Genomic DNA, 55,857 nt, shown 5'->3' on the forward strand with positions numbered 1-55,857 from the left:
CCGGCTTCTCGGGGACTGGTTAAGCCTATTTTTGGTAAACCTCACCAGCCTTCAATCGTTCACTCAAGCGCTCGCCCAAGTGATAGAGGGGGGCATCAGCGGGAACTCCTCCGCATCGCCGGGCAGGGTGTGCTGGCTTCACGCCAACCCCTGCCAAATGTGCCGCGCATGATACTCACATTCCCCGCAGTTTCCCAGCGTCTAGTCTGATTTAGAGCCGTCGTAGCCTGTCAAGTGTTCGTCCAGCGGGACCGGTGGGCGGCGGTTGTTGAGGGTGGACCACCAGAATACCCAGCCCAGGATGTGTACGTTTTGCTCGAAGCGCTGGTCGTAGGTCAGGAATTCGTCGGGGTGTTCGCTGTTGTTGTGGCTGCGCATGCGCAGGCCGCCGCCGGGGCGGTTGTAGAGGTATTTGATGCGTAGCATGCCGTGGTGTTCGAGGGCGTAGATTTCGCCGTCGATGATTTGGGTGCGGCCGCGGTCGATGGCGAGGATGGCGCCATCCTGGATGATGTCGATCATGCTGTTGCCGACCATGTAGGCCCCCAGGGCGCGGTCGGCGGTGACGTTGAGTTGTTCCAGGGTGCGCAGGGAGAGGCGCAGGCTTTCCTGGGAGTTGAATGAGGCGTGGAGGGGGATCTCCACGTCGATCTTTTCCGGGCCGCTGTTGGGGCCGCAGAGGTAATGGCCGCAGTCTTCACGGGCGGCAGCGCTGTTTCCGTGGTTGGGGCCTTCCAGCTGGAGGTTGGTCGGCGGGTGTTTAGGGCCTTCGCCGGTACGTAGCCAGCGGCTGGTGACACACAGCAGTTCTGCTATTTCGTCGAGCCGGGCCAAGGGCACGCCGCGCTTGAACCAGTTGTTCACATGCTGGGGCGTGACGTCGCGATTCTTGGCGAAGTCGGATGCGGAAAGATGAACTTCCCGAAGTAACATTCTTAAGCGATCACCTGATGTATTCATAAACGCAGAGTTTACTGTCCGGAAAACAAGATCAAATAAACCATGCGTTGAGTTGGTGTATGTAGGTGTTTCCTTATTGCAAGTAAAATCTTGGCTAGATTCTGTCTAGTTAAACGTTAGTTGTTGTTTTGTTTATTTAATTGAACTTGTTGTTTATTTTTTCCCACAAAAAAGCCCCGAGTGATCGGGGCTTTTTTAGATTGCCGTGGCAATGAGTAGCGGTATCAGCCTTTGTAGGCAGCTACCGACTTCATGATCTCGGCACGGGCGGCGTCTGCGTTGCCCCAACCGTCGATCTTCACCCATTTGCCTTTTTCGAGGTCTTTGTAGTTCTCGAAGAAGTGCTTGATCTGCTCCAGCAACAGCGGCGGCAGGTCGGTGTATTCCTTCACATCGACGTACAGTTGGGACAGCTTGTCGTGTGGCACTGCGATGACTTTGGCATCGCCGCCGCCGTCGTCGGTCATGTTCAGGATGCCAACCGGGCGGGCGCGGATGACCGAGCCTGGGGTGACCGGGTACGGGGTCACGACCAGCACGTCGAGGGGGTCGCCGTCGTCAGCCAGGGTGTTGGGGATAAAACCGTAGTTGGCCGGGTAGAACATCGGGGTGGCCATGAAACGGTCAACGAACAGGCAGTCGCTGTCTTTGTCGATTTCGTACTTGATCGGCGCATGGTTGGCCGGAATCTCGATGGCGACGTAGATGTCGTTCGGCAGGTCTTTGCCAGCCGGAATCTTGCTGTAGCTCATTGGGCGTTGCCCCCGTAGTTGGCCAAGTAAATTGGCCGGATTGGCCTAAAAGTGGCGGCGATTATAGGCATATTCCTGCGCCGATGCCACGCGCCAGACGTCGTACGGTACTTAGCCTTCAGTCTGATAGCGCGGGTCGCTGGCTTGCAGATGTTTCAGGCGTGCCAGTGGATCCTGGCGGTAAAACTGGCTCAGTTGCCCGTAGACCTGTGGATAACTGTCCACCAGCAAATCCGGGGCGCTGAAAAAATATTCGCTGGTGACCGCAAAAAACTCTGCCGGGTTTTCCGCAGCATATGGGTCGATGGCAGTTTCTGCGTCGGGGTTGTGGTCGAGCTGGCGGTTGAGGTCATCAAACGCGCTCTGCATCACGCTGGCCCACTCCTGGACGCGCATGTCGCTGTGCAGCGGCGGCAGGCCGTTGGCATCGCCATTGAGCATGTCGAGCTTATGCGCCAGTTCGTGGATCACCAGGTTGTAGCCTTCCCAATTGCCGCTGGCCAGTACGCCCGGCCAGGCGAGGATCACCGGGCCTTGCTGCCAGGCTTCGCCGCTGTGCTCGCCATCCCATTCATGTTCCACGCCGCTGGCGTCGCGATGGCGCTGGGGGCTGCGAAAGTCATCGGGGTAGAGAATGATTTCATGGAAGCCCTGGTACCACTCCAACTCGCCCAGGTTCATCAGCGGCAGTTGGGCCTGGGCGGCGAGCAGCAGGCGTTGTTCCTGGTGCAGATCGACGCCGGGCAGGGCAGTCAGGTGTTTTTCGGCGAGGAACAGCACGCTGGCCTCACGTAACCATTGGTCCTGTTCGGCGCTGATGCCGTCGAGGAAGGTCAGGTGATGGCGCACCCGTTGCCACGTTTCATCGGCAACCGGGTGCTTGGCCAGGAGGCGCCGGCGACGCCAGGCGCTGAGGGACCACATGGCCGATCAGTGCGGCTTGGCTTCGGAGGAGGTGCGGCCAAAGCGGCTGCGGGCCACGCCAATGATCATCGGCACCAGCGACAGCAGAATGATGAACACCACCAGCAGCGACAGGTTTTTCTTGATGAACGGTACGTTACCGAAGAAGTAGCCGAGGGTGACCAGGCCACCGACCCAGAGGATGGTGCCCAGCACGCTGAAGCCGAAAAAGCGCGGATACGGCATTTTGGCGACACCGGCGACGAACGGCGCGAAGGTGCGCAGGATCGGCAGGAAGCGCGCCAGGGTCACGGTTTTGCCGCCGTGCTTGTCGTAGAAGTCGTGGGTCTTTTGCAGGTAGTCGCGGCGGAAGATTTTCGAATTGGGGTTGCTGAACAAGCGTTCCCCGGCGGTGCGGCCGATCACATAGTTGGTGCTGTCACCGAGGATCGCCGCCAGCATCAGCAGGCCGCCCAGCAGGACCGGGTCCATGCCGCCACCGGCAGCGACGGCGCCGGCAATAAACAGCAGGGAATCGCCGGGCAGGAACGGCATGACCACCAGGCCGGTTTCGCAAAAAATCACCAGGAACAGGATGGCGTAGATCCACGGACCGTAATTGGTTACCAGCAAGTCGAGGTACACGTCGAGATGCAGGATAAGGTCGAGCGGGTTGAAATCCATGGATGGCACCTGTGTGAATGGCCCGACTCAGCGGGCCCGTGCGGAGGCTTCGGGCAATAAGGCTACGTGTGTATGCCGTTTTTCCTACAACCCTAAAACGTCGGCATTATACGGACTGAGTGATGAAAAGCGTGCTGGTTTTGTAGCGGGGGATGTCGCGGCTATTCTGGCTAGCACTGATCCAAATGTGGGAGCGGGCTTGCTCGCGATAACGGTGGGTCAGTTAAAAATACATCAACTGAACCACCGCTATCGCGAGCAAGCCCGCACACATTTTTTGGGTGTTTGGGTGAATGGCTTCAGTCTTCGCTGATCGGCAATGTGTAGTTCTTGAACTCGGTATCTTCGCGAAAGCCCATGGATTCATAGGTCTTCTGCGCCACCGCGTTATTACTGCTGGTGGACACGCGCAAACGCACGGCATTGGTTTCCTTGGCCATTTTTTTCGCGGCGCGCATCAGGTTGTCGGCCACCAGTTGGCGGCGGGCGTCCTCGGCGACGTAGATGTCATTGAGGATCCACACCCGTTTCAACGACAGCGAAGAAAAGCTCGGATACAGCTGGCAGAAGCCCAGCAGCTTGCTGTCGTCGTCATCCGGCAGCGCCAGGTAGATTACCGACTCCTTGCGCCGCAGACGCTTCTCCAGAAACGCCCGGGAGGAGTCCGGAAAGGGCAGCGCGCCATAGAACTCGCGGTATTTGACGAATAATGGGGTCAACAGGTCCAGGTGTTCCAGAGTCGCTTGAGTAATCCGCATGCTAGGCCTCAACTTCTATAGGAATACAACGGCAAACGGTCCATTACTCGGGCGCCCGCTGCTTGATGCTGCCTAAAGCGGTGAAAAATCGCAATCGTGCCGGCATCAGTCCTTGGTTGGGCTGAGCAGGAAATTGCCTTTCATCAGGTCCGGATCATCCGATTCCAGGGTCTGAACCTGCGCCTCATCCTTGAGATTGACCCCCGACAACTGCCGCCGACAGGCCTCGCGCATCAGGTACAGCAGGCGGTGCGCGGCCATGCCGTAGCTCAGACCCTCCAGGCGCACATTGGAAATACAGTTGCGGTAGGCGTCGGTCAGGCCGACCTTGGGGTTATAGGTGAAGTACAGCCCCAGGCTGTCCGGCGAGCTGAGCCCTGGCCGCTCGCCGATCAGGATCACCACCATTTTTGCCCCAAGTAACTGGCCGATCTCATCGGCCACCGCCACCCGGCCTTGTTCCACCAGGATCACCGGCGACAAGGACCAGCCTTCGGCGTGGGTCTGTTCTTCCATGCGTGTGAGAAACGGCACGGTGTGTTTATGCACCGCCAGCGCCGATAAACCATCGGCCACTACCACCGCCAGGTCCACACCGCCCGGGTTGGCCTGGGCGTAGTCGCGCAGGGTCTGGGCCGACTCATCGCTCAGGCGCCGCCCCAGGTCCGGGCGTTGCAGGTAGCTGTGGCGGTCGGGCGCGGCGCTGTGCAGCAACAGGCTATCGCGGCCGCGCTCGGCCATCTGGCTGCTCAGGCCGGTATGGTCAAACGGTAGGTGTACCGCGTCGCGGGCCTGGGCATGGGCGAACTGGAAGTCCAGTTGCGCGCCGGTGGGAATACTGGTGCCGGTGCGGCCCAGGGCGATTCGCGCCGGGGTCAGGCGCCGCAGCTCCAGCCAGGGGTTATCGCTTTCAGGTGTGTCGATTTGCACTGGAGGCTCCTTCATCCCAATTGCGCCAAGGCGTGGCGGAAGGCTGGTGGCAGGTTGTTACCAAACCGCACCTTGCCATCGGCTTGCGTGAAGATGCCCATTTTCGCCAGCCACTGCTCAAACTCCGGCGCGGGCTTTAAACCCAGGGTTTGCCTGGCGTACAGCGCGTCGTGGAAGGATGTGGTCTGGTAGTTGAGCATGATGTCGTCGGAACCCGGGATGCCCATGATGAAGTTGATCCCGGCTACGCCCAGCAAGGTCAGCAGGGTGTCCATATCGTCCTGGTCGGCTTCGGCATGGTTGGTGTAGCAGATGTCGCAACCCATGGGCACGCCGAGCAGCTTGCCGCAGAAATGGTCTTCGAGGCCGGCGCGGATGATTTGCTTGCCGTTGTACAGGTACTCGGGGCCGATAAAACCGACCACTGTGTTGACCAAAAATGGCTTGAAGTGCCGCGCCACTGCATAGGCACGGGTTTCGCAGGTTTGTTGATCAATCCCGAAATGCGCGTTGGCCGACAGGGCGCTGCCCTGGCCCGTCTCGAAATACATCAGGTTTTGCCCCAGGGTCCCGCGATTCAGGCTCAGGCCTGCGTCGTAGCCTTCCTGCAGCACATTCAGGTTGATCCCGAAGCTGGCGTTGGCCGCCTCGGTGCCGGCGATCGACTGGAACACCAGGTCCAGCGGCACGCCGCGGTTGATCGCTTCGATGGAGGTGGTGACGTGGGTCAGCACACAGGCCTGGGTCGGGATCTCGTAGCGCTGGATGATCGCGTCGAGCATTTCCAGCATGGCGCAAATCGAGGCGATGCTGTCGGTGGCCGGGTTGATGCCGATCATGGCGTCGCCGTTGCCGTACAGCAGCCCATCGAGGATGCTCGCGGCGATGCCCGCCGGCTCATCCGTCGGATGGTTAGGTTGCAGGCGCGTGGACAAGCGCCCGCGCAGGCCCATGGTGCCGCGAAACTGGGTGACGACGCGGATCTTCTGCGCTACCAGCACCAGGTCCTGCACACGCATGATCTTCGACACGGCGGCGGCCATTTCCGGGGTCAACCCCGGCGCCAGTGCACGCAGGCTGTGTTCGTCGGCCGCGTCACTGAGTAGCCAGTCCCGCAGGCCGCCGACGGTCAGGTGGCTGACCACGGCAAAGGCCTGCTGGTCGTGGGTGTCGATGATCAGCCGGGTGACTTCGTCGCTTTCGTAGGGGATCAGCGCCTCTTCCAGGAAGTGCTTCAACGGGATATTGGCCAGGGCCATTTGCGCCGCCACACGTTCGCCGTCGTTCTGTGCGGCGACGCCGGCGAGAAAATCCCCGGAGCGGGCGGGACTGGCCTTGGCCATCACGTCCTTGAGGCTGTCGAAACGGTAGGTCAATGCACCGACCGAGTGGGAAAAACTTGCCATACAGACTCTCCATGACGACGCGGGCGGTGGCCCGCGCCGTGGTTTACGGCGTTAGTGCAAGGCGGCCTCTGCGGCCTGGATCGCCGCGAACTCCTCTTCCGGCGTGCCTGCTACCAAGTGATGCCGACTGTAGAAAGCGAAGTAAGCAATTAATACTCCATAGATGATCGCCGCGCCAATCACCACGCGCGGATCCACCAGGAAGCCCGCCACCACGGCGATGCAGGCCAGTATCAGGGCCAGGCCCGAGGTGAAGATGCCGCCCGGCGTGCGGTATGGGCGCTCCATTTTGGGGCGACGGATGCGCAGGGTGATGTGCGCGGCCATCATCAGCACGTAGGAAATGGTCGCGCCAAACACCGCCACTAGGATCAGCAGGTCGCCCTGGCCGGTCAGCGACAGGCCAAAACCGATGATCCCGGGAATGACCAGGGCCAGCACCGGTGCCTTGCTTTTATTGGTTTGCGACAGTTTGCGCGGCAGGTAGCCAGCGCGGGACAGGGCGAAAATCTGCCGGGAGTAGGCATAGATGATCGAGAAGAAGCTCGCGATCAGTCCGGCCAGGCCCACCAGGTTGACGAAGCTGCCCATCCAGGTCGAGCCACCGTAGGCCAGGGCCAGGGATTCCACCAACGGGTTGCCGGACTTGATCAGCGCCAGGGTGCCGGCGCCGCCGGGGGCAATCACCAGGATCAGCAGGGCAAAGCTGGTGAGCACCACAATCGCGCCGATCAAGCCGCGGGGCAGGTCGCGCTTGGGGTTCTTGGTTTCTTCGGCGGCCAGGGGCACGCCTTCGACGGCGAGGAAGAACCAGATCGCATAAGGAATCGCGGCCCACACGCCGACATAGCCGAACGGCAGGAAACTGCTGGCGCCCTTGGCTTCGGTCACGGGAATGTCCAGCAGGTTGGCGACGTTGAAGTGCGGCACCATCGCCACCAGGAACACGCCCAGGGCAATTGCGGCGACGGCGGTAATCACAAACATCAACTTCAGCGCTTCACCGACGCCAAAGATGTGGATGCCGATAAAGATGATGTAGAACGCCAGGTAGATCATCCAGCCGCCAATGCCGAACAGTGATTCGCAATAGGCGCCGATAAACACCGCGATGGCGGCGGGGGCGATGGCGTATTCGATCAGGATCGCCGTGCCGGTGAGAAATCCTCCCCAGGGGCCGAAGGCGCTGCGGGCAAAACCATAGCCGCCACCGGCGGTAGGGATCATGGAGGACAGTTCGGCCAGGGAGAAACACATGCACAAGTACATGGTGGCCATCAGGAGTGTGGCGAGGAACATCCCGCCCCAGCCGCCTTGGGCCAGGCCGAAGTTCCAGCCGGCGTAGTCGCCGGAAATGACATAGGCAACGCCGAGGCCGACTAATAGCACCCAGCCGGCGGCGCCTTTTTTCAATTCTCGTTGTTGGAAGTATTCGGAGCCGACTTTTTCGAAGTCGACGGAGGATCCTGTCGGTTCGCTAGGCATGGGAAAGTACCTTGTTTTTATTGTTTTAACTCGGCGGATGTCTGCCGAATGCACGTCGCAACTATTGATGAAGATCCAAGTGTGGGAGCGAGCAAGCCCGCTCCCACATTTAATTGCATTTCAAGTGTGGGAGCGGGGGAGGGTTAGAAGAAGCCCAGTGGGTTGATGTCGTAGCTCACCAGCAGGTTCTTGGTCTGCTGATAGTGATCCAACATCATCTTGTGCGTCTCACGGCCCACACCGGACTTCTTGTAACCACCAAACGCGGCATGCGCCGGGTACAGGTGGTAGCAGTTGGTCCACACACGCCCGGCCTTGATCGCCCGGCCCATGCGGTAGGCGCGGTTGATGTCGCGGGTCCACAAGCCGGCACCCAGGCCAAACTCGGTGTCGTTGGCGATCGCCAGGGCTTCGGCTTCGTCCTTGAAGGTGGTGATGCTCACCACCGGGCCAAAGATTTCTTCCTGGAACACACGCATCTTGTTGGTGCCCTTGAGCAGGGTCGGCTGGATGTAATAGCCGGTTGCCAGGTCGCCGGTCAGTTTCTCCACTTTGCCGCCCGTCAGCAGCTCGGCGCCTTCGCCCTTGGCGATTTCCAGGTACGACAGGATCTTGTCGAACTGTTGCTCGGACGCCTGGGCACCCACCATGGTGTCGGTGTCCAGTGGGTCGCCACGCTTGATCGACTCGACCTTCTTCATCACCACCTTCATGAAGTCGTCGTAGATCGACTCTTCCACCAGGGCGCGGGATGGGCAGGTGCACACTTCGCCCTGGTTGAAGAACGCCAGCACCAGGCCTTCGGCGGCCTTTTCGATAAATTGCGGTTCGGCTTTCATGATGTCGGCGAAGAAGATGTTCGGCGACTTGCCGCCCAGCTCAACGGTGGACGGAATAATGTTTTCGGCCGCGCAATGCATGATGTGCGAACCCACCGGCGTAGAGCCGGTAAAGGCGATCTTGGCGATGCGCTTGCTGGTCGCCAGGGCTTCGCCCGCTTCCTTGCCGAAGCCGTGCACCACGTTCAGCACGCCCGGTGGCAGCAGGTCGCCGATCACTTCCATCAGCACGTTGATGCCCAGCGGGGTCTGCTCGGCAGGCTTGAGTACCACGCAGTTACCGGCGGCCAGTGCTGGCGCGAGTTTCCAGGCGGCCATCAGCAGTGGGAAGTTCCACGGGATGATCTGCCCGACCACACCCAAGGGCTCGTGGAAGTGATAGGCGGCGGTGTGTTCGTTGATCTCGGCGCTGCTGCCTTCCTGGGCACGGATGCAGCCGGCGAAGTAGCGGAAGTGGTCAGCGGCCAGGGGGATATCGGCGTTGAGGGTTTCGCGTACGGCCTTGCCGTTGTCCCAGGTTTCGGTAATGGCCAGCAGTTCGAGGTTCTGTTCGATGCGGTCGGCGATTTTTAGCAGCACCAGCGAGCGGTCCTGGGCCGAGGTCTTGCCCCAGGCATCAGCGGCGGCGTGGGCGGCGTCCAGTGCCTTGTCGATATCTTTGGCAGTGGAGCGTGGGAATTCGGCGATGGGCTTGCCGTTTACCGGCGAAGTATTGGTGAAGTAGTTGCCATCTATCGGGGCCACAAATTCGCCACCGATGTAGTTGCCGTACTTGGCCTTGAACGAAACGATAGCGCCTTCAGTACCGGGGTGTGCATAACGCATGGTGGGTATCTCCTGACTTCTTATGTTTATTGGAGTGCAGCGTGGCTGCGCTTGATAAAGCGTAGAGCAAAGGTCGGGCCAGTGCCTTGCAGGCCAGGTAAATCAAGGCTTTAGGGTTTGTTGCAAGGCGTTGCTGTGACAGCTTTGGGACAGTCGGGGTGACAGTTTGTACCACCGGCGATACAACCTGTGACCCATGGGTCGCCCTGGGATTGCAATGCGCCAAGGCGTGGAGGATGCTGGGCGTCCCGGTCCGCGGTGTGTCCCACGCAACAGGAGAACAATAAGAAGATGCAAAACGATCATTTCAGCCGCCATGCCCGGCAAGTCCTGACGGTCACCCGTGGGCAAGACCCGCTGCACGGTCCCGGCAGCGATCCCTCGATAGCCCGTTCCTGGCTGCGCTGCCTGGAGGACTATCACCTCGACCCGGCACTGACCATTGCCCCCACGGTGCTGGAGCATGATCGCCTGCTGGAAAGCCGCGAGCGCCTGCAGCAGGTGCTGCACATCGCCGGCACTGAAATGAACAATTTGCATCAACAGCTTTCCGGCGCCGGGCACGCGGTGCTGTTGACCGATGCGCGTGGGGTTATCCTCAACTGCGTCACCGCGCCTAGCGAGCGCAAGGTGTTCGAGCATGCCGGCCTATGGCTCGGCGCTGACTGGAGCGAGGCCTGCGAAGGCACCAACGGCATCGGCACCTGCCTGGTGGAGCGCCAGGCCCTGACCATTCATCGCGACGAACACTTTCGCGGGCGCCACACCGGCCTGACCTGTTCCGCCAGCCCGGTATTCGACCCCCATGGCGACCTGCTGGCAGTGTTGGACGTGTCCTCGGCCCGTGAGGCGGTATCGCGTCAGAGCCAGTTCCATACCATGGCGCTGGTCAATCTGTCGGCGAAGATGATCGAGAGCTGCTACTTTCTGCGCCACTTTGAAAACCACTGGTTGCTGCGTTTCCACCTGCAGGCCGAATCCGTGGGCCTGTTCAGCGAAGGGCTGCTGGCGTTCGACGGTGAAGGGCGGATCTGTGCGCTCAACCAAAGCGCTCAGAACCTGCTGGGGCTGCCACGCGGGCGTTTGCTGGGCCTGCCGGTGGAGATGTTTTTCGACTGCCGCCTGGATGACTTGCTCGGCCGCGCCAGTGCCAACGCCAGCGCCAGTTGGCCCCTGCGCACCCGCGATGGGCGCAGCCTGTTCGCGGTGTTGCGCGGCGAGGCCCGGCGGGCGCCCGGCCCACGGGTTCCGGCGCCGGCCAAGGTCGAGCGGCCGCGCGTGCCGGGCATCTGCCTGGGCGATGAGGCGCTGCAGAATGACTTTCGCAAGGCCCTGCGGGTCTTTGAGCGCGACGTGCCGCTGCTGATCAATGGCGAAACCGGCTCCGGCAAGGAGGCATTCGCCAAAGCCGTGCACCATGCCAGCCAGCGTGCCGACAAACCCTTCGTCGCCCTGAACTGCGCGGCCATCCCAGAGAGCCTGATCGAGAGCGAATTGTTCGGTTATCGCGGTGGCAGTTTCACCGGCTCCCGCAAGGAAGGCATGCGCGGCAAGCTGCAACAGGCCGATGGCGGCACCTTGTTCCTCGATGAAATCGGCGACATGCCGCTGGCGTTGCAGACCCGGTTGCTAAGAGTGTTGGAAGACCGGCTGGTGGTGCCCATTGGGGGTGAGCCGCAAGCGGTGGACGTGCGGGTGATCAGCGCGACGCACCGCAACTTGCAGGAACGTGTGTGTGACGCCAGTTTCCGCGAGGACTTGTATTACCGGCTCAATGGCCTGGAAATCGCCTTGCCGCCGTTGCGCGAGCGCAGTGACAAGTCGCAGTTGCTGGACTTTCTCCTGGCGCAGGAAGCGCAGGGGCAGACAATCGTACTTGATGACGATGCGCGTCAGGCACTGTTGGACTTCTCGTGGCCGGGTAACGTGCGACAGATGCGCACGGTGTTGCGTACGTTGGCTGCACTCTGCGAGGGCGCACGGGTCGGGTTGAGCGATTTGCCTGCGATAATTGGCCGGGTGCCTGTCCAGGCGCGAACTGTCGTCAAGCAGCCGTTGGAAGATGCCGAGCGGCTGGCATTGCTGAACATGCTGGAGCAGCAGCGCTGGCATATGACCCTTGCTGCAGAGCAGTTGGGCATTAGCCGCAATACGCTGTACCGCAAGCTGCGCAAGCATGGAATTGCGTTGCGTTCTGCGGGCTGAGCGAGGGTAAAGACCGCTCCTGTGCTTTGACGCCTGTGCTGATCAACTCGCCCTCATGATCTCTGTTCAATGGGCATGGGTGTAATAGGGGTTAATATATTTGTTGTGAAGTTGTGTGTGTTTGCTAGCGTGCTGGTTGCGACTTGGTGGGGTGATTATTTAATGCATTTATTGTTTTTAGGTGTTGGCATGATTCGTTGGTGTGAAAAGTGTTGCGGTTGAAGTGCGATGCTATTGGTTGTAATGGTTAATTTAATTTGTGTGTTGTGTGGAACTGAAGTCTGCCTATCTCATACTCAAGTGGAAAGGATGGTTCATCGTTTATGATGTTTTGACACTAGGGATGAATAAAATTGATAGTAATCACGTCGTTGACGTGTTTTTTACTATATAGGTGGCAATATGAATATTTCAGGTTTTCCTGTTTCGGTTCCGTTGCACGTGAATGATCCCGTGGATGGCTTGCCCCGGCAACAGGCATCAGCCGTTACGAAAAGTGCGTCCTACTTTGATGAAACGGCGCAAACTCCGGACACCCAGGCGTCCAGCGAGGCGAACAGTACGGGTGAAAATTCGGGTGAAGGCGCTGTGCGAGTCAGGCGCGGGTTTGGATCCCCTCGCCTTCCTCGACCGTTTTCCAGCGCAGGATCAAAGGCCCTTAAAGTCCCCTCTAACGGGATCGCCGGTAAATTTGTACAGACAGCGTCAGTAAAGCCCAATGTGGCTCCCCGTCCGACTGCAGGGGCCTCGAACAGCAAGGGGATAGCTAACTTCAGGGACATTGTGTTCAAAACGCAGCACCCTGGCGCCTCACTGCCCGTTGGGCCCAAGCCCGTGGTTGCGCAACCCAAGACATTTGGCGATGTTGCCACCAATCTGATTGCGGCTGATCGCCTGGTCAAGGCCGGTGTGTTTAAAACCGATACACCTTTGAAAACTGTAGCTCGCGATGCTTTTGTGAATGCGTCTGTAAATGGCCTGGTTAGTACTCCGTTGAGTATTGGTACTTATGCCGGATCGGTTTGGAGCGGTGAAACCATCAAGGGTAGCTTTAGCGCCACTACCCCATTATTGCCCCCGGCCCACCAGCCGGCTCCGAGTCAGCAATCCAATGGCGTTACGCCAGCGGCAGGCGGTACAGGAGAGCAAGACGCCACAATGATTAAGTTGCGGTTGGATAATGCCGAGACAAAGTTGCTGTACGCGGTTAACACTATTCAACTGCTGGCTGAGGGAGGGGATGGTGAGGCTCTTACGAAAGATCCGAACTGGCCAACCGAGACAAATGCGCGTATCAAAAAACTTGAGGAGCTGTACAGCGCAGCAGAGAAAAATATGGAGCTGACGGCTGCGGAAAACGGTTTTATTTTCAAGCCTTATAAAGAAGAATCAGTGGTCGAGCCTAAAACTGTTACCAGTCGCCTGGATGTACTTGATAAAAGGAACGAGACAATCAATAACTTCATTGCAAGGATGGTTGCCATTCGGGAAGTGGAAACAAAAGGCAAGAAAGAGATAGTTTGATAGTAGTCTGTCTGCTTTTGGTTCGGTGGTTTGAGTTCGGTTGTATGTTTTACTAAGTAGCAGCTGTCAGGCCCGGTATTTTGCGGGAGTTCTTAAATGCCGGGCTTGATTCCAGTGTACTGAATTGCAAAAAAGAGTAGAAAATTCCCTGGACTGTTTATCAGTGAGCGCCACGCTCAGTGGCGGAAAAGATCGCACGCTAATCGCTAAAAGAGTGCGAATTTTCCCACCCTACGCTAACCTGCCTCGATGTTTTACGAGGTCGACTATGCACATTCATATTCTCGGTATTTGCGGCACCTTCATGGGCTCAATGGCGGTCCTGGCCAAAGAGCTGGGGCATCACGTCACCGGCTCCGATGCCAATGTCTATCCGCCCATGAGCACGCAGTTGCAGGCCCAGGGCATTGAGCTGACCCAGGGTTACGACCCGGCGCAATTCGATCCGGTCCCGGACCTGGTGGTGATCGGCAATGCCATGTCCCGTGGCAACCCTGCCGTGGAGTACGTGCTGAACAAAGGCCTGCCCTATGTGTCCGGCCCGCAATGGCTGGCCGATCACGTGCTGCAGGGCCGTTGGGTGCTGGCGGTAGCCGGTACCCATGGCAAGACCACCACCAGCAGCATGCTGGCCTGGGTGTTGGAACATGCGGGCATGAGCCCCGGCTTCCTGATCGGCGGCGTGCCACAGAATTTCTCGGTGTCGGCGCGTTTGGGCGATACACCGTTTTTTGTGATCGAGGCCGATGAATACGACAGCGCCTTCTTCGACAAACGCTCCAAGTTCGTTCACTACCGCCCGCGCACGGCGATTTTGAACAACCTGGAGTTCGATCATGCGGACATCTTCCCTGATCTGCCGGCCATCGAGCGGCAATTCCACCATCTGGTACGCACCATTCCCAGCGAAGGCCTGGTGATTCACCCCACCACCGAGCCGGCTTTGCAGCGCGTGATCGAGATGGGCTGCTGGACGCCGGTACAAACCACTGGCGCCGGCGGGCAGTGGCAGGTCAAGTTGTTGAGCGAGGATGGCAGCCAATTCGAAGTGCTGTTTGAGGGCGAGGCCCAAGGCATCGTCGATTGGGACATGACCGGCCAGCATAACGTCGCCAACGCCCTGGTGACCCTGGCTGCAGCCCGGCATGTCGGCGTGGTACCGGCCATGGGCATTGCCGCGCTGAGCGCGTTCAAGAGCGTCAAGCGGCGTATGGAAAAGGTCGCCGAAGTGAACGGGATTACCATCTACGACGACTTCGCCCACCACCCCACGGCGATCGCCACCACCCTCGACGGCCTGCGCAAGCGCGTTGGCGATGCGCCGGTGATTGCGATTATCGAGCCGCGGTCCAACTCCATGAAGCTGGGCGCGCACCGTGATGGCCTGCCGGAAAGCGTCAACGATGCCGACCAGGTGGTGTGGTACGCGCCAGCCAACCTGGGTTGGGACCTGGCAGCCGTGGCCAGGCTTTGCACGGTGCCGTCGATTGTCAGCGACTCCCTGGAAGGCATCATCGAACGGGTCAAAAGCCAGGCCAAGCCCGGTACCCACGTGGTGATCATGAGCAATGGCGGCTTTGGCGGCCTGCACGGCAAACTCGCCGAGGCGCTGCAATGAGCGGGCCGGAGCGCATCACGCTGGCGATGACCGGCGCCTCCGGCGCGCCCTATGGCTTGCGTTTGCTCGATTGCCTGGTGCGCGAAGACCGCGAGGTGCATTTCCTGATTTCCAAGGCCGCGCAATTGGTGATGGCCACCGAGACTGATGTTTCGCTGCCGCCCAAGGTGCAGATGATGCAGGCCTTCCTGACCGAATACACCGGTGCGGCGGCGGGGCAGATCAAGGTCTATGGCAAGGAAGACTGGATGTCGCCCGTGGCCTCCGGCTCCGGTGCGCCGGCGGCAATGGTGGTGGTGCCGTGTTCCACCGGCACCCTGTCGGCGATCGCCACCGGTGCTTGCAACAATCTGATCGAGCGCGCGGCGGACGTGACCTTGAAGGAGCGCCGCCAGTTGATCCTGGTGCCGCGCGAGGCGCCGTATTCAAGCATTCACCTGGAGCACATGCTCAAACTGTCGAATATGGGCGTGACCATCCTGCCGGCGTCGCCGGGCTTTTATCACCAGCCGCAGACCATTGATGACCTGGTGGATTTCGTGGTGGCACGGATTCTCAACTTGCTGAACATCCCCCAGGACATGTTGCCGCGCTGGGGTGAGCATCATTTGAGCAGCGATGAATAAAGCCCTGCTGGTCTTGCTGGCCCTGCAACTGGCAGGCTGCGCCACCGTACGCACCCTGGATGCGGCGAAACCCGGTGCGCCAGTGGTGTATGCGGGCACGCGCCTGGATCTGTATGCGCTGCAGGGTGGTTGCTGTGCCATGGACCGTTTTGGCGCCGAAGCGCCGAGCTACCCGGGCCTCGACCTGCCGGCCAGCGCGCTGCTCGACACGCTGCTGTTGCCGCTGTCGGCGTTGACGGTATTGGGGGTTGGGTTTAATGCGACGGGTGGGTTGTAGCCTGTAGCGATGGTTGTGGTCTGGGCGGGCCCCATCGCAGGCAAGCCAGCTCCCCCATTTGATCGGTGAATGCATTCATGTGGGAGCCGGGCTTGCCCGCGATGAGGCCCGCCCGGTCACCGCAGATTCACTTGCCGAGCTTACGCAACTCATCCGACTCGACAATCCGCACCCCGTCCTGCTCCTCCAGTGCCAGGCGCCACATGGCCCGGGCCAGCTCACACACTTCGATGCCACGATACTTGCCGGGAATCAGCCGCGACAACGGCCCTGCGAGTTTCTCCGCCAGGCGTGTCTCCAGGCGCTCGCCCAGTAGCAGCGAGGGCCGCACGATGGTCAGTTGCGGCCAACCCTGAGCCTGCAAGGCCTGCTCCATCTCACCCTTGACCCGGTTATAGAACACCGAGGATTTGGGGTCGGCGCCTATCGCGCTGATCACGATCAGGTGTCGTGCGCCCATCTCCCGGGCGCGCTTGCCGAACGCCACCACCAGGTCCAGGTCTACGGCGCGGAACGCCTGCTCGGAACCTGCCTGCTTAAGCGTGGTGCCCAGGCAGCAGAAGGCCAGGTCGACCCGGCCGCTCAGTTGTGGCAGCAATGTGCTGGGGTCGCCGACCGGGTTTTCCAGGTGCGGATGTTCGGCCAGTGGCCGGCGGCTGGGCGCCAATACGCGGGTGACGGTAGGCTCGTTGAGCAGGCGGTCCAGCAGATGTTCCCCGGTCAAGCCCGAGGCTCCGGCAAGCAATATATGCTGAGGCGTCAAGTACATAGTGTTTCCCCCCTTGATACAGTTTCAGCTTAGTTGCTCTTTGCTTCCTTGCTATTGATAGAGACGCTTTCCAGCGCCTTTCGTGCCTGCTGTTTACGTAATTGTTGCCAACGGGCGATCACGCTCTTGGGGGCCCAGATCTGTGGTTCGGAGGCTTCGAAGTTGTCCGCTATTTCCCGTTCGGTCACATGCCGTTGGGCCAGCTTGAAGGCGTGCTGCAAATCGTCGGTCTGGGTCAGGGCCTGGGCGAACAGGGCGTCGCCAAAGTAGGTGAAGTCGGCTTCTTCCGAGCAGCCAAACGACACGCGGTCGGCGCGGGAGGCGGTCATGATCAGGGTGTGTTCATCCTTGAGCGCCGGGATGAAACCGCCGGAGTAGCAGGCGGAGATCACGATGACCTTGTCGCGGTTTTTCAGCGGCGCCATCACCGCCGCCAGTTCGTCGCTCGGCAGGTCGGCCAGCTCCATGCGCGGTTGGTCGAGCACCAGTTGGTGTTCGTGGGTGCCGTGGCTGGTCAGGTAGATAAACACCAGGTCTTCAGGCCCGGTGCGCTCGGCCAGGGTCTGCACTGCGCGGCGCAGGCTTTCGCGGGTCGCCATCGGGCGGTCGGCGATATGGTCGCGGTGGTTGACCAGGCGGATCTGCCCGCGGGCGCCGAAGCGGCTGCTCAGTAGGTTGCTGACGTAGTCGGCCTCGCGCAGGAATACGCTTTGCTTGCCGTCACCGGCCACCACCAGGCTGTACAGCTCGACAGCCGGGGTGGATGCCGGCACGGCGGCGAGGGCGTCGTCGAGCAAGCGGCCCTGGGCCAGTACCCCGACTTCCAGGGTGTCGGGCAACAGCTTGCCATCGGCATCGCGTACGCGCAGGCCGTTGGCCCAGGTCCCGGCTTGCACCGTGCCATCGGTGAGTACCAGGGTGCCTTGGCCGTGATAGCTGTCGTTGTCGAAGCCGCCGATGTAGAAGCTGCCATCGCTGAGGTTCAGGCGCCCCTCACCGGTAAAGCGCCAGTCGCTGAAGTACCCGATGTAATGGCTGCCGTCCACGCCGGTCAGCTCACCCTTGCCGCTCAGGGCGCCTTCGCGGAACTCGCCGGTCCACACGTCGCCGTCGGCGTTTTCGTAACGACCCTTGCCGTTGAGTTGGTTCTGCTTGAAGTGGCCGACGTACATGTCGCCTTCGGCGCTGTTGAAGGTACCGTTGCCTTCCAGTTGGCCATTGACGAAGCGTCCGCTGAACTGGTTGCCGCTGTCGTCGTTGCGCTGGCCTTCGCCGTTGGGCTTGCCGTGGGCAAACTGGCCCTGGTACTGGCTGCCGTCGGGCAGTTCCAGGCGGCCGAGGCCGGAGTATTGGTCGTCTTTGAATTCGCCGCGATAGGTCATTTGCCCCTCTTTGAGGGTGCCTTCGCCGTTGCGCCGGCCTTGCTTGAAGCCGCCAACGTAGGTGTTGGCCGCCGTGGTCAGGGTGCCCTGGCCATCGAACAGGCCCTGCTGGAACTGGCCTTTATAGACCTCGCCATTGCTGCCATGCCATTCGCCCTGGCCGTGCCATTGGCCTTTGTCGAATTGCCCGGCGTACCAACTGCCGTTGGGGTAGTCCACCCGGCCCTGGCCTTGCAGCAGCCCATCGACTACATCCCCGCGATAACGCCCACCGTCCGGCAGCCGGGCATCGGGCGGCAACAGGGATTCGCCGTCGCCGCAAGCGGTGAGCAACAAGGCGAGAGCAAGGGGGACGAGTGGGCGCATAGCGGGATCCGGGTAATTGAGCGCCGAGTATGCCGCAGCGGGGGAAGCTATACCTAGTGGTCTGTGTGCGAATAAGGGCTTGTCGGCGATGGCGCGGCTGCTGGCGCTATCGCCGGCAGGCCGGCTCCTACAGGTGTGTCAGACGAAGCACAGTGACAGCGACTCGGCGATGTAGGCCGGTTTTTCCTGGCCGTCGATTTCCAGGGTGCAGGTGGCCTTGAGCAGCCACTGGCCAGGCTTTTTCTCGGTGGCGTCGGTGAGGGTCACCGCCAGGCGTACCTTGGAGTTGACTTTCACCGGCTGGATAAAGCGCACGCTGTCCAGGCCGTAGTTGACCGCCATCTTCAAACCCTCGGGCATGATCAGGATGTCTTCGATCAATTTGGGGATCAGCGACAGCGACAGAAAGCCATGGGCGATGGTGCTGCCAAACGGAGTCTGGGCGGCTTTTACCGGGTCGACGTGGATGAACTGAAAATCGCCGGTCGCTTCCGCGAACAGGTTGATACGCTCCTGGTCGATGGTGAGCCATGCGGAACGTCCCAGTTCCTTGCCGACATATTCATTGAGTTGCGCTACAGGTACAAAGGGCATTGCGACTCTCCTTGGTTCATCTATCTCTCCCTGGCGGCACGGGCACGCTGGCGCCGGCAGGGGGTTGTTGTTTTAGGTGGTTTGCAGAGAACCAATGTAGATCATCATGGGCAAATGGCCCGGTCAACCCACCATGCTTTTGGCGAATGCCTGTTCATAGGAGCGGCGTGCTTATAATGCCCACGGGCTTTTGGGGGAGAAAAACCCATGTTGTTACGCGGTTTGACATGGCTGGTGTTGTTTCAATTGCTGGGCACGGCAATCAATCACTTGTTCCTGCCGGTTTTGCCGGGGCCGATTGTCGGCCTGCTGTTGCTGCTGGTGTATCTGGTGTGGCGCGGCGAGGTCGGTGAGCCACTGAGCCTGGCGGCCGGCAGCCTGTTGCGTTACCTGCCGTTGCTGCTGGTGCCGCCGGCAGTGGGGGTGATGGTGTATGCCAAGGACATTGCCGCCGACTTCTGGGCCATCGTCGGGGCGCTGGTGTTGTCGCTGGTGATTGCCATGGCCTTTGTCGGCGTGCTCATGCAAAAGCTGGTCAAGCGCCAGGCACAGCGGGAGGAGGGGCAATGACCTTCGATTGGCAGGGCGCGTGGGCTGCGGTGATCCACCATCCCTTGTTTGGCATCGGCATTACCCTGGGCGCCTATCAACTGGTACTGGCGGGGTTCGAGAAAACCCGCTGGATCTTCCTGCAACCGGTGCTGGTCTCGATGTTGCTGGTGATCGGCGTGTTGCTGGGGTGCGGCCTGACCTATGTCGAATACCGCAAAAGTACCGAGATCATGAGCATCCTGCTGGGCCCGGCCACCGTGGCACTGGCGGTGCCGCTGTACCTGAACCTGCGACGGATTCGCCAGTTGTTCTGGCCGATTTTTACTACGCTGGTGGTGGGGGGCGTGTTTGCCACTGGCCTGTGCATTTGGCTGGGTTGGTGGTTTGGCGCCGAACACATGGTGCTGATGACCATGGCACCCAAGTCGGTGACCTCGCCCATCGCCATGCTGGTGGCCGAGCAGATCGGCGGCGTTGCGGCACTGGCGGCGGTGTTCGTGCTGATCACCGGGGTCATCGGGGCAATGATCGGGCCGGCCTTTCTGTCGTACCTGGGCGTGCACACTCCGGAGGCGCGGGGCATGGCCCTGGGCATGACCGCCCACGCGGTCGGCACCTCGGTGGCCTTGCAGGAAAGCGAGGAGTGCGGCGCCTTTGCGGCATTGGCGATGAGTTTGATGGGCGTGGCCACGGCAGTATTCCTGCCATTGGCCGTGTCTTTGGCGATTTAAGTCGGGTTTAAGGAACGCTTTATGAGTCTGGCGTTGTTCCCTCTCAATACTGTGCTGTTTCCAGGCTGCACCCTCGACCTGCAGCTGTTCGAGGCGCGCTACCTGGACATGATCAGTCGCTGTATGAAAAAGGGCGAAGGCTTTGGTGTGGTGTGCATCCTCGATGGCCAGGAAGTCGGCCTCGCGCCGGACGGCTATGCATTGATGGGGTGCGAAGCGCTGATTCGGGATTTCAAGCAGCAGGACAATGGCCTGCTGGGGATCCGTGTCGAGGGTGGGCGCAGGTTTCGGGTGCGGGAGGCGCAGGTCCAGCGCGATCAACTACTGGTCGCCGATGTCGAGTGGCTGCAAGAGCAGCCCGAGCGCCCGTTGGATGAGGAAGACGCCGACCTGTTGGCCCTGCTGCAGGCACTGGCCGAGCATCCGATGGTCGCCTCACTGGATATGGGGGCCGACGTGCACGGGCAGCAGGAACTGGGCAACCGCCTGGCCTACCTGTTGCCGTTTACCGACGCCGACAAGATCGAGCTGTTGCAGCTCGACGATCCGGTGCTGCGCCTGGATGCGATTCAGGTGCTGCTGGATGAATTGCAGGGCGAGCTGTTCGCTTGAGTGTCGTTATCTCGGAATAATCCATGACCGCTTCGGATTTTTCATCGTTGCCGCGTGCCCATCGCCTGAAATAGTGGAGGCTCCGCCACCACTATCAGGGAATGAACATGATTCGATTATCGCCATCGGAGCAACTGGTCTGGGACGCATTTTTTGTCAGCGTAACCGCGCAAGTGATTCAGCAGGCCCGCGATCGCGGCCCCGAATACATTGCCGAGCGGGCTGCCGAAATTGCCGATGAAATGTTGCTGGAGCGCCGGGAACGCTGCGCCGAACGGCGTCACGCTCCCGTGGACTGGGTCGGCCCGGCCTAGCTCAGTAAGCGTAGCGCAGCAGGGCATGGGAGGTGCCGGTCAGGGCAAAGAACCCCAGGACCGCCACGCAACCCGGCACGATCAACCACCACACCTTCGGCGCCATGGGCGGCAGCAGGCTGTGGCGCTGGCTCAAGGTCAGGCTGAAGGCGCAGACCGTCATGGCCAGCAAGGTGCCGGCGAGGATATCGCTCGGCCAGTGGGCCCCCAGATATACCCGCGACAACGCAATGGCAGCGGCCGGAATGGCGCCCAATAGCAGCCATGCCAGGCGCATGCGGGTCGGTTGGCCGCGACCGGCCAGCACTGCCAGCGCGAGGAAGAACGCAAACGAGCCAGAGGCGTGACCGCTGGGCATGCTGAAGCTGGTCAGCGGGTCGACGAGGATTTCTGGCCGGCCGCGGGCAAAGAACAGCTTGCTCCCGGTGTTGATCAGCGCGGCCCCGAGCAGGGTGGCACCGACGAAAATCGCCTGGCGCCATTGTCGCGCCAGCAGCAGCAGGCCGGTCAGCACCGCGCTGGCGACGAACATCTTCTTGAACTCGCCCAACTGGGTGGTCATCACCATGATCCGGTCCATCGCCGGGCCTCGGTGTTCCTGGACCAGGGCCATCAAACCCTGGTCAAAATGGTTCAGGTACGGATAACCGATAAACATCGCGATCAACAACGCCAGGCTGGCGCAGCCCATCCACAACGTGGCCCGGCGATGGCCGCGCAGGGTGCTGTTGAGGGCGATGCCGAACAACACGGCCAGGCACGCGGCAACCACCCCGGCCTCGGGCCAGAACCCTTCGGGCAGCGGCAACCGAAACGCCGCGCCGGCGGCCCAGCCCGGCAACAGATAGGCGATTGACCAGCCGGTGGCGGCCAGCACGCTGACGGCGGCAAAGCGCGGGAACGGCATATCACACATCCCGGCGACCATGGGCAGCATGGGGCGCAATGGGCCGATGAAGCGTCCTACCAGCAAGCTGACGATGCCGTACTTCTGGAAGTAGGCCTCGGCCCCGTCCATCCACTCGGGATGATGGCGCAGACCGGGCAAGCGCCGGATGTTCTGGTGGAAATGCCGGCCCAGGTAGTAGGAAATCCCGTCGCCCAAAAGCCCGCCGAGCAAGCCCAGCAGCAGGGTTTCACTCAGGGACAGCGCGCCGCTGCCGGCCAGTGCGGCAATCGCAAACAGCAGCACCGTGCCTGGCACGATAATCCCGGCGATGGCCAGGCATTCCACAAAGGCGACGATAAACACCGCCGCGGCCAGCCATTGCGGGTTAAGGGTCAGCCAGCCAGTAATGCCATCGAGCCATGGGCCCATACAATCCTCTCCATCAGTGGTGATGTCCCTCTATAGGGGCGAGCTTGTGTGGGAGCGGGCTTGCTCGCGATGCAGGCGACTCGGTATGACTGACAGACCGAGGTGATGCTATCGCGAGCAAGCCCGCTCCCCCATAAGCCCATTCCTGCAGGGCATATTTCAAATCAAAACGTAATCGCGGCCTTCGACCTGGCCGCGTCGCAACGGGTTCCGTGTGCAATAGGGCGCATAGCCGCCATCGACAAAGCGATACATCAGGTGTTCATCGCGCCCGCCGGGAATGCCCAGGCGGGTGGTCTGGATAATCTGCGTGGGGGCCAGGCCCACATCCTCGACGTACAGCCGCTCCTGGTCGAAGCGCTTGGCGTCCCACATTGGCACCTTTAAACCCAGGGCCTTGCACAGCAGGGTTTGCCCGGCGCAAAGCTTCTGGGCCGGGCGCGGACGGCTGCTGACGTCGGGGTTGTTGAGGAGCATTTGCGCCAGGCTGGCAGGCCCTGATACCTCATCCACCCAGGGGTAGGCCGACTTGATCAGCACGGCATTGCCTGGCCCCTGGGCACTGAAGTTCAGGGAGTCACCGCCACGGGCGTAGTACATATAGATGTGGCCGCCATCCAGAAACAAAGCCTTACGCTTTTCTGTGTAGCCGAGGGACGCATGGCTGCCTTTTTCGGCCAAATAATAGGCTTCGGTTTCAATAATTCGCGCCGACAGCCACAACTCGCCGACCCGATGGCGGATGACTTTGCCCAGCAAATCTTTCGCGAGCGTTTGCGCGTCGCGGTCGAAAAAGCCATCAGGCAGGGGGTTGGCGGGGAGCTTTGGGTGAGAACTGGACATGACGATGGACGGTTGCGCAGGCCAAATGTGACAGGATGATATCAACTTCAGCCTTAATCACCGCTGAACGTCGAGTTTTTACAGTTCATTTCGACCATCCGCCCCTCACCGCTGTCCGTAGGACGGCGCGACAGCTATAATCTGCCGCTTTCCTCTTTGCCAAGATCCCACCAGACCATGACTGAGTCCGTTCTTGACTACATGACCCGCCTGGGTCGCTCTGCCCGTCAGGCCTCGCGGTTGATCGCCCGTGCGAGCACCGCGCAGAAGAACCGTGCCCTGCTGGCAGCCGCCGATGCTCTGGATGCCTCGCGCTCCGAGTTGACCGCTGCCAACGAGCTGGACCTGGCCAACGGCCGGGCCAATGGTCTGGAGCCGGCATTGCTGGATCGCCTGGCGCTGACGCCGGCCCGTATCGACGACATGATCGAAGGCTTGCGCCAGGTGGCCAAGCTGCCGGACCCCATCGGTGAGATCCGCGACATGCGCTACCTGCCGTCAGGTATCCAGGTTGGCAAGATGCGCGTGCCCCTGGGCGTGATCGGCATCATCTATGAGTCGCGGCCCAATGTGACCATCGACGCCGCGAGCCTGTGCCTGAAGTCCGGCAACGCCACCATCCTGCGCGGCGGCTCCGAAGCGATCCATTCCAACCGCGCCATCGCCGCCTGCATCCAGCAAGGCCTGGCCGTGGCCGAGTTGCCGGCTGAAGTGGTGCAAGTGGTGGAAACCACCGACCGCGCCGCCGTCGGGGCGCTGATCACCATGCCGGAGTTTGTCGACGTAATTGTTCCACGCGGCGGCAAGGGCCTGATCGAACGTGTCAGCCGCGATGCCAAGGTGCCAGTTATCAAGCACCTGGATGGTGTCTGCCATGTGTTTATCGACGTGGCGGCCGATCTCGACAAGGCGATCCGCATTGCCGATAACGCCAAGACCCACCGCTACGCGCCGTGCAACACCATGGAAACCCTGTTGGTCCACGCCGGCATTGCCGAGCGCGTGTTGCCGCCGCTGGCTGCAATCTACCGTGACAAAGGCGTGGAGTTGCGGGGTTGCGAGCGTACCCGGGCATTGCTGGGCAGCGACGTGATCGAAGCCACCGAGCAGGACTGGTACACCGAATACACGGCGCCGATCCTGTCGATTCGTATCGTCGATGACCTGGACCAGGCCATCGAGCACATCAATACCTACGGCTCCAAGCATACCGACGCCATTGTTTCCGAGCATTTCAGCGATGCCCGGCGTTTCCTCACCGAAGTAGACTCTGCTTCGGTGATGATCAACGCCTCGACGCGTTTTGCCGACGGCTTCGAGTACGGCCTGGGGGCGGAGATCGGGATTTCCACGGACAAGCTGCATGCCCGTGGCCCGGTGGGCCTGGAAGGCCTGACCAGCGAGAAGTACGTGGTCTTTGGCGATGGTCATGTGCGCACTTGATGGGTAAACGCATCGGGCTGCTCGGCGGTACCTTCGACCCCGTGCACATCGGCCATTTGCGCAGTGCCCTGGAAGTGGCGGATACCCTCGGGCTGCAAGAGCTGCGGCTGATCCCCAATGCCAGGCCGCCGCACCGGGACACACCGCAGGTCAGCGCGCAGGAGCGCCTGGCGATGGTGCAGTGTGCGGTGGCCGGGATTGCCCCGTTGGTGGTGGACGACCGCGAGCTCAAACGCGATAAACCGTCCTACACTATCGACACCCTGGAACAGACGCGGGCCGAGTTGGCCGCCGATGACCAGTTGTTTCTGCTTTTGGGCTGGGACGCATTTTGCGGACTGCCCACTTGGCATCGCTGGGAAGAGTTGCTCCAGCATTGCCACATCCTGGTTTTGCAACGCCCGGATGCCGACAGCGAACCGCCGGATGCCTTGCGCAACCTGCTGGCAGCGCGGTCGGTAAGTGACCCACAGGCCCTGACCGGGCCGAGCGGGAATATTGCATTCGTCTGGCAGACCCCGCTTGCGGTGTCCGCCACCCAGATCCGTCAACTGCTGGCCAGCGGTAAGTCGGTACGTTTCCTGGTGCCTGACGCGGTCCTGGCCTACATCGATGCGCACGGGCTTTACCGTGCGTCGAACTGAAAAGGCGCGCTTGAAGGCACGAATAGTCGTGTATTGAAGCGCCCGAACTAATGAGCAAAACGAGTTTTATATGACGAACAAAGACGTAAGCAAAGTTAAGCGCAAAGGCACGTTCAAGAGCGCACCGTTGCCAGTGGAAGCCCTGCTGGTCCCGGCCCCTGAAGGCGAAGCGCTGGTCGCGCTGGCCGTAGCCGCCCTGGAAGACGTGAAGGCCCAGGACATCCAGGTCCTGGACGTGCGCGACAAGCAAAGCATCACCGACTTCATGATCATCGCCACCGGTACCTCCAACCGCCAGATCGGCGCGATGCTGGACAAGGTTCGCGAAGCCGTCAAAGCCCAGGGCGTCAAGCCACTGGGTGAAGAAGGCAAGGGCGATAGCGACTGGGTGCTGGCTGACCTGGACACCGTGATCGTACACATGATGACCAGCAACGCTCGCCAGTTCTACGACCTGGAGCGTCTGTGGAAAGGCGCCGAGCAGAGCCGTGCTGCCGATGGCAAGCACCACAGCCCTGAAGTCGGTCACGCGCACTTCGACAAGCTCAACAAAGACCAGGAATAAGGAACGGCTGTGCGCCTGCGTCTGATCGCTGTCGGTTCACGCATGCCCAAGTGGGTGGAAGAAGGCTGGCATGAATATGCCAAGCGTCTGCCATCCGAACTTGCGCTGGAACTGGTGGAAATACCCCTCAACACCCGGGGCAAGAACGCCGATGTGGCGCGCTTTATCCGTCAGGAAGGCGAGGCGATGCTGGCCAAGGTCGGTGCCAACGAGCGCATCGTCACCCTTGAGGTGCACGGCAAACCCTGGAGCACCGAGCAGTTGGCGGTGGAACTGGATCGCTGGCGCCTGGATTCGCGCACGGTCAACTTCATGGTCGGCGGCCCCGAGGGGCTGGCGCCGGAAGTCTGTGCACGGGCCGATCAGCGCTGGTCGCTGTCGCCCCTGACGTTGCCCCATCCGCTGGTGCGGATTCTGATTGGTGAACAGCTGTATCGCGCCTGGACAGTCCTGTCCGGGCACCCTTACCACAAATAGTCTGCGCCCTGCCTGATGACCCAGCCGATCCGCATCAAGGACCACGAGAAAGACGCACGTCTTGTACGCGCGCGCGTGATCTTTGGCGCGATCGCGGTGGTGGCGTTGATGTGCGTGTTGATCGCCCGTCTGTATTACCTGCAGGTGATCCAGTACGAGTATCACTCCACGTTGTCGGAAAACAACCGGGTGCATGTGCAGCCGATCCCGCCAACCCGTGGCCTGATTTTCGACCGCAATGGCGTGGTGATTGCCGATAACCGGCCCAGTTTCAGCCTGAGCATGACCCGCGAACGGTCCGGTGACTGGCAGCAGATCCTTGATGTGATTGTCGAGGTGCTGCAACTGACGCCGGAAGACCGGGCGATCTTCGAGAAGCGCATGAAGCAGGGGCGGCGCCCGTTTGAACCGGTGCCGATCCTGTTTGAACTGACTGAAGAGCAGATCGCCAGGATCGCCGTGAACCAGTTCCGCCTGCCGGGGGTGGAGGTGGTGGCGCAACTGGTGCGGCATTACCCGCAGGGGGCGCACTTTGCCCACTCGGTCGGTTATATGGGGCGGATCAACGAAAAAGAGCTGAAAACCCTCGATCCGGTCAATTACAGCGGCACCCACCATATCGGCAAGACCGGTATCGAGCGCTTCTACGAGCCGGAGCTGCACGGCCAGGTGGGTTACGAGGAAGTCGAGACCAACGCCCGTGGCCGGGTGCTGCGGGTGCTCAAGCGCACCGACCCGATTCCCGGCAAGGACATTGTCCTGAGCCTGGATATCAAGCTGCAGGAAGCCGCGGAAATGGCCCTCGGCGGGCGTCGTGGTGCGGTGGTCGCGCTGGACCCGAACACCGGCGAGGTCCTGGCCATGGTCAGCCAGCCGAGTTTCGACCCCAACCTGTTTGTCACCGGGATCAGCTTCAAGGCCTATGCCGAGTTGCGTGATTCCATCGACCGGCCGTTGTTCAACCGGGTGCTGCGCGGTCTGTATCCACCGGGTTCGACCATCAAGCCGGCGGTGGCGATTGCCGGCCTGGATGCCGGTGTCGTTACCGCCTCCAGCCGGGTCTACGATCCGGGTTACTACATGTTGCCCAACTACGATCACAAATACCGTAACTGGAACCGTACCGGCGACGGCTATGTGGACCTGGATACGGCGATCATGCGTTCCAACGACACCTACTTCTATGACCTGGCCCACAAGCTGGGGATTGATCGTTTATCGACCTACATGGGCAAGTTCGGCCTCGGTCAGAAAGTGTCCCTGGATATGTTTGAAGAATCCCCAGGCCTGATGCCGTCCCGCGAGTGGAAGCGCGCCACCCGGCGCCAGGCCTGGTTCCCCGGTGAGACGCTGATCCTGGGAATCGGCCAGGGCTATATGCAGGCCACGCCCTTGCAACTGGCCCAGGCCACGGCGCTGGTGGCCAGCAAAGGCAAGTGGATTCGTCCGCACCTGGCCAAGACCATCGAGGGTGAACAGCCGGTGGATGAAAACCCGATCCCCGACATCGTCCTGCGCGACCCGTCCGACTGGGCCAAGGTCAACCACGGCATGCAACAAGTGATGCACGGCGCGCGAGGCACGGCGCGCAAGGCGGCCATTGGCGCGCAGTATCGGATTGCCGGCAAGAGCGGGACCGCCCAGGTGGTCGCAATCAAGCAGGGCGAGAAATACGACCGCTCCAAAGTCCAGGAACGCCATCGCGACCACGCCTTGTTCGTCGGTTTCGCCCCGGCCGACAACCCGAAAATCACCGTGGCGGTGATGGTCGAGAACGGCGAGTCCGGTTCCGGCGTGGCCGCCCCGGTGGTGCGCCAGATCATGGACGCCTGGTTGCTGGACCAGGACGGCAAGCTCAAGCCTGAGTTTGCCAACCCTTCAAGCGCGGAGGCTACGGCCCGTGAAGAGTAATTTCGACCGCATTCTCTCCAGTGAGGATGTGATGCGCCGCCGCGCCACCTTGTTGCAGCGCATGCACATTGATGGCCCGTTGCTGATCCTGCTGCTGACCCTGGCAGCCGGTAGCCTGTTCGTGCTGTATTCGGCCAGTGGCAAGAACTGGGACCTGCTGATCAAGCAGGCGTCCTCGTTTGGCCTGGGCCTGTTGTCGATGGTGGTTATCGCCCAGCTGGAGCCGCGCTTCATGGCGCGCTGGGTGCCGCTGGGGTATGTCGCCGGGGTGCTGCTGCTGGTAGTGGTGGACGTCATGGGTCACAACGCCATGGGCGCCACCCGTTGGATCAATATCCCGGGGGTGATTCGCTTCCAACCGTCGGAATTCATGAAGATCCTCATGCCGGCCACCATCGCCTGGTACCTCGCCAAGCGCACCTTGCCGCCGCAGCTCAAGCATGTGGGGATCAGCCTGATCCTGATCGGCATTCCGTTCATTCTGATCGTGCGCCAGCCGGACCTCGGCACCGGCCTGCTGATTCTTGCCGGCGGTGCATTCGTGTTGTTCATGGGCGGTCTGCGCTGGCGCTGGATCGTCAGTGTGCTGGTGGCGGCCGTGCCGGTGGCTGTCGCCATGTGGTTCTTCTTCATGCACGACTATCAGAAGCAGCGAGTCCTGACCTTCCTCGACCCCGAGAGCGATCCGCTGGGCACCGGCTGGAACATCATCCAGTCCAAGGCGGCCATCGGTTCCGGCGGCGTGTTTGGCAAGGGTTGGTTGCTGGGCACCCAGTCGCACCTGGACTTCCTGCCGGAAAGCCACACTGACTTTATTATCGCGGTGATGGGCGAGGAGTTCGGCCTGGTGGGCATCTGCGCACTGTTGCTGATCTACTTGCTGTTGATCGGGCGTGGCCTGGTGATTACCGCGCAAGCGCAGACGTTGTTCGGCAAATTGCTTGCCGGCGCGCTGACAATGACTTTTTTTGTTTACGTTTTCGTCAACATCGGTATGGTCAGTGGCCTGCTGCCGGTGGTTGGGGTGCCGTTGCCGTTCATTAGCTACGGCGGAACTTCGTTGGTGACATTACTGTCAGCGTTTGGGGTCTTGATGTCGATCCATACCCATCGCAAGTGGATCGCACAGGTTTGAATAAGGTGAAGATGTCAATGCAAGCAATGCGCGGCTGGGCTGCTCGGTATGCGTCCTGTCTGGGCTTGGTGGGCGCCTTTGGCGCTGCACAGCCAGCCCTGGCCGGCGATTACGACGGCTCGCCCCAGGTCGCCGAGTTTGTCGGTGAGATGACGCGTGACTATGGTTTCGCCGGCGAACAACTGATGGGCGTGTTCCGCGAGGCCCAGCGCAAGCAGTCGATCCTCGACGCGATCTCTCGCCCCGCCGAGCGCGTCAAACAGTGGAAGGACTATCGCCCGATGTTCCTCACCGACGCCCGGGTGGCGCGGGGTGTGGACTTCTGGCGCCAGCACGAGGCCGTACTGGCCCGTGCCGAGCAGGAATATGGCGTGCCGGCCCAGGTGATCGTGTCGATCATCGGCGTTGAAACCTTTTACGGGCGCAATACCGGCAGCTACCGGGTGATCGACGCCTTGTCGACCCTGGGTTTCGATTACCCGCCCCGTGCCGAATTCTTCCGCAAGGAACTGCGCGAGTTCCTGCTGCTGGCCCGTGAAGAGCAGGTCGACCCATTGACCCTCAAAGGCTCCTACGCCGGGGCCATGGGCCTGCCACAGTTCATGCCGAGCAGCTTTCGCGCCTACGCCGTGGATTTTGACGGTGATGGCCATATCAACATCTGGAGCAACCCCGATGATGCCATCGGCAGCGTTGCCAGCTACTTCAAGCGTCACGGCTGGGTGGCTGGCGAGCCGGTGGTGATTCGCGCCGATGTCACGGGCGATCGCGCCGATGAAGGCCTGACCCAGGGCATCGAGCCGGTGAAAACCGTCGGGGAGTTGCGGGCGCTGGGCTGGTCAAGTCATGATGCGCTGCGCGATGATATGCCGGTTACCGCCTTCCGCCTGGAGGGCGCAGACGGCCCGGAATACTGGATGGGCCTGAAGAATTTTTACGCAATCACGCGTTATAACCGCAGTGTGATGTACGCCATGGCCGTACATCAGCTGTCAGACATGCTGGTTCAAGCACGGGGCGTCAAGTAATGCGGGTATCGCCGATCAATAAACCGCTCAAGCTGGTGGCGCTTGCCGCATTGTCCTTGCTGGTTGTCAGTTGCTCCACCAGCCGTGCGCCGGTGCAGAAGGCCGGTGGCCCGGTAGTCCGCGCGCAGCCGGGCCTGGATATCAACCGGGCTCACAAGGACGGCGCGCCGTGGTGGGACGTCGACGTCTCGCGCATCCCGGATGCCACGCCGACCCTGCATACCGGCAACTATAAAGCCAACCCCTACACGGTACTGGGCAAGACCTACTTTCCGCTGCAGGAATCCAAGAACTATGTGCAGTCGGGCACCGCGTCCTGGTACGGCACCAAGTTCCACGGGCAGAACACCGCCAACGGCGAAGTGTATGACCTGTACGGCATGAGCGCGGCACACAAGACCTTGCCGCTGCCGGCCTATGTACGGGTGACCAACCTGGACAACAACCGCGTGGTAATCCTGCGGGTCAACGACCGTGGGCCGTTCTACTCCGACCGAATCATCGACTTGTCCTACGCAGCCGCGAAAAAACTCGGCTATGCCGAATCCGGCACGGCGCGGGTCAAGGTCGAAGGCATCGATCCGGCCCAGTACTGGGCCCAGCGCGGCAAGCCAGCGCCATTGATGCTCAATGAACCACAAAGCGCCCAACCGCAGATCACCGCTTCGGCGGGCAAGGTCGAGCAGTGGACGCCGCCGCCCCAGCAGCACGCCGCGCCAGTCGTGGCCGTGCCACAGGCGGCGCCGGGCAATGCAGCGGGCGGGCAGTACCTGCAAGTCGGCGCTTTCGCCAACCCGGATGCGGCAGAACTGTTAAGGTCCAAGCTCAGCGGGATGGTCAGCGCGCCAGTCTTTATCAGCTCTATCGTGCGTAACCAGCAGACCCTGCACCGGGTACGCCTGGGCCCCATCGGCTCGGCGGGCGAGATTGCCCAGGTACAGAACAGCGTGCGATTGGCCAACCTGGGTCAGCCCAGCGTGGTCGGCGCCGAATAAGCAGTAGCGGATCGAGGGTGCTGGCACGCTTGCGCGCCGGGGCCCTGGTTGCAGGCTCTTCGAATAATAAAAACCCGAAGGCAAGGGTTGAGCTGGCAACTGAATACGCGACAGCCTGGTGACGGGCTGTCTGAATGTTTTGCCCGCGAGGGCAAGTTTCCATAAGCAATTTCGAGAGACGGATGAACATCACCACCTTAGCCAAACGCCTGTGCCTGCTTGTCCCGCTGATCATTGCGCCCGCTGCCTGGGCCGTCGAAATGATGCCAGCGCCACCGCAACTGGCTGCCAAGTCCTACGTGCTCATGGATGCCGCCAGCGGCAACGTGCTGGTCGAAAACAACGGTGACCAGCGCCTGCCGCCGGCCAGCCTGACCAAGCTGATGACCGCCTATATCGCGACCCTGGAAATCCGTCGCGGCCAGATCGGTGAAAACGATCCGGTGACCGTCAGCGAAAACGCCTGGCGCACCGGCGGTTCGCGGATGTTCATCAAGGTCGGCTCCCAGGTCACTGTCAGCGACCTGCTGCACGGCATCATCATCCAGTCCGGTAATGACGCCAGCGTCGCCCTGGCCGAACACATTGCCGGCAGCGAAGATGCATTTGCCGACATGATGAACAAAACCGTGACTGACCTGGGCATGACCAACAGTCACTTCATGAACCCGACCGGCCTGCCAAACCCAGACCACTACTCGTCGGCCCATGACATGGCGATCCTGGCGCGCGCGATCATTCGTGTCGACCCGGTGCACTACGCCATCTACTCCCAGAAAGAATTCTTCTGGAACAACATCAAGCAGCCTAACCGCAACCTGTTGCTGTGGCGCGACAAGACCGTCGACGGCCTGAAAACCGGGCATACCGACGAAGCCGGCTACTGCATGGTGTCCTCGGCTGTGCGTGACGGCCAACGTCTGATCGCCGTGGTGTTCGGCACCAACAGCGAACAGGCCCGTGCGGCGGAAACCCAGAAGCTGCTGACCTATGGCTTCCGTTTCTTCGAAACCCAGACCTTCTACCAGAAGGGTGCCGAACTGGCCCAGGCTCCTGTGTGGAAAGGCACCGAGCGTCAAGTCAAGGCCGGCCTGGCTGACGACCTGACCCTGACCATGCCTAAAGGCCAGCTGAAGAAGCTGGCTGCCAGCATGACCATGAACCCACAACTGACCGCGCCAATCGCCAAGGGCGATGTGATCGGTAAAGTCGAAGTGAAGCTGGACGACAAAGTCGTACACAGCGCCGATCTGATCGCACTCGACGCCGTTGAGGAAGGTGGTATCTTCCGCCGCGTGTGGGATAGCATCCGTCTATTCTTCTACGGCTTGTTCAACTGATTGTGTGCACCCGCAAGGCCCCGCGTTGATCCGACGCGGGGCTTTGCCCGTCGCCACGGCTTACCGCTTACGAGGCCGTTTCGCCATGACCGATAAAGAAGTAAAGGCGCCAAAGATCGAATTCCCGGTGACGGACTATCCCGTCAAGGTGATCAGCGATACCGGTGTGGGCAACAAAGATAAGATCCTCGAGATCATGCGTAAACACGCAACGATCAACGACAACCGTGTGGATGAGCGCTTGAGCACCAACGGTAAGTACACCACGATTCAGTTGCACATCGTTGCGACCGGTCAAGACCAGCTTTACGACATCAACAGCGAACTGCGAGCCACCGGTTTCGTACATATGGTGTTGTGATGTCGCAGGTCCTGGGCTTTCGCGAGCTCGGCCAGATGGCGTACGAGCCGGTCTGGCACGCCATGCAGCGCTTTACCAATGAGCGCGGCAGCTCGGCTCCCGACGAAATCTGGCTGGTGGAACACCCGCCGGTATTCACCCAGGGCCAGGCTGGCAAGGCTGAGCATCTACTACTTCCGGGTGATATTCCGGTGGTGCAGGTCGACCGAGGTGGTCAAGTGACTTACCATGGGCCCGGACAACTGGTGGCTTATTTGCTGCTGGATGTGCGCAAGCTGGGTTACGGCGTGCGTGAGCTGGTCAGTCGCATGGAAAACTGCCTGATCGAGCTGCTGGCCAGTTATGGCGTGACAGCCGTGGCCAAGCCCGATGCTCCAGGTGTGTATGTCGACGGCGCGAAAATCGCCTCCCTGGGCCTGCGCATCCGCCATGGCTGTTCCTTTCATGGCCTGGCCCTGAACGTGGACATGGACCTGGCGCCGTTTCGCCGGATCAATCCCTGTGGTTACGCCGGTTTGGCCATGACCCAGTTGAGCGATCACGCAACACCCCTAGAATTTGCCGAGGTAAGTGCCCGGCTGCGCGCGCAGCTCGTCAAACACCTCGACTATGCTGAGCAGACGACCCTGACGGGCGGAATCGACTGATATGACTACTGATGTTGTGCAAACCATGATCCCGACGCTGGACATTACCGAGCGTCCGGCCCCGGCTCCGCGTGCCAAGGTGGAAGCCGGCGTCAAGCTGCGCGGCGCCGAGAAGGTTGCACGCATCCCGGTGAAGATCATTCCGACCACCGAACTGCCGAAAAAGCCCGACTGGATCCGCGTGCGCATCCCGGTCTCGCCGGAAGTCGACCGTATCAAGGCGCTGCTGCGTAAGCACAAGCTGCACAGTGTGTGCGAAGAAGCCTCGTGCCCGAACCTGGGCGAGTGCTTCTCCGGCGGCACCGCGACCTTCATGATCATGGGTGACATCTGCACCCGTCGTTGCCCGTTCTGCGACGTTGGCCATGGCCGGCCGAAGCCACTGGACGTCAACGAGCCGGAAAGCCTGGCCATCGCCATCGCCGACTTGAAACTCAAGTACGTGGTGATCACCTCGGTAGACCGCGATGACCTGCGCGACGGCGGTGCCCAGCACTTTGCCGACTGCATCCGCGAAATCCGCAAACTGTCGCCGAACGTGATGCTCGAGACCCTGGTCCCGGACTACCGTGGCCGTATGGACGTCGCCCTGGAAATTACCGCCGCCGAGCCGCCAGATGTGTTCAACCACAACCTGGAAACCGTGCCGCGCCTGTACAAGGCTGCGCGTCCGGGTTCGGACTACCAGTGGTCGCTGACCCTGCTGCAGAAATTCAAGCAGATGATGCCGCACATCCCGACCAAGTCCGGGCTGATGCTGGGCTTGGGCGAAACCGACGAAGAAGTCATCGAAGTCATGAAGCGCATGCGCGAACACGACATCGACATGCTGACCCTCGGCCAGTACCTGCAACCATCGCGCAGCCACTTGCCGGTGCAGCGTTTCGTGCACCCGGACACCTTTGCCTGGTTTGCCGAAGAAGGCTACAAGATGGGCTTCAAGAACGTCGCGTCGGGCCCGCTGGTACGTTCGTCGTACCACGCCGACGAACAGGCCAAGCTGGTCAAGGCTAGCCTGGTTTCCTAAACCTTGGCGCCGATCCATTTGTGTGGATGGGCGTGTAGGGGGGCTGGCTTGTGTGGGAGCGGGCTTGCCCGCGATAGCATCGCCTCGGTGCAACTGATACACCGAGGCGTGTGCATCGCGGGCAAGCCCGCTCCCACAGTTCGTTGTGCTGTACAGAATAGGGAGAACCAAGGATGACTAACCCGCTTGCCACCGCCGTACCCGCCCTGCGCGCCGAAGGTGTGATCGGCCTCATTGCCCCCGCTGGCCCCGCCGCGCTGGATGTTGAAAAGGCCGGGCAATGGATGCGCGCCCGTGGCTACGAGCTGCGGATTTTTTCGGGGGTGTATGAGCGCGATGGTTATCTGGCCGGCAGCGATAAAGTACGCCTGCGCGACCTGCACGCGGCCTTCGCCGACCCCGAGATCGACGCCATCTTCTGTCTGCGAGGTGGCTACGGCACCCCACGCTTGCTCGATAGCGTGGATTTCGAGCTGCTGGCAGCCAATCCCAAGCCCTTCGTCGGCTACAGCGATATCACCGCGCTGCACTTGGCGATCAGCCGCTACGCCGGCTTCGTGACCTTCCACGGCCCGATGCTCAATGCCGACTTGCTCGGTGACAAGCAACAGCCCACGGAGTCATCACTGTTCAGCCTGCTGCGCGGCCAGCTGGGCGCTGGCAGTGTGCTGGCGCACCCAGTGGCGTACCCGCTGACCACCATTGAGCCTGGCATCGCCTGTGGGCGCTTGCTGGGGGGCAACCTGTCGATGATCGCGGCGGTGATGGGCACGCCCTTCGAGCTTGATGCCGAGGGCATCATCCTGTTTATCGAGGACGTCAACGAGCCAATCTATCGCATCGACCGCCTGCTGACGCACTTGCGCCTGGCGGGCAAGCTGGCGCAGGTGCGCGGTGTGCTGGTGGGGGATGTGGCGGGAGTGGATAACGTCGCGCTGGAGCGGCTGTTGAAACAGACCTTCCAACCGTTCTGTATTCCGGTCCTGTCCGGCTGGCGCAGCGGCCATTGCGACCCCAATCTGACCTTGCCGATGGGCGCCTTGGTGCGCCTGGATGCGGGGGAGCAGCGGCTGGTGCTGGAGCAGGATGTGGTGTCTAGGCTCTGAGTGTTTTGCCGCCTGTCGGCACGCTATCGCGAGCAAGCTGGCTCCCACAGGGAATTGCATTCCAAATGTGGGAGCGGCAGTCGCCCTACACCGATCTAGCGGCTACGCAACGACTCCAACAACTTCACCGTCGGATACCCATCCGCCGGCCAGCCCAACGACTGCTGCGCCGCACGAATCGCCTTGCGCGTATTGGCGCCGATAATCCCGTCCGGGTTGCCGGCCTCATAGCCATTGGCGCTCAACACCGTCTGCAACTCGATGCGCTGGGAGCGGGTCAGTGGCAGTTCATCCGTTGGCCAATCGCCGCGAATCACCCCACCGCCGCCAAAACGCTCGGACAACAGGCCGACCGCCAGGGCGTAGGACGACGAGTTGTTGTACTTGAGGATTGCGCGGAAGTTATCCAGCACCAGGAACGCCGGGCCACGATGGCCGGCCGGCAGCAGCAGGGCGGCCGACAGCGTTTCTACGTTGGGCGGCACGCTGGCGCCGGCCGGCACCTGCAGGCCCAGCTTCAACCATTCGCCGACCGGCTTGCGCACCACGCCATCAGCCAGGGCGTAATCGAAGTTTGTCGGCAATTGCTGCACCTCAAAGCCCCACGGCTGGCCTTTCTGCCAGCCCGAGCTTTGCAGGTAGTGCGCAGTGGAGGCGAGGGCGTCGGCCGAGCTGTTCCAGATGTCGCGGCGACCGTCGCCGTCGAAGTCCACGGCGTGGGTGTTGTAGGTGGTCGGTATGAACTGGGTCTGGCCCATGGCGCCGGCCCACGAACCGCGCATCTGTTCGGCTGGAATGTCACCGTGCTGGATGATTTGCAGCGCGGCCAGCAACTGCGCCTGGGCGAATGCCGGGCGGCGGCCTTCATAGGCCAGGGTCGCCAGGGAGCGGATCACCGAGTTATTGCCTTGGAACGAACCGAAGTTACTTTCCATGCCCCACACCGAGACCAGCACCTGGCGATCAACGCCGTAGCGCTGTTCGATGCTTTGCAGGATATCGGCGTGCTTGATCAGCAAGGCCTGGCCATTGCGTACGCGTAGCGCCGACAAGGCACCGTTGAGGTATTCCCACACCGGGCGGGAAAATTCCGGCTGGCTGCGGTCGGCGCGGATGACCGCCATGTCGGGGGTGACGTTGGCGAAGGCGGTGTCGAATACCGTCGGGGTGATACCGGCCTTCAGGGCCTCGACGCGAAAACCTGCCTGCCATTCGGCAAAGGTCTGGGTCGGTTGGATATCGAGATTGGTCACGGCCAGGGGCGCAACTACGGCGGGGGCGGCAACCGGTGCGGTCTGGAGCGTGGGCAGGGGCTGAGCGTCGGCGGCGGTGGGTTTTTCGGCGCAGGCGACTAACAGGATCAGGCTGGAGGCAGCAATCAATTGGCGAAGGTGCCAACGACGGGAAAGACTAGAGGGCATGCACAGGTCCAGGAAATACGAATCAGGTGCAGACCTTATCATGCCAGAGGGGCGCTTGCCTTCAGGCAGCCAGAAAGTAAGAAGCCTCCCAGCTATTAGACTGGAAGGCTTCGCGGCGGTAGCTGCCTTTGCCTTTGCCGGCGCGTTCCTGGCGACTGCGGAACAACGGCTGGGCGATGATGGATTTGGCCTTGTTGGGGCCATGCTTGGATGGCTTTTTGCTCATGATCGGGACTCTCCGATGGGGTGGGTGATGCGGTGCAAATCATCTGCCGAAGTCTGCCGGCTGTCCAGCCCGGCGCGATGTAGGAAATATCAAAAACCTGAATACGGCGACGATCAAAACTGTAGGAGCTGGCTTGCCTGCGATGGCATCACCACCGCGTGACTGACACACCGAGGCGCCTGCATCGCAGGCAAGCCAGCTCCTACATTGGTTTTGTGGTGGTTGGGCGAGCGTGCTATTCGGCGGGCAGTGCCAGGCGCTGGCCGGACATCAGCAGCGACAAACGGATCAAGCTCATCCACGGCGACCCTGCGGCCTGGCCCTTGATCTGCGCGTCGATGCGTTGGGCTTCGAGCAACAATTGCGCCCAGCGTTGCGCCGAGTGCCGTTGCAGGGCCTTGCTCATCAGGGGCTTGCGCTTGTCCCACACCGGCGGGCGGGCCTGGCTGAAGGCCTTGTCCAGAGGGGTGCCCTGGCTGTACTGCAGGGCGATATTGGCCAGCAAGCGCAGTTCCCGGGCCAGGGCCCAGAGAATCACCGGCGGCTCGACCCCTTCACCGCGCAGCCCTTCGAGCATGCGCAAGGCGTGAGCCGCATCACCGTTGAGGATTGCGTCCACCAGCCCGAATACGTCAAAGCGTGCGCTGTCGGCCACGGCGCCCTGTACGGTCTCGACGGTGATCTGGCCACCTTCGGCCATCAGCTTGAGCTTTTCGATTTCCTGGGCCGCCGCCAGTAGGTTGCCTTCAACCCGGGCCGCGATCAGCTCGACCGCGTCCTGGCTGGCAGACAATCCGGCTTGCGACAGGCGTTGGCGAATCCATTGCGGCAACTGACTGCTGTCCACCGGCCAGATCTGGATGAACTGGGTCTGTGCCCCTTCCACCAGCGCCTTGCCCCATTTGGTTTTCTGCGCGCTGCCATCGAGCTTGGGCAGGCTGATCAGCAACAGCGTGTCCTCGGCGGGGCGGGCGCAGTATTCCATCAGGGCCGCCGCGCCTTTGTCGCCGGGCTTGCCCGAGGGCAGGCGCAGTTCCAGCAGGCGTTTTTCGGCAAACAGCGACATGCTGGCCCCGGCCTGGAGCAGGGTGCCCCAGTCAAAGCTGGCGTCGGCGCTGAACACCTGGCGTTCATCAAAGCCTTGCTGGCGCGCAGCCTGGCGAATGGTGTCGGCGGCTTCCTGGCACAACAGCGGATCATCGCCACTGACGATGTACACAGGCGCGAGGTTGCCTTGCAGGTGTTTGGCGAGTTGGGCGGGGGCGAGTTTCATAGGCTGGATGGACGGGGCGCATGACGCGCCCCGTCTGGTTTACTCGGCAGGGACTTCAACAGGCGATTGCTTGGGAATGCTGTTTTCATAGTCCTGCGCGGCTTTCAGCGCCTCGGCATCCGCCTTGGCCTTGGCGTCGGCAGTCTGCTGCAGGGCATCGAGCTGGGCCGGGCTGATCATCTGCAGGCGCAGGACCATACGCTGGACCAGGTCACGGCGCATTTCATTGCGAACCTGATTGACCTCAGTGTCGGAACCGACCAGGTTGTTGCCGTCGTGCGTCACGACTTTCTGCACTTGCAGTTTGTCGCTGATCAGCGGCAACTGGTCGTGGCCCTGGATCTGGAACATGAGCACGCTGCTCAACTCGATGTCCGAAGACCGGCCGGCACTGGCGTAGCTGAGGTTACGCTGGGTCTCTTTCTCGTCGATCAGCACCAGCTTGTAAGCCGCGCCGTTATAGACTTTGACGCCGCTGTTTTCCAGAGTTTGGCGCAGCTGGGTCACGGTTTCACCATAGGAGTTGCGCGCGCTGACATCCAATTCCTTGATCGCCAGTTCCGTGGTGCCGGTGCCGCGCAGCTGGAAGCCGCATGCGCTCAGCAGTACGGCAAGGCCCATAACCAGCAAGTTGCGTTTGATCATTTTATTGCTCCCCTTGAAACCATGTGGGCCTTATCGAGGCCCTGGAGGTTTTGTTCGGCGCCAGGGCTCTTGCCCTGGCGCCCGATCCGATTAGCTAGCGACGATATTGACCAGTTTACCGGGCACTACGATCACTTTGCGGATCGTCAGGCCTTCGGTGAAGCGCAGCACGTTCTCATTGCAGCGCGCGGCGGCTTCGACTTCTTCGCGGCTGGCGCTGGCAGGCATGTCGATCTGGCCGCGCAGTTTACCGTTGACCTGAATCACCAGTTGCAGCGTGTCCTGGACCAGGGCGCTGTCATCCGCGACCGGCCATGCAGCATCGATCACCGCGCCGCTGTGGCCCAACTGGCTCCACAGGTCGTGGCTGATGTGCGGGGTGATCGGCGCCAGCAGCAGGACGACTGCTTCCAGGCCTTCCTGCACCAGTGCACGGTCCTGTTCGGTAGCCTGCGGGGCTTTTTCCAGCACGTTCATCAGCGTCATCACCTGGGCGATGGCGGTGTTGAATTTATGGTGCTGGCCCACGTCCTGGCTGGCTTGCTTGATGGCCAGGTGGGTGCTGCGGCGAATGAGTTTCTGCTCGTCGCTCAACGACGCCACGTCCAGTTTGCCCGGCAAGCCCTGGCTGATATGGCCATGGGCCAGGCGCCAGACGCGCTTGAGGAAGCGGTGCGAACCTTCGACGCCAGAGTCCGACCATTCGGCGCTCATATCGGGCGGCGAGGCGAACATCATGAACAGGCGGCAGGTGTCGGCGCCGAACTGGTCGATCATCGACTGCGGGTCGACGCCGTTGTTCTTCGACTTGGCCATCTTCTCGGTACCGCCGATTTCCACCGGCAGGCCGTCGGATTTCAACTTGGCACTGATCACCTTGGCTTTGCTGTCACGCTCCAACTCGACGTCCGCCGGGTTGAACCAGGTGTAGGCGCCATTGGCTTCGCGGCGATAGTAAGTCTCGGCGATCACCATGCCCTGGGTCAGCAGGTTCTTGAACGGCTCGTCGGAGCTGACCAGGCCTTCGTCACGCATCAGCTTGTGGAAGAAGCGCGCGTACAGCAGGTGCAGGATCGCGTGTTCGATACCACCGATGTACTGATCCACCGGCAACCAGTGGTCGGCTGCGGACTTTTCCACCAGGCCGCCTTCATAGTGCGGCGAGGCGTAGCGGGCGTAGTACCACGAGGACTCGACGAAGGTGTCCATGGTGTCGGTTTCACGCTTGGCAGGCTGGCCGCATTTCGGGCAGCTGCACTCGTAGAACTCGGGCATGCGCGCCAGTGGCGAACCGGCGCCGTCCGGCACCACGTCTTCGGGCAGGACGACCGGCAGTTGGTCTTCCGGTACCGGCACGTCACCGCAGGTTTCGCAGTGGATGATCGGGATCGGGCAGCCCCAGTAGCGCTGGCGGCTGATGCCCCAGTCGCGCAGGCGGAACTGGGTACGCGAGGCGCCGAGGTTTTTCTTGATCAGGGCGACTTCAATGGCGTCGAAAGCGCCTACGAAGTCCAGGCCGTCGAACTCGCCGGAGTTGATCAGGGTACCGTGTTCGCCGTAGGCGTCTTGCCATGGGGCCGGGTTGGTATCACCGGAACTGGTACGCACCACAGACTTGATCGGCAGGTTGTACTTGGTGGCGAATTCGAAATCGCGCTCGTCGTGAGCAGGCACTGCCATTACTGCACCATCGCCGTAGTGCATCAGCACATAGTTGGCGACCCAAACCGGCAGTTTTTCACCGGTCAGAGGGTGCTCGACGAACAGCCCGGTCGGCAGGCCTTTTTTCTCCTGGGTGGCGACGTCGGCTTCAGCCACGCTGCCGCCTTTGCATTCGGCGATAAAGGCCTGCAGCTCAGGGTTGTTCTGTGCGGCTTGGGTGGCCAGCGGGTGTTCGGCGGCCACGGCGACGTAGGTCGCGCCCATCAGGGTGTCCGGACGGGTGGTGAAAACTTTCAGGGCGCCCGTTTCACCGATGGAATCGACGTTGTACGGGAACTGCACTTCCATGCCCTTGGACTTGCCGATCCAGTTGCGCTGCATGGTCTTGACCTGTTCAGGCCAGCCCGGCAGGTCGTCGAGGCTCGACAAGAGTTCATCGGCGTAGGCGGTGATCTTGAAGTAGTACATCGGGATTTCGCGCTTTTCGATCAGCGCGCCGGAACGCCAGCCACGGCCGTCGATCACTTGCTCGTTGGCGAGGACGGTCTGGTCGATCGGGTCCCAGTTCACGGTGCCGCTTTTTTTGTAGATCACGCCTTTTTCGAACAGGCGGGTGAACAGCCATTGTTCCCAGCGGTAGTAGTCCGGCTTGCAGGTGGTCACTTCGCGGGACCAGTCCACGGCCAGGCCCAGGCTGCGCAGCTGGGTCTTCATGTAGGCGATGTTCTCGTAGGTCCACTTGGCGGGCGCTACGTTGTTTTTCATCGCGGCGTTTTCCGCAGGCATGCCGAAGGCGTCCCAACCCATAGGTTGCAGGACGTTTTTGCCGAGCATGCGCTGGTAGCGGGAAATCACGTCGCCGATGGTGTAGTTACGCACGTGCCCCATGTGTAGTTTGCCGCTGGGGTAAGGGAACATGGATAGGCAGTAGTAAGTCTCCTTGCCTGGCTGTTCACTGACTTCAAAGGACTTTTGCTCGTCCCAGAAAGTTTGGGCGGCATTTTCTATTTCACGGGGCTGATATTGTTCGTGCATGGCTACTTTTGAACTGAATAGGGGTGGCCTAATCCTCTTCGGTGCATTGTCCGGGTTGAGCGACACCAAAAAGCGGCGCGTCCGTGCCCAAACCCTGCGGGAAGTGGAGTTACAGGAAGCGCCGTAGCATACATGACCCCACTCTATCGAGGGAAACCCTGATTGCGCCGCGCAGGCCGTTGGTCGCGGCGCGCGGTTGGTTGCGTCAGCGCAGCTACGCTGTTTATTGGGGAGTGAGACTTATCTTTAATGAGGTGAGGGGATGGTTGATTCGCAGCGAATGAGAACGAAACCGGAAGTGTATGAAGGACTGATCGACCGCTTGGGTCGAGCACTGGACGCAGCAAGAACCGCAGGCCGATTGCGTGACGAACGGCCTGATGAGCTGGAACTGCGAGGCTTGAGCCCTGCAGAGTTTGAAGTGATCAAGGCCTACCTGGACTTGAACGCGCGCCCTATCCCGCAATGGGTGGCTCCTGTGCCAGCCAGGGAAGCGGTGCGATCGTCCAAGGTGGTATGGCTCAAGGACTTGTCCGCCGGCCGCAGCCCGGAAAAGCTGCGGTCTGTGCGATTCAAGTAACCTGATCAGCGTTATCCACCGCTGGTAAAGATTGTCGCTAAACCCCGTTACACCTTAGGCTTCGGGCATCTTTGGAGATGCTCGATGCCTATTCGTTATTTCATCAAACAATTATTGCTGCCGCCCGGCATTCTCTTGCTGCTGCTGGCCCTTGCCTGGTGGTTTCGCCGCACCCGTCCACGCTTGGCCGGCGTGTGCTTTGCCCTGGGGTTTGGCGGGATGTGGCTGATCAGCTTGCCGGTGATGGTGGAGTGGGGCGCACGCGCCTTGGAAACCGAGCCGCCATTGGCCGTGGAAGACTGGGCCAGCCTGGCAGAACGGGCCGATGCCATTGTGGTGCTGGGCTCGGGCCGCGAGCGCGGTGATCCGGCCTGGGGCGCCGATCAGCCGACCGGTATCGGCCTGGAGCGCCAGCGCTACGCGGCGCGATTGGCCAAGGCGTCCGGGCTGCCGGTGCTGACCAGCGGCGGCCTGCACTACGGCACGCCGCCCAGCGAGGCGCAGTTGATGGCAGTGTCGATGCAGCAAGACTTTGGCGTGGCCGTGCGCTGGAAGGAAGAGCGCAGCCGCACCACCTGGGAAAATGCGCAAATGAGTGCCGAGATCCTGTTGCCCCAGGGCGTCCAGCGCGTGGTAGTCGTGACCCAGGCCTGGCATATGCCGCGTTCGGTGTGGAGCTTCGAGAAGGCTGGCTTTACCGTGGTGCCGGCACCGGTCGGCTTCCTGGGGGTGGACAATGCCCGGCCACTGGGCGGCTGGATGCCGGAATTCAAGTCGATCTGGCAGAGTGGACAGTTGATCAATGAGGCGGTGGGGCAGGTAGGTTACCGCCTGTTCTATCGTTAACGCCGCAAATCAACATGTGGGGCGTGTGTGGGAGCGGGCTTGCCCGCGATGGCGGTGGGTCAGTCACTAAAAATGCTGACGGATACACCTCCATCGCGGGCAAGCCCGCTCCCACATTGGGTCTTGGGTGTCTGTCAGACGGTCTTGGCCATGCGCCCGGCCAGCAGGGCCCAGCCAAACAGCCCCAGGCACAGGATGATCAGCGGCCACGAACGCCATTGCAGGTACGGCGTCAGGTTGTGCATCGGTACGACCTCGCCGTAGAGAATGCCGCGCTCGAACTGCGGGATCTGCTCGGTAATCTGCCCGAACGGGTTGATCAGGCCGGTCACGCCGTTGTTGGTGGCACGGATCATCCAGCGGCCGGCTTCCAGGGCGCGCATCTGGGCCATTTGCAGGTGCTGCAAGGGGCCGATGGAGGTGCCGAACCAGGTGTCATTGCTGATGGTCAGCAGTAAGTCGCTGCGGGCGGCGAGGCCGGCGGCGAACTCCGGATAGACCACTTCGTAGCAGATATACGGCGCGATCTGATAACCCTTGGCTTGCAGCATGGCCTGGTCCTCAGGCCCGCGGGCGAAGTCCGACATCGGCAGGTCGAAGAACGCGATCAGCCCGCGCAATACATCCTGCAGCGGCACGTACTCGCCAAAGGGCACCAGCTTCTGCTTCAAATAGGTGCCATCGCCTTGACCGACCACGGTGATGCCATTGAAGTAGCGCTTCTCATGGCGTACTTCCTGGCGGATCGGCACGCCGGTGATCATCGCCGCGTTCCGGTCGGCAGCGAATTTGCCCATCATCCCCAGGTAGCCCTCGACGGACTCCTTGAGCACCGGCACGGCGGTTTCCGGCCAGATCAGCAGGTCCACGCGCTTGGAGGCAAAACTCATGTCGCGGTACAGCGCCAGTTGCGCGTTGAGCTGGGCCGGATCCCACTTCATGCTCTGCTCGACATTGCCCTGGATCGCCGCGACGGTCAGCGGTTCACCGGCGGGGCTGGTCCAGGCGTAGTGCTTGAGCCCCAGGCCAATGGCCCAGGGCGCAACCAGCAGCACCAGGCCTGCGCCGATAAACGCGTTGCGCCTGGCTGCCAGCAAGCGCGGCAGGTTGACGAGCAGTGCCGCGCTCAAGGCCAGGGCAAACGAAATCAGCCACACCCCGCCCAGCGGCGCGAGCCCGGCCAGCGGGCCGTCAAGTTGACTGTAACCGGAGTACAACCAAGGGAAACCGGTGAGGAACCAGCCGCGAAACGCTTCCTGGCCCACCCATAGCGCGGCAAACGCCAGGGCATCGGCCAGCGGCGCTTCGTTACGGCGCAGCCAGCGCGCCCAGAGCCAGGCGGGCAGGGCAAAGAACAGCGCAATCGCGGCGGTGAACGCGAGCATCAACAGCCCGGCCAGCAACACCGACGCGCCGCCAAAGTGATGGATGCTGTAGTAGATCCAACTGGTGCCCGCGCCAAACAGGCCAAAGCCGAAACACCAGCCACGCCCGAAGGCCTGGCGGGGTGTCAGTTGGCGCATCCCGGCATAGAACACCCCGACCGCCACCAGCGCCAGCGGCCAGATATCGAACGGCGCCAGCGCCAGGGTGGTGATAGCACCGGCCACCACGGCCAGCAGGTTACCGGGCCAGCCGGGTGCGGTGAGACGGCGCATATCAGTCCTTAGCGGGCAATAGGTGTCAGGCGGATCAGGTGGATGCGACGGCTATCGGCATTCAGGATGCGGAAGCGATAGGCGCCGATCTCGGTGGTTTCGTTACGCTTGGGCAAGTGACCAAACGCACTCATCACCAGGCCACCGACAGTGTCGAACTCATCGTCGGAGAATTCGCTGTCGAAGAACTCGTTGAAGTTCTCGATCGGCGTCAGCGCCTTGACCAGGAAGTCACCGCTGGGCAGCGGCTTGATGTAGCTGTCTTCTTCAACGTCGTGTTCGTCTTCGATATCGCCGACGATCTGTTCCAGCACGTCTTCGATGGTCACCAGGCCGGCGACACCGCCGTATTCGTCAATGACGATGGCCATGTGATTGTGGTTGGCGCGGAACTCGCGCAGCAGCACATTCAGGCGCTTGGATTCAGGCACGAAGGTCGCAGGACGCAGCAGGTCCTTGATGTTGAAGCTGTCGCCGTTCTCCTTGAGGATCAGCGGCAGCAGGTCCTTGGCCAGCAGGACACCCATGACGTCGTCATGGCTTTCGCCGATCACCGGGTAGCGCGAGTGCGCCGAGTCGATCACGGCCGGGAGGAATTCCCGTGGGGTCTGGGTCGCCTTGATGCTGATCATCTGCGAGCGCGGGACCATGATGTCCCGAACCTGCAGGTCAGCCACCTGGATGGCGCCTTCGACGATGGCCAGCGCTTCGCTGTCCAGCAACTTGTTCTGATGGGCCTCGCGCAGCAGCTCCAGCAGCTCCTGGCGGTTTTTCGGCTCGTGGGCAAAAGCCTGGGTCAGTTTACCCAGCCATGACTTTTGCCCGTTGCTCGATCGGTCTTCGCTCATAGCGATTACTCTAAATCCTTGATTGTTTCAGTTGAGTGTCGATTAGTGTTCGTCGTCTGCATAGGGGTCAGGATGACCCAACTCTGCAAGCAACGTTCGTTCCAGTGCTTCCATTTCTTCGGCTTCTTCATCATCTATATGGTCGTAACCCAACAGATGCAAGCAGCCGTGCATGACCAAGTGGGCCCAGTGGGCCTCCAGGGCCTTGCCTTGTTCCTTTGCTTCGCGCTCCACCACCGCGACGCAGATCACCAGGTCACCCAGCAGCGGGATATCCAGCAGTTCATCCGGCACATCGGCGGGGAACGACAGCACATTGGTCGCGTAGTCTTTCTGGCGCCAGGTGTGATTCAGCTCGCGGCCTTCAGGTTCGTCCACCAGACGGATGGTCAGTTCCGAGTCGGCGCTGCGCTGGCGCAGGGCCAGTGTGCACCATTGGCGGAACTGTTCTTCGCTGGGGGCTGGCGCTTCAGTGGCCAGTTGCAGATCAAGCTCAAGCATCGCGGCGGTTGTCCTTCGACAGCCCGTCGTCGCGGTGTTCGAAGCGCTCGTAGGCCTCGACAATGCGCTGTACCAGCGGGTGACGCACCACATCCTTGGGCATGAAGTGGGTAAAGCTGATCCCCGGCACGTCCTTGAGCACCTCGATCACCTGGCCCAGGCCCGACTTGGTGCCCTTGGGCAGGTCGACCTGGGTGATATCGCCGGTGATCACGGCGGTGGAGCCGAAACCGATACGGGTCAGGAACATCTTCATCTGCTCGACCGTGGTGTTCTGGCTTTCGTCGAGGATGATGAAGCTGTTGTTCAACGTGCGACCGCGCATATAGGCCAGCGGGGCGATCTCGATCACCTGGCGCTCGATCAGCTTGGCCACGTATTCGAAGCCAAGCATTTCATACAGTGCGTCGTACAGCGGGCGCAGGTACGGGTCGATCTTCTGGGCCAGGTCGCCGGGCAGAAAGCCCAGTTTCTCGCCAGCTTCCACCGCCGGGCGCACCAACAGGATGCGTCGCACCTGTTCGCGCTCCAGGGCGTCTACCGCACAGGCCACGGCCAGGTAGGTCTTGCCGGTACCGGCCGGGCCGATGCCGAAGTTGATGTCGTTGCCGAGGATTTCTTTGACATAGCGCTGCTGATTCAAGCCGCGCGGGCGAATCATGCCTTTTTTGGTACGCAGCGCCACGCTGGCTTCGGCCACCGGGTTATTGGCCAGGTCTTCCACGGCGGATTCCTGCAGGTACAGGTGCACGGTTTCCGGCGACAGCTCGCTACCCTTGGTTTCGCGGTAGAGGCGACGCAGCAGGTTTTCTGCAGACGTGGTGTGCTGGGGTTCGCCAATCAGCTCGAATTGATTGCCGCGGTTGCGGATCTCGATGCTCAGGCGTTGTTCGATCAGGCGCAGGTGCTCGTCGAACTGTCCGCACAGATTGGCGAAACGACGAGCCTCAAACGGCTCGAGGAGGAAACGATGGGGTTCTGCTATGGGTGCGTTCAAGGTTGCTTTTAGCCGCCCTTTGGCTGTTTAGGTGAAATAGAGGATAACGCCAGCCGCCGGTGTGCGAAAGCACTTAAGTTATCGGAATGCTGCGCGGTTCCCATGTGGGGGCGGGCTTGCTCGCGAAGGCGGTGTGTCAGTCAATGCATCTGTCACTGATCCACTGCCATCGCGAGCAAGCCCGCTCCCACATTTTGATCTCCATCAGTCAGGAGTATTGATGGGTTACTGGATCAGTGAGCCGCGCAGCGAGTGCGGTTGCGCCGCGTCGATGTGCACGTCGGCGAACTGGCCGATCAGCGTCGGGTTGTCGCAACGGAAATTGACGATCCGGTTGTTCTCGGTACGTCCCTGCAACTCGCCCGGGTCTTTCTTCGAGTAATCGGTGACCAGGATGCGCTGGGTCGAGCCGACCATTTGTCGGCTGATCTCGAAACCTTGCTGGTTGAGGCGATGCTGCAAGGCGTTGAGGCGCTCCTTTTTCAGCTCCTCCGGGGTTTCGTCGACCAGGTCGGCAGCCGGTGTGCCGGGGCGCTGGCTGTAGACGAAGGAGTAGGAGAAGTCGAAACCGACGTCTTCAATCAAATTCATGGTCTGCTGGAAGTCCTTCTCGGTCTCGCCAGGGAAACCAACGATAAAGTCCGAACTGATGCAGATGCCCGGCACGGCGGCGCGCAGTTTGCGCAGCTTGGACTTGTACTCCAGGGCCGTGTGGTTGCGCTTCATCGCCGAGAGGATGCGGTCCGAGCCCGATTGCACCGGCAAATGCAGGTGCTTGACCAGCTCCGGCACTTCGGCGTGGGCCTGGATCAGGCTGTCGGAGAACTCCAGCGGGTGCGAGGTGGTGTAGCGAATCCGCTCGATACCGTCTACCGCCGCGACCACGCGAATCAGCTCGGCCAGGTCCGCCAGGCGCCCATCGTGGGTCTGGCCGCGATAGCCGTTGACGTTCTGCCCCAGCAGGGTCACTTCACGCACGCCGTTTTCGGCCAGGTGGATGATTTCCGCCAGCACATCGTCGAACGGTCGGCTGACTTCTTCGCCCCGGGTATAAGGCACCACGCAGAAGGTGCAGTACTTGCTGCAACCTTCCATCACTGACACATAGGCGCTCGGGCCGTCGATGCGTGGCTCGGGCAGGTGGTCGAACTTTTCGATTTCCGGAAACGAGACGTCCACCTGCGGCAACTTGGTGATACGCGCAGCGTCGATCATTTCCGGCAGGCGGTGCAGGGTCTGCGGGCCGAAGACCACGTCGACATAGGGCGCGCGGTCGCGAATGGCCGCGCCTTCCTGGCTGGCCACGCAACCACCGACGGCGATCACCATGTCCGGGTTGGCCAGTTTCAGTTCACGCCAGCGGCCCAGCTGCGAGTAGACCCGATCCTGGGCCCGTTCGCGGATCGAGCAGGTATTGAGCAGGATCACGTCGGCATCTTCGGCGCGAGCCGTGACTTCCAGGGCCTGATGTTCACCCAGCAGATCGACCATGCGCGAGCTGTCGTACTCGTTCATCTGGCAACCGTGGGTTTCGATGTAAAGCTTCTTGGCCATGGGAATCGTCAACTGGTGGTAAAGAACCGCGCATTATAGGGGGCATGCCCATTGGTTCCTAGCACTGTGCATCGGGTGCCATGCTATAGTTCGCGCCCTCATTTATATCCGCCGATGTGCTGCCCGCCCCCCATGACCAAACGTGAAGCTCCAATCTACAAGGTGATTTTCCTTAACCAGGGCCAGGTGTTCGAAATGTACGCCAAACAGATCTATCAAAGTGATCTGTGGGGCTTCCTGGAAGTGGAAGAGTTCGTCTTTGGCGAGCGCACGCAGCTGGTCGTCGATCCGGGCGAGGAAAAGCTCAAGGCCCAGTTCGAAGGCGTGGTGCGCAGTTTTGTGCCGATGCATTCGATTGTGCGCATCGACGAAGTCGAGCGCCTGGGCACGCCCAAGATCAGCGAGGCGCGGGGTGTGAGCAATGTCATGCCGTTTCCGATGCCGATGCCGGAAAAGTAGAACGCTGGGCTCCAGACCCTGATTTGTAGGACCGTTCTGATAGTTATCTGTCACGTATTGACTGAGTGATAGAAAAATATCAGTTTGTGCTCATGCGCAGAGGACGCCATGAACACACCTATAAAAACACGCCTCCAACAGCAACTGTCATCCAGATCGCCTTCCTATCGCGCGCTGGCGGCTTATATTTTGTCGAACTTGAGGGATCTGCCCTTCGAGAACTCGGCGATGGTGGCGCAGAAGCTTGCCATCAGTGAGTCCACCGTTGGCCGCTTCTGTCGCGCCGTGGGCTACAAGCATTTCAAAGACCTCAAGAACGAACTCAAGGATGACTTGGGCGATAGCCCCTGGTTGATCGGCGACCGGCTGCGCGCTTTCCAGCAGGAGGGTTCTGATAGCCAGCGTTCGTTGGCCCGCAGCCTGGAGTTGGAAATCGCGGCCCTGGTGCGGGTTTATGAATACACCCGTACCGTTCCCTGGCAGGCAGTGACCAGCAGGCTTGCGCAAACACCGCAGATTTTTGTCGCCGGTTTCGGGACTGAGCGCGGTACCGCCTGTTCCATGGCTCATATGCTGCAGTATCTGCGCCGTGGCGTGCACCTGCTGGATGGCGCCTCCGGTCATTTCGGCGAGGTATTGCTCGCTTCCCCGGCCGATTCGATGCTGATTGTCTATGAAGCGCGACGTTATTCGCGCCAATCACTGCTGTTATGTCGCGAGGCTCGCAGCCGCAATATTCCCGTCACGCTGATTACCGATAACTTTTGCGAGTGGGCCGAGCAAAATGCCGACGAGGTATTCCGGGTGTCCACGGAGCTTGAGCTGCTATGGGACTCGACGTCGACCATGTTGTCCCTGACCCATTTGTTGATTAACGATATGTCGAAAAAGCTCGGTCCAGAGATGGAAGAGTATTTGCGTTCAATCGCACAGTTGCATCAAACATTTGTAGGTTATGTACAAAGTTGAACCTGCGTTGCAATTCGACTGTTAACGCACGACTGATTTTTATATAGCTCTTTGAGCCTTTATCAACGGACTTATTCGTTCGGGAGTAGCCCTGTGCGCGATCCTCGGTATGACATTCTTTTTGAATCAGTTCAAATAGGACCGGTTCGCACCCGTAACCGCTTTTATCAAGTGCCTCATTGCAACGGTATGGGGCATGTGCACCCCTCCGCCATGGCGAGTATGCGTGGCATCAAGGCTCAGGGAGGATGGGGCGTAGTTTGTACGGAGGAGTGCGAGATCAGCCCACACAGCGAGTTTTCTCCTTATATAGAAGCACGGTTGTGGGACGAGCGAGATATACCGGCGCTGGCGCGAATGTGTGAGGCGGTCCACCAGCACGGTTCACTGGCAGGCGTTGAACTGGCGTTCAATGGCTACTCCGCGCCGAATCGCTACAGCCGCGAAGTGCCGTGGGCCCCTTCTGACACTCCAGTGCGAGGGTATGACCCGGTCCAGGCGCGGGCCATGAGTCTTGCGGATATCAGGCAACTGCGCCAGATGCATCGGGCGGCCGCCTTACGGGCGCGCTCGGCGGGTTTCGATATCGTCTATGTGTACGCCGGCCACGATCTGGGCTTGCCGTTTCATTTTCTGACACCGCGCAACAACCGTCGTACCGATGAGTACGGAGGGGTGTTGGAGAATCGCGTGCGCTTGTTGCGCGAGTTGATTGAAGACACTCGGGACGCGGTGGGCGACCGGTGTGCGGTCGCTGTGCGGTTGGCGGTGGATGAGCAGATCGCCGCTGGCCTGTCCCACGAAGGGGAGGGGGCCGAAATCTTCACCATGCTGGCTGACTTGCCAGACCTGTGGGATATCAATGTGGCCGACTGGTCGAACGACAGCATGACCTCGCGTTTTGCCAGCGAAGGTTATCAAGAGACCTTTTTATCCGGGCTGAAGGCGTTGACCAGTAAACCGCTGGTGGGTGTGGGGCGTTTTACCTCGCCGGATACCATGGTTTCCCTGGTCAGACGTGGCGTGCTGGACCTGATCGGTGCTGCCCGCCCGTCGATTGCCGACCCGTTCCTGCCCAAGAAGATTGAAGAAGGGCGGATGGATGAGATCCGCGAATGCATTGGCTGCAATGTCTGCGTCAGTGGCGACCACACCAGTACGCCCTTGCGATGCACACAGAACCCGACCATGGGCGAAGAATGGCGGCGGGGCTGGCACCCCGAGTCGGTGAGCCCTGCACGCAGCTCAAGCCGCGCCCTGGTGGTCGGTGCAGGGCCCGCCGGGCTTGAATGTGCGCGTGTGCTGGGCGCGCGCGGCATGGAGGTCGCCTTGGTGGAGAGCTCGCGGACCCTGGGCGGGCGTGTGGCACTTGAGTCCAAATTGCCCGGGTTGTCGAGTTGGTCGCGGGTGATCGACTATCGGCTGGATGCCCTGAGCCGCATGGACAGGGTGCAGATCTATCGGCAAAGCCCCCTGGAGGCTCAAGACGTACTGGACTTCGCCGCCGCGCACGTTTTTATTGCGACCGGCGCTCGCTGGCGTCGTGATGGCCTGGGCAGGGCGCTGCGTCAGGCCTTGCCCGGACTGGAAAGCCTGCCGATCCTGACCCCGGATGATGTGATGGGCGGTGCGCTTGCCCCTTCGCCAGTGCTGTTGTTCGACGACGATCATTACTATATGGGCAGCGTGCTGGCCGAGCGGTTGGTGGCCCAGGGCGTGGAGGTTGTCTTCGTCACCCCGGCAGCGGATGTTGCGGCCTGGACCCATAACACCCTTGAACAACATCGCATCCAGCGTCGCCTGCTGGAACTGGATGTCACCATCATCGCTTCCCACTCGCTGATGACGGTGACGTCTGATGGTGTGATTGCCAGCTGTGTCTATACCGGTCGGCCTCGTGTGATTGCTGTGGCCTCGCTGTTACTGGTGACGTCCCGCGAGCCCGAGCAGGCTTTGTTCCGGGCGCTCGACCGGCCTGACGAAGAGTTGCGAGAAGCCGGTATCCAGACTCTGCTCCCGATAGGTGACTGCCTGGCGCCGGGGACCATAGCGGCGGCGGTGTATGGCGGTCATCGCCAGGCGCGAGAATTTGACGCCCCTGCCGGCTCATTATTCATGCGTCGAGAAATTACATGTCTGGAGGTTATGTAGCGTTCTGTTGTTCTACAAATAACGAGGAATAAAACAATGAAAAAAATAGTCCTGATGTTATCGCTGTCTATTATTTTTTTATTCAATGGTTCGGTACTTGCCAAAAGCTACGAAGTTATTCGCTTTGGCGTTGACCCCAACTACGCGCCCTTTGCCTATAAAGACAACACCGGTCAACTGGTCGGTTTTGAAGTTGATATCGGCAACGCTATCTGTGCACACCTGGATGTCCGTTGCCAGTGGGTCGAGATTGACTACGACGCTATGATCCCAAGCCTCAAGGCCGGGAAGATCGACGCCATACTGGCCTCGATGAGCATTACTGCCGCACGCCTGAAGGTGATTGATTTCACCTCCGAAGTGTTCTCCAGCCCGACTGCCATGGTGTACAGGCAAGGTACCCGCCTGGAGGCGCCCAGCGGTCAATCTGTCGGCTATTTGCAAGGCTCCATCCAGGAGGTCTATGCCAAGCAAGTGCTGGCCAAGGCGGGCATGAAGGTGGTGGCCTATCCCGACCAGGAGCAAGTCTATGCCGATCTGATAACGGGGCGTTTGCAGGCTTCGCTACAAGACGCACAGCAAGCCCGCAGCGGATTTTTACGCTCGCCCCGTGGTGCCGGTTTTGTCCTTGGTCCTGTGATTGAAAGCGAATTGATGCCAGCAAAAAGTGCCATCGGTCTCGCCAAGGGCAACGCCGCCTTGAAAGGCATGCTGGACCAGGGGTTGGCGGCGCTGCACACGGATGGCACCTATGCCCGCCTGCAAGACCAGTACTTCGACGGCATGGACATGTTCAGCGGCAATTGACCGCTCTTTATCAAGTAAGGAGCGGGCACTTATGTTTGAACCATTATTGCCGGTCGCCGCGCACTTCATGACGAGCCTGCTGGGCTATGGCCCCCTGTTGCTGCAAGGCATCTGGCTCACACTCAAGCTGGCGTTGTTATCCCTGCTGCTGGGGCTGGTCTTTGGCTTGATCGGGGCGTGCGCGAAACTGTCCAGAGTGTGGGGCTGGCGCTTCTCGGCCCAGCTTTACACCACGCTTATCCGAGGGGTGCCGGATTTACTGCTGATGCTGCTGATTTTCTATGGTCTACAAACCGGGCTGAGTCGCCTGACAAACGCCTTGGAATGGGCCTACATAGAAATCGACCCGTTTAGCGCGGGGGTTATTACCCTGGGGTTTGTCTATGGGGCTTACTTTACCGAGACGTTCCGTGGGGCCTTGCTGGCGGTGCCCGGTGGGCAAGCGAATGCTGCCAAGGCATTGGGCCTGACTCCCTGGCAGGGCTTTGTGTATGTGGTGTTCCCGCAGATGATGCGGTTCGCTTTGCCAGGCCTTGGGAATAACTGGATGGTCTTGCTCAAGGCCACGGCGCTGGTATCGATCATTGGCTTGGCCGATCTGGTGAAGGTGGCGCAAATGGCGGGCAAGGGCAGTCAGCAGCTCTTGGGTTTTCTGCTGTTTGCGGCGCTGATCTATCTCTTGCTGAGCAGTGTGTCCAACGCGCTGTTGCGTTGGCTTGAGCGCCGTTACAGCAGCGAGAGCCGGCTATGATCGAGCTGATCCAGGAGTACTGGCGACCCTTTCTCTACTCCGACGGCGAACAGCTCACTGGGCTGGCGATGACCTTGTGGTTGACCAGCCTGTCGCTATGCCTGGGATTCATCGCGGCGCTGCCCTTGTCCATTGCCCGGGTTGCATGCCGGCGGCGGCTGCGCTGGCCTGTGCAATGCTTCACGTACCTGTTTCGTGGTTCGCCGCTCTATATCCAGTTATTGATCTGTTACACCGGCATTTACAGTATTGCTGCAGTACGCGAACAGCCATTGCTGGATGCTTTTTTTCGCGACGCGCTCAATTGCACCGTACTGGCCTTTGCCCTCAATACCTGTGCCTACACCACCGAAATATTCGCCGGGGCCATTCGCGCCATGCCCCGTGGCGAAGTCGAGGCCGCTCGAGCCCTGGGGTTTGACGGCTGGAAGCTCTACGTTTACCTGGTCATGCCCGTCGTGGTGCGTCGTTCATTGCCCTACTACAGCAATGAAGTGATTTTCATGCTGCATTCTACGACGCTGGCCTTTACGGCCACGGTTGCGGACCTTCTGAAAGTGGCGCGGGATGCGAGTTCCACGACGTTCCTTACGTTTGAGTCCTTTGCCATTGCCGCGCTCCTTTACCTGTTGACCACGTTTGCCCTGGTGGGGCTGTTCCGCCTGGCGGAGCGGCGCTGGTTGAGCTTTTTGGGACCCGGCCGATAGGAGGTCGATATGCAAATAGAACGACATGAACTGTTGGCGGCGATGCCGGGCATGTCCCGGCAGATTTACAGCTTTCATTACGGACCGCCGGCGTCCTGCGGAAAAATCTATATCCAATCTTCCCTGCACGCCGATGAGTTGCCGGGCATGTTGGTGCTCTGGCATCTCAAGCAACGGCTGGCCGCCCTTGAGGCATCGGGCGTGCTGCGTCGACACATTGTGTTGGTACCCGTCGCCAACCCGTTGGGTTTGGAGCAGGTGTTGATGGACGTGCCCCAGGGGCGCTTCGATAACGAAAGCCGGGAGAACTTCAATCGGTTTTTCCTCGACCTCAGTCAGCAGGTGGGCGATGAAGTGGGCGCGAAACTGACCGATGACCCTGTCCGCAACCTGCATCTGATCCGCGCAAGCCTGAAAGCCGTCCTGGCCCGTCAGGTCCCCACGACGCAACTGCAATCCCTGCGCCTGACCTTGCAAACCCTCGCCTGTGACGCGGATATGGTGCTGGACCTGCATTGCGACTTCGAAGCGGTGCAGCACCTGTACCTGGCGCCGGACTTCTGGCCACAAGTCGAGCCTCTGGCGCGCTACCTGGGTGCCGAAGCCTGTTTCATGGCGCACGAGGCGGGGGGGCAATCGTTCGACGAGTGTTTCACACTGTTCTGGAGGCAGATGCAGGCGCGCTTTGCCGGACGTATTCAGTCGCCGGGCTTCGCGGTAACCGTGGAGTTGCGCGGTGTGGCCGATGTGGATCACGGGCTGGCGCGCCGGGACAGCCAGGCGCTGATTGATTACCTGACCTATATAGGGGCCAT

The 55,857-nt window shown here is 60.9% G+C and carries 55 protein-coding genes (1 of these 55 only partly in view); 31 read left to right on the forward strand and 24 right to left on the reverse strand.

Annotation, left to right across the window (positions count from 1 at the left end):
• Window positions 1-201 precede the first annotated feature (201 nt).
• The 9 genes from HBR94_RS00575 to HBR94_RS00615 form a co-directional block, all read right to left on the reverse strand.
• Window positions 202-960: an XRE family transcriptional regulator gene (locus tag HBR94_RS00575; RefSeq protein ID WP_057960717.1), complete on the reverse strand. Its 759-nt coding sequence runs from the start codon at window positions 958-960 to the stop codon at window positions 202-204.
• A 224-nt stretch (window positions 961-1,184) separates the two neighbouring features.
• On the reverse strand, window positions 1,185-1,712 hold the full coding sequence (gene ppa / locus HBR94_RS00580; RefSeq protein WP_003176323.1) for an inorganic diphosphatase: 528 nt from the start codon (window positions 1,710-1,712) through the stop codon (window positions 1,185-1,187).
• 111 nt (window positions 1,713-1,823) lie between these two features.
• Window positions 1,824-2,636, reverse strand: a complete 813-nt coding sequence (locus tag HBR94_RS00585; RefSeq protein WP_057438989.1) for a zinc-dependent peptidase — start codon at window positions 2,634-2,636, stop codon at window positions 1,824-1,826.
• A gap of 6 nt (window positions 2,637-2,642) precedes the next feature.
• On the reverse strand, window positions 2,643-3,299 hold the full coding sequence (locus HBR94_RS00590) for a DedA family protein (RefSeq protein WP_038443607.1): 657 nt from the start codon (window positions 3,297-3,299) through the stop codon (window positions 2,643-2,645).
• Window positions 3,300-3,598: 299 nt separating this feature from the next.
• The gene (locus tag HBR94_RS00595; protein WP_057438990.1) at window positions 3,599-4,057 is read right to left on the reverse strand and encodes a GNAT family N-acetyltransferase; all 459 of its coding nucleotides are present in this window, start codon (window positions 4,055-4,057) and stop codon (window positions 3,599-3,601) included.
• Between the two features lie 105 nt (window positions 4,058-4,162).
• Window positions 4,163-5,002, reverse strand: a complete 840-nt coding sequence (eutC, locus tag HBR94_RS00600) for an ethanolamine ammonia-lyase subunit EutC (protein WP_057438991.1) — start codon at window positions 5,000-5,002, stop codon at window positions 4,163-4,165.
• On the reverse strand, window positions 4,999-6,393 hold the full coding sequence (locus tag HBR94_RS00605; protein ID WP_057960716.1) for an ethanolamine ammonia-lyase subunit EutB: 1,395 nt from the start codon (window positions 6,391-6,393) through the stop codon (window positions 4,999-5,001). The genes eutC and HBR94_RS00605 overlap by 4 nt, the downstream gene beginning before the upstream one ends.
• 51 nt (window positions 6,394-6,444) lie before the next feature.
• On the reverse strand, window positions 6,445-7,878 hold the full coding sequence (gene eat, locus HBR94_RS00610; protein WP_057438992.1) for an ethanolamine permease: 1,434 nt from the start codon (window positions 7,876-7,878) through the stop codon (window positions 6,445-6,447).
• Between the two features lie 143 nt (window positions 7,879-8,021).
• Complete coding sequence (locus HBR94_RS00615) at window positions 8,022-9,542, reverse strand: aldehyde dehydrogenase family protein (RefSeq protein WP_057438993.1); 1,521 nt, start codon at window positions 9,540-9,542, stop codon at window positions 8,022-8,024.
• Between the two features lie 291 nt (window positions 9,543-9,833).
• Between HBR94_RS00615 and HBR94_RS00620 the strand changes: the two genes are divergently transcribed.
• The 5 genes from HBR94_RS00620 (at window position 9,834) to HBR94_RS00640 (ending at window position 15,792) form a co-directional block, all read left to right on the forward strand.
• Entirely contained in the window at window positions 9,834-11,747 is a 1,914-nt protein-coding gene (locus HBR94_RS00620) for a sigma-54-dependent Fis family transcriptional regulator (RefSeq protein ID WP_169959816.1), read from the forward strand.
• A 402-nt stretch (window positions 11,748-12,149) separates the two neighbouring features.
• Window positions 12,150-13,271, forward strand: a complete 1,122-nt coding sequence (locus HBR94_RS00625) for a hypothetical protein (RefSeq protein ID WP_169959815.1) — start codon at window positions 12,150-12,152, stop codon at window positions 13,269-13,271.
• Window positions 13,272-13,539: 268 nt separating this feature from the next.
• Window positions 13,540-14,889 (forward strand): UDP-N-acetylmuramate:L-alanyl-gamma-D-glutamyl-meso-diaminopimelate ligase, encoded by a 1,350-nt coding sequence (gene mpl, locus HBR94_RS00630; RefSeq protein ID WP_057960713.1) that lies wholly within the window; start codon window positions 13,540-13,542, stop codon window positions 14,887-14,889.
• Window positions 14,886-15,515 carry a flavin prenyltransferase UbiX gene (gene ubiX, locus HBR94_RS00635; RefSeq protein ID WP_038443595.1) on the forward strand — a complete coding sequence of 210 codons (630 nt, stop codon included), beginning with the start codon at window positions 14,886-14,888 and terminating at the stop codon, window positions 15,513-15,515. The genes mpl and ubiX overlap by 4 nt, the downstream gene beginning before the upstream one ends.
• Window positions 15,508-15,792, forward strand: coding sequence for a YceK/YidQ family lipoprotein (locus HBR94_RS00640; protein ID WP_170044008.1), 285 nt, complete (start codon window positions 15,508-15,510; stop codon window positions 15,790-15,792). Before ubiX ends, HBR94_RS00640 begins: the two co-directional genes overlap by 8 nt.
• 127 nt (window positions 15,793-15,919) lie before the next feature.
• Here the strand turns inward: HBR94_RS00640 and HBR94_RS00645 are convergent, their stop codons facing one another.
• The 3 genes from HBR94_RS00645 to HBR94_RS00655 form a co-directional block, all read right to left on the reverse strand.
• Entirely contained in the window at window positions 15,920-16,561 is a 642-nt protein-coding gene (locus HBR94_RS00645; protein WP_115129084.1) for an oxidoreductase, read from the reverse strand.
• Window positions 16,562-16,590: 29 nt separating this feature from the next.
• The gene (locus tag HBR94_RS00650; RefSeq protein WP_115129083.1) at window positions 16,591-18,309 is read right to left on the reverse strand and encodes a C13 family peptidase; all 1,719 of its coding nucleotides are present in this window, start codon (window positions 18,307-18,309) and stop codon (window positions 16,591-16,593) included.
• A gap of 138 nt (window positions 18,310-18,447) precedes the next feature.
• Window positions 18,448-18,903: a MaoC family dehydratase gene (locus HBR94_RS00655; protein WP_029292272.1), complete on the reverse strand. Its 456-nt coding sequence runs from the start codon at window positions 18,901-18,903 to the stop codon at window positions 18,448-18,450.
• 207 nt (window positions 18,904-19,110) lie between these two features.
• Here HBR94_RS00655 and HBR94_RS00660 point away from each other — a divergent pair, with 207 nt between their 5' ends.
• The 4 genes from HBR94_RS00660 (at window position 19,111) to HBR94_RS00675 (ending at window position 21,112) form a co-directional block, all read left to right on the forward strand.
• A complete protein-coding gene (locus HBR94_RS00660) occupies window positions 19,111-19,473 on the forward strand; it encodes a CidA/LrgA family protein (RefSeq protein ID WP_170044009.1) in 363 nt (120 codons plus the stop codon).
• The gene (locus HBR94_RS00665) at window positions 19,470-20,186 is read left to right on the forward strand and encodes an LrgB family protein (RefSeq protein WP_057439000.1); all 717 of its coding nucleotides are present in this window, start codon (window positions 19,470-19,472) and stop codon (window positions 20,184-20,186) included. The genes HBR94_RS00660 and HBR94_RS00665 overlap by 4 nt, the downstream gene beginning before the upstream one ends.
• A 21-nt stretch (window positions 20,187-20,207) precedes the next feature.
• Window positions 20,208-20,798 carry an LON peptidase substrate-binding domain-containing protein gene (locus HBR94_RS00670; protein ID WP_057439001.1) on the forward strand — a complete coding sequence of 197 codons (591 nt, stop codon included), beginning with the start codon at window positions 20,208-20,210 and terminating at the stop codon, window positions 20,796-20,798.
• 107 nt (window positions 20,799-20,905) lie between these two features.
• Window positions 20,906-21,112, forward strand: a complete 207-nt coding sequence (locus HBR94_RS00675) for a hypothetical protein (protein ID WP_057439037.1) — start codon at window positions 20,906-20,908, stop codon at window positions 21,110-21,112.
• A 1-nt stretch (window position 21,113) separates the two neighbouring features.
• On the opposite strand, the gene HBR94_RS00680 is transcribed toward HBR94_RS00675, so the two are convergent.
• Window positions 21,114-22,430 carry a bifunctional DedA family/phosphatase PAP2 family protein gene (locus HBR94_RS00680; protein ID WP_057960708.1) on the reverse strand — a complete coding sequence of 439 codons (1,317 nt, stop codon included), beginning with the start codon at window positions 22,428-22,430 and terminating at the stop codon, window positions 21,114-21,116.
• Between the two features lie 159 nt (window positions 22,431-22,589).
• Window positions 22,590-23,273, reverse strand: coding sequence for a DNA-3-methyladenine glycosylase (locus HBR94_RS00685; RefSeq protein ID WP_170044010.1), 684 nt, complete (start codon window positions 23,271-23,273; stop codon window positions 22,590-22,592).
• A gap of 177 nt (window positions 23,274-23,450) precedes the next feature.
• Here HBR94_RS00685 and HBR94_RS00690 point away from each other — a divergent pair, with 177 nt between their 5' ends.
• From HBR94_RS00690 to HBR94_RS00750, 13 genes are all read left to right on the forward strand, one after another.
• Window positions 23,451-24,716: a glutamate-5-semialdehyde dehydrogenase gene (locus HBR94_RS00690; protein ID WP_170044011.1), complete on the forward strand. Its 1,266-nt coding sequence runs from the start codon at window positions 23,451-23,453 to the stop codon at window positions 24,714-24,716.
• Window positions 24,716-25,360 (forward strand): nicotinate-nucleotide adenylyltransferase, encoded by a 645-nt coding sequence (nadD, locus tag HBR94_RS00695; RefSeq protein WP_057439003.1) that lies wholly within the window; start codon window positions 24,716-24,718, stop codon window positions 25,358-25,360. Before HBR94_RS00690 ends, nadD begins: the two co-directional genes overlap by 1 nt.
• Before the next feature lie 70 nt (window positions 25,361-25,430).
• A complete protein-coding gene (gene rsfS, locus HBR94_RS00700; RefSeq protein ID WP_032861691.1) occupies window positions 25,431-25,925 on the forward strand; it encodes a ribosome silencing factor in 495 nt (164 codons plus the stop codon).
• Between the two features lie 9 nt (window positions 25,926-25,934).
• Window positions 25,935-26,402, forward strand: a complete 468-nt coding sequence (gene rlmH / locus HBR94_RS00705) for a 23S rRNA (pseudouridine(1915)-N(3))-methyltransferase RlmH (RefSeq protein WP_029292262.1) — start codon at window positions 25,935-25,937, stop codon at window positions 26,400-26,402.
• A 15-nt stretch (window positions 26,403-26,417) separates the two neighbouring features.
• Complete coding sequence (gene mrdA / locus HBR94_RS00710; RefSeq protein WP_115129078.1) at window positions 26,418-28,313, forward strand: penicillin-binding protein 2; 1,896 nt, start codon at window positions 26,418-26,420, stop codon at window positions 28,311-28,313.
• A gap of 31 nt (window positions 28,314-28,344) precedes the next feature.
• The gene (gene rodA / locus HBR94_RS00715; RefSeq protein WP_050492738.1) at window positions 28,345-29,448 is read left to right on the forward strand and encodes a rod shape-determining protein RodA; all 1,104 of its coding nucleotides are present in this window, start codon (window positions 28,345-28,347) and stop codon (window positions 29,446-29,448) included.
• 17 nt (window positions 29,449-29,465) lie between these two features.
• Window positions 29,466-30,476: a lytic murein transglycosylase B gene (gene mltB, locus HBR94_RS00720; RefSeq protein WP_115129077.1), complete on the forward strand. Its 1,011-nt coding sequence runs from the start codon at window positions 29,466-29,468 to the stop codon at window positions 30,474-30,476.
• Entirely contained in the window at window positions 30,476-31,471 is a 996-nt protein-coding gene (locus HBR94_RS00725) for a septal ring lytic transglycosylase RlpA family protein (protein ID WP_115129076.1), read from the forward strand. The genes mltB and HBR94_RS00725 overlap by 1 nt, the downstream gene beginning before the upstream one ends.
• A 182-nt stretch (window positions 31,472-31,653) precedes the next feature.
• Window positions 31,654-32,811, forward strand: coding sequence for a D-alanyl-D-alanine carboxypeptidase family protein (locus tag HBR94_RS00730; protein ID WP_029292257.1), 1,158 nt, complete (start codon window positions 31,654-31,656; stop codon window positions 32,809-32,811).
• Between the two features lie 85 nt (window positions 32,812-32,896).
• Entirely contained in the window at window positions 32,897-33,172 is a 276-nt protein-coding gene (locus HBR94_RS00735) for a DUF493 domain-containing protein (protein WP_029292256.1), read from the forward strand.
• Window positions 33,172-33,819: a lipoyl(octanoyl) transferase LipB gene (gene lipB / locus HBR94_RS00740; protein WP_057960700.1), complete on the forward strand. Its 648-nt coding sequence runs from the start codon at window positions 33,172-33,174 to the stop codon at window positions 33,817-33,819. Before HBR94_RS00735 ends, lipB begins: the two co-directional genes overlap by 1 nt.
• Before the next feature lie 25 nt (window positions 33,820-33,844).
• Window positions 33,845-34,846 carry a lipoyl synthase gene (lipA, locus tag HBR94_RS00745; RefSeq protein WP_057444888.1) on the forward strand — a complete coding sequence of 334 codons (1,002 nt, stop codon included), beginning with the start codon at window positions 33,845-33,847 and terminating at the stop codon, window positions 34,844-34,846.
• Window positions 34,847-35,019: 173 nt separating this feature from the next.
• Window positions 35,020-35,952, forward strand: coding sequence for an LD-carboxypeptidase (locus tag HBR94_RS00750; protein ID WP_057439006.1), 933 nt, complete (start codon window positions 35,020-35,022; stop codon window positions 35,950-35,952).
• Window positions 35,953-36,047: 95 nt separating this feature from the next.
• On the opposite strand, the gene HBR94_RS00755 is transcribed toward HBR94_RS00750, so the two are convergent.
• The 5 genes from HBR94_RS00755 to leuS form a co-directional block, all read right to left on the reverse strand.
• Window positions 36,048-37,373 (reverse strand): lytic murein transglycosylase, encoded by a 1,326-nt coding sequence (locus tag HBR94_RS00755; RefSeq protein WP_057439007.1) that lies wholly within the window; start codon window positions 37,371-37,373, stop codon window positions 36,048-36,050.
• Window positions 37,374-37,434: 61 nt separating this feature from the next.
• Complete coding sequence (gene arfA / locus HBR94_RS00760) at window positions 37,435-37,599, reverse strand: alternative ribosome rescue factor ArfA (RefSeq protein ID WP_003176285.1); 165 nt, start codon at window positions 37,597-37,599, stop codon at window positions 37,435-37,437.
• A gap of 235 nt (window positions 37,600-37,834) precedes the next feature.
• Window positions 37,835-38,872 carry a DNA polymerase III subunit delta gene (holA, locus tag HBR94_RS00765; RefSeq protein ID WP_170044012.1) on the reverse strand — a complete coding sequence of 346 codons (1,038 nt, stop codon included), beginning with the start codon at window positions 38,870-38,872 and terminating at the stop codon, window positions 37,835-37,837.
• Window positions 38,873-38,911: 39 nt separating this feature from the next.
• Window positions 38,912-39,517 (reverse strand): LPS assembly lipoprotein LptE, encoded by a 606-nt coding sequence (gene lptE, locus HBR94_RS00770; protein WP_057439009.1) that lies wholly within the window; start codon window positions 39,515-39,517, stop codon window positions 38,912-38,914.
• 90 nt (window positions 39,518-39,607) lie between these two features.
• Window positions 39,608-42,214: a leucine--tRNA ligase gene (gene leuS, locus HBR94_RS00775; RefSeq protein ID WP_169959809.1), complete on the reverse strand. Its 2,607-nt coding sequence runs from the start codon at window positions 42,212-42,214 to the stop codon at window positions 39,608-39,610.
• A 262-nt stretch (window positions 42,215-42,476) separates the two neighbouring features.
• On the opposite strand from leuS, the gene HBR94_RS00780 reads away from it, so the two are divergent.
• Both HBR94_RS00780 and HBR94_RS00785 read left to right on the forward strand, forming a co-directional pair.
• The gene (locus HBR94_RS00780; RefSeq protein ID WP_057439011.1) at window positions 42,477-42,794 is read left to right on the forward strand and encodes a hypothetical protein; all 318 of its coding nucleotides are present in this window, start codon (window positions 42,477-42,479) and stop codon (window positions 42,792-42,794) included.
• 84 nt (window positions 42,795-42,878) lie between these two features.
• Window positions 42,879-43,640: a YdcF family protein gene (locus HBR94_RS00785; RefSeq protein WP_170044013.1), complete on the forward strand. Its 762-nt coding sequence runs from the start codon at window positions 42,879-42,881 to the stop codon at window positions 43,638-43,640.
• 134 nt (window positions 43,641-43,774) lie between these two features.
• Here HBR94_RS00785 and lnt read toward each other — a convergent pair whose 3' ends face one another.
• From lnt to miaB, 5 genes are all read right to left on the reverse strand, one after another.
• Window positions 43,775-45,298 (reverse strand): apolipoprotein N-acyltransferase, encoded by a 1,524-nt coding sequence (gene lnt / locus HBR94_RS00790; protein WP_057960692.1) that lies wholly within the window; start codon window positions 45,296-45,298, stop codon window positions 43,775-43,777.
• Between the two features lie 8 nt (window positions 45,299-45,306).
• Window positions 45,307-46,146, reverse strand: coding sequence for an HlyC/CorC family transporter (locus HBR94_RS00795; protein WP_005791724.1), 840 nt, complete (start codon window positions 46,144-46,146; stop codon window positions 45,307-45,309).
• Between the two features lie 42 nt (window positions 46,147-46,188).
• A complete protein-coding gene (gene ybeY / locus HBR94_RS00800; RefSeq protein WP_057960691.1) occupies window positions 46,189-46,647 on the reverse strand; it encodes an rRNA maturation RNase YbeY in 459 nt (152 codons plus the stop codon).
• A complete protein-coding gene (locus tag HBR94_RS00805) occupies window positions 46,640-47,644 on the reverse strand; it encodes a PhoH family protein (RefSeq protein ID WP_029292238.1) in 1,005 nt (334 codons plus the stop codon). Before HBR94_RS00805 ends, ybeY begins: the two co-directional genes overlap by 8 nt.
• Window positions 47,645-47,869: 225 nt before the next feature.
• Window positions 47,870-49,198 (reverse strand): tRNA (N6-isopentenyl adenosine(37)-C2)-methylthiotransferase MiaB, encoded by a 1,329-nt coding sequence (gene miaB, locus HBR94_RS00810; RefSeq protein ID WP_170044014.1) that lies wholly within the window; start codon window positions 49,196-49,198, stop codon window positions 47,870-47,872.
• 132 nt (window positions 49,199-49,330) lie between these two features.
• Between miaB and HBR94_RS00815 the strand changes: the two genes are divergently transcribed.
• From HBR94_RS00815 to HBR94_RS00845, 7 genes are all read left to right on the forward strand, one after another.
• Entirely contained in the window at window positions 49,331-49,657 is a 327-nt protein-coding gene (locus tag HBR94_RS00815; RefSeq protein WP_003236992.1) for a DUF1820 family protein, read from the forward strand.
• Between the two features lie 108 nt (window positions 49,658-49,765).
• A complete protein-coding gene (locus HBR94_RS00820) occupies window positions 49,766-50,626 on the forward strand; it encodes a MurR/RpiR family transcriptional regulator (RefSeq protein WP_115129070.1) in 861 nt (286 codons plus the stop codon).
• Between the two features lie 93 nt (window positions 50,627-50,719).
• Window positions 50,720-52,777 (forward strand): FAD-dependent oxidoreductase, encoded by a 2,058-nt coding sequence (locus HBR94_RS00825; RefSeq protein ID WP_057960689.1) that lies wholly within the window; start codon window positions 50,720-50,722, stop codon window positions 52,775-52,777.
• Window positions 52,778-52,813: 36 nt separating this feature from the next.
• Window positions 52,814-53,584 carry a transporter substrate-binding domain-containing protein gene (locus HBR94_RS00830; protein WP_115129068.1) on the forward strand — a complete coding sequence of 257 codons (771 nt, stop codon included), beginning with the start codon at window positions 52,814-52,816 and terminating at the stop codon, window positions 53,582-53,584.
• Between the two features lie 31 nt (window positions 53,585-53,615).
• Complete coding sequence (locus HBR94_RS00835) at window positions 53,616-54,335, forward strand: ABC transporter permease subunit (protein WP_169989727.1); 720 nt, start codon at window positions 53,616-53,618, stop codon at window positions 54,333-54,335.
• Entirely contained in the window at window positions 54,332-55,042 is a 711-nt protein-coding gene (locus HBR94_RS00840; RefSeq protein WP_170044015.1) for an ABC transporter permease, read from the forward strand. The genes HBR94_RS00835 and HBR94_RS00840 overlap by 4 nt, the downstream gene beginning before the upstream one ends.
• A gap of 9 nt (window positions 55,043-55,051) precedes the next feature.
• Window positions 55,052-55,857 carry the 5' portion of a succinylglutamate desuccinylase/aspartoacylase family protein gene (locus HBR94_RS00845; protein WP_170044016.1) on the forward strand. 307 nt of this gene lie beyond the right edge of the window, so only the first 806 of its 1,113 coding nucleotides appear in the window; its start codon is at window positions 55,052-55,054; the stop codon falls past the right edge of the window.

This window comes from Pseudomonas sp. WS 5412 (assembly GCF_012985615.1).
In the GTDB taxonomy this organism is placed as follows: domain Bacteria; phylum Pseudomonadota; class Gammaproteobacteria; order Pseudomonadales; family Pseudomonadaceae; genus Aquipseudomonas; species Aquipseudomonas shahriarae.

Coding starts and splice junctions, on each gene's coding strand:
- HBR94_RS00575 (WP_057960717.1), bottom strand. CDS start 960: ATGAATACATCAGGTGATCGCTTAAGAATGTTACTTCGGGAAGTTCAT.
- ppa (WP_003176323.1), bottom strand. CDS start 1,712: ATGAGCTACAGCAAGATTCCGGCTGGCAAAGACCTGCCGAACGACATC.
- HBR94_RS00585 (WP_057438989.1), bottom strand. CDS start 2,636: ATGTGGTCCCTCAGCGCCTGGCGTCGCCGGCGCCTCCTGGCCAAGCAC.
- HBR94_RS00590 (WP_038443607.1), bottom strand. CDS start 3,299: ATGGATTTCAACCCGCTCGACCTTATCCTGCATCTCGACGTGTACCTC.
- HBR94_RS00595 (WP_057438990.1), bottom strand. CDS start 4,057: ATGCGGATTACTCAAGCGACTCTGGAACACCTGGACCTGTTGACCCCA.
- eutC (WP_057438991.1), bottom strand. CDS start 5,002: ATGAAGGAGCCTCCAGTGCAAATCGACACACCTGAAAGCGATAACCCC.
- HBR94_RS00605 (WP_057960716.1), bottom strand. CDS start 6,393: ATGGCAAGTTTTTCCCACTCGGTCGGTGCATTGACCTACCGTTTCGAC.
- eat (WP_057438992.1), bottom strand. CDS start 7,878: ATGCCTAGCGAACCGACAGGATCCTCCGTCGACTTCGAAAAAGTCGGC.
- HBR94_RS00615 (WP_057438993.1), bottom strand. CDS start 9,542: ATGCGTTATGCACACCCCGGTACTGAAGGCGCTATCGTTTCGTTCAAG.
- HBR94_RS00620 (WP_169959816.1), top strand. CDS start 9,834: ATGCAAAACGATCATTTCAGCCGCCATGCCCGGCAAGTCCTGACGGTC.
- HBR94_RS00625 (WP_169959815.1), top strand. CDS start 12,150: ATGAATATTTCAGGTTTTCCTGTTTCGGTTCCGTTGCACGTGAATGAT.
- mpl (WP_057960713.1), top strand. CDS start 13,540: ATGCACATTCATATTCTCGGTATTTGCGGCACCTTCATGGGCTCAATG.
- ubiX (WP_038443595.1), top strand. CDS start 14,886: ATGAGCGGGCCGGAGCGCATCACGCTGGCGATGACCGGCGCCTCCGGC.
- HBR94_RS00640 (WP_170044008.1), top strand. CDS start 15,508: ATGAATAAAGCCCTGCTGGTCTTGCTGGCCCTGCAACTGGCAGGCTGC.
- HBR94_RS00645 (WP_115129084.1), bottom strand. CDS start 16,561: ATGTACTTGACGCCTCAGCATATATTGCTTGCCGGAGCCTCGGGCTTG.
- HBR94_RS00650 (WP_115129083.1), bottom strand. CDS start 18,309: ATGCGCCCACTCGTCCCCCTTGCTCTCGCCTTGTTGCTCACCGCTTGC.
- HBR94_RS00655 (WP_029292272.1), bottom strand. CDS start 18,903: ATGCCCTTTGTACCTGTAGCGCAACTCAATGAATATGTCGGCAAGGAA.
- HBR94_RS00660 (WP_170044009.1), top strand. CDS start 19,111: ATGTTGTTACGCGGTTTGACATGGCTGGTGTTGTTTCAATTGCTGGGC.
- HBR94_RS00665 (WP_057439000.1), top strand. CDS start 19,470: ATGACCTTCGATTGGCAGGGCGCGTGGGCTGCGGTGATCCACCATCCC.
- HBR94_RS00670 (WP_057439001.1), top strand. CDS start 20,208: ATGAGTCTGGCGTTGTTCCCTCTCAATACTGTGCTGTTTCCAGGCTGC.
- HBR94_RS00675 (WP_057439037.1), top strand. CDS start 20,906: ATGATTCGATTATCGCCATCGGAGCAACTGGTCTGGGACGCATTTTTT.
- HBR94_RS00680 (WP_057960708.1), bottom strand. CDS start 22,430: ATGGGCCCATGGCTCGATGGCATTACTGGCTGGCTGACCCTTAACCCG.
- HBR94_RS00685 (WP_170044010.1), bottom strand. CDS start 23,273: ATGTCCAGTTCTCACCCAAAGCTCCCCGCCAACCCCCTGCCTGATGGC.
- HBR94_RS00690 (WP_170044011.1), top strand. CDS start 23,451: ATGACTGAGTCCGTTCTTGACTACATGACCCGCCTGGGTCGCTCTGCC.
- nadD (WP_057439003.1), top strand. CDS start 24,716: ATGGGTAAACGCATCGGGCTGCTCGGCGGTACCTTCGACCCCGTGCAC.
- rsfS (WP_032861691.1), top strand. CDS start 25,431: ATGACGAACAAAGACGTAAGCAAAGTTAAGCGCAAAGGCACGTTCAAG.
- mrdA (WP_115129078.1), top strand. CDS start 26,418: ATGACCCAGCCGATCCGCATCAAGGACCACGAGAAAGACGCACGTCTT.
- rodA (WP_050492738.1), top strand. CDS start 28,345: ATGCGCCGCCGCGCCACCTTGTTGCAGCGCATGCACATTGATGGCCCG.
- mltB (WP_115129077.1), top strand. CDS start 29,466: ATGCAAGCAATGCGCGGCTGGGCTGCTCGGTATGCGTCCTGTCTGGGC.
- HBR94_RS00725 (WP_115129076.1), top strand. CDS start 30,476: ATGCGGGTATCGCCGATCAATAAACCGCTCAAGCTGGTGGCGCTTGCC.
- HBR94_RS00730 (WP_029292257.1), top strand. CDS start 31,654: ATGAACATCACCACCTTAGCCAAACGCCTGTGCCTGCTTGTCCCGCTG.
- HBR94_RS00735 (WP_029292256.1), top strand. CDS start 32,897: ATGACCGATAAAGAAGTAAAGGCGCCAAAGATCGAATTCCCGGTGACG.
- lipB (WP_057960700.1), top strand. CDS start 33,172: ATGTCGCAGGTCCTGGGCTTTCGCGAGCTCGGCCAGATGGCGTACGAG.
- lipA (WP_057444888.1), top strand. CDS start 33,845: ATGATCCCGACGCTGGACATTACCGAGCGTCCGGCCCCGGCTCCGCGT.
- HBR94_RS00750 (WP_057439006.1), top strand. CDS start 35,020: ATGACTAACCCGCTTGCCACCGCCGTACCCGCCCTGCGCGCCGAAGGT.
- HBR94_RS00755 (WP_057439007.1), bottom strand. CDS start 37,373: ATGCCCTCTAGTCTTTCCCGTCGTTGGCACCTTCGCCAATTGATTGCT.
- arfA (WP_003176285.1), bottom strand. CDS start 37,599: ATGAGCAAAAAGCCATCCAAGCATGGCCCCAACAAGGCCAAATCCATC.
- holA (WP_170044012.1), bottom strand. CDS start 38,872: ATGAAACTCGCCCCCGCCCAACTCGCCAAACACCTGCAAGGCAACCTC.
- lptE (WP_057439009.1), bottom strand. CDS start 39,517: ATGATCAAACGCAACTTGCTGGTTATGGGCCTTGCCGTACTGCTGAGC.
- leuS (WP_169959809.1), bottom strand. CDS start 42,214: ATGCACGAACAATATCAGCCCCGTGAAATAGAAAATGCCGCCCAAACT.
- HBR94_RS00780 (WP_057439011.1), top strand. CDS start 42,477: ATGGTTGATTCGCAGCGAATGAGAACGAAACCGGAAGTGTATGAAGGA.
- HBR94_RS00785 (WP_170044013.1), top strand. CDS start 42,879: ATGCCTATTCGTTATTTCATCAAACAATTATTGCTGCCGCCCGGCATT.
- lnt (WP_057960692.1), bottom strand. CDS start 45,298: ATGCGCCGTCTCACCGCACCCGGCTGGCCCGGTAACCTGCTGGCCGTG.
- HBR94_RS00795 (WP_005791724.1), bottom strand. CDS start 46,146: ATGAGCGAAGACCGATCGAGCAACGGGCAAAAGTCATGGCTGGGTAAA.
- ybeY (WP_057960691.1), bottom strand. CDS start 46,647: ATGCTTGAGCTTGATCTGCAACTGGCCACTGAAGCGCCAGCCCCCAGC.
- miaB (WP_170044014.1), bottom strand. CDS start 49,198: ATGGCCAAGAAGCTTTACATCGAAACCCACGGTTGCCAGATGAACGAG.
- HBR94_RS00815 (WP_003236992.1), top strand. CDS start 49,331: ATGACCAAACGTGAAGCTCCAATCTACAAGGTGATTTTCCTTAACCAG.
- HBR94_RS00820 (WP_115129070.1), top strand. CDS start 49,766: ATGAACACACCTATAAAAACACGCCTCCAACAGCAACTGTCATCCAGA.
- HBR94_RS00830 (WP_115129068.1), top strand. CDS start 52,814: ATGAAAAAAATAGTCCTGATGTTATCGCTGTCTATTATTTTTTTATTC.
- HBR94_RS00835 (WP_169989727.1), top strand. CDS start 53,616: ATGTTTGAACCATTATTGCCGGTCGCCGCGCACTTCATGACGAGCCTG.
- HBR94_RS00840 (WP_170044015.1), top strand. CDS start 54,332: ATGATCGAGCTGATCCAGGAGTACTGGCGACCCTTTCTCTACTCCGAC.